The sequence below is a fragment of the Variovorax sp. H27-G14 genome, assembly GCF_046156345.1.
In the GTDB taxonomy this organism is placed as follows: domain Bacteria; phylum Pseudomonadota; class Gammaproteobacteria; order Burkholderiales; family Burkholderiaceae_C; genus Variovorax.
In genome coordinates, this window is record NZ_JAYLVN010000007.1 from 113183 (window position 1) to 167523 (window position 54341).

General features: G+C 67.4%; 56 protein-coding genes and 1 pseudogene (2 of these 57 running past the window's edge). 25 read left to right on the forward strand and 32 right to left on the reverse strand.

What is annotated here, in order from left to right:
- Window positions 1–156 carry the 3' portion of a DHA2 family efflux MFS transporter permease subunit gene (locus tag VLK31_RS18485; RefSeq protein WP_409169884.1) on the forward strand. The gene continues 1377 nt to the left of window position 1, outside the view, so the window shows 156 of its 1533 coding nt (coding positions 1378–1533); its start codon lies beyond the left edge, outside the window; the stop codon is at window positions 154–156.
- A 137-nt stretch (window positions 157–293) separates the two neighbouring features.
- Here VLK31_RS18485 and VLK31_RS18490 read toward each other — a convergent pair whose 3' ends face one another.
- From VLK31_RS18490 to VLK31_RS18520, 7 genes are all read right to left on the reverse strand, one after another.
- Window positions 294–1142 (reverse strand): siderophore-interacting protein, encoded by an 849-nt coding sequence (locus VLK31_RS18490; protein ID WP_409169885.1) that lies wholly within the window; start codon window positions 1140–1142, stop codon window positions 294–296.
- A gap of 79 nt (window positions 1143–1221) precedes the next feature.
- On the reverse strand, window positions 1222–1797 hold the full coding sequence (locus VLK31_RS18495; protein ID WP_409169886.1) for a PadR family transcriptional regulator: 576 nt from the start codon (window positions 1795–1797) through the stop codon (window positions 1222–1224).
- A gap of 139 nt (window positions 1798–1936) precedes the next feature.
- Window positions 1937–2818: a 2OG-Fe(II) oxygenase gene (locus tag VLK31_RS18500; RefSeq protein ID WP_409169887.1), complete on the reverse strand. Its 882-nt coding sequence runs from the start codon at window positions 2816–2818 to the stop codon at window positions 1937–1939.
- A 5-nt stretch (window positions 2819–2823) separates the two neighbouring features.
- Window positions 2824–3474, reverse strand: a complete 651-nt coding sequence (locus VLK31_RS18505) for a hypothetical protein (RefSeq protein WP_409169888.1) — start codon at window positions 3472–3474, stop codon at window positions 2824–2826.
- 22 nt (window positions 3475–3496) lie between these two features.
- Window positions 3497–4930 (reverse strand): cytochrome-c peroxidase, encoded by a 1434-nt coding sequence (locus VLK31_RS18510; RefSeq protein WP_409169889.1) that lies wholly within the window; start codon window positions 4928–4930, stop codon window positions 3497–3499.
- Window positions 4927–7245 (reverse strand): phosphoesterase, encoded by a 2319-nt coding sequence (locus VLK31_RS18515; protein ID WP_409169890.1) that lies wholly within the window; start codon window positions 7243–7245, stop codon window positions 4927–4929. Before VLK31_RS18515 ends, VLK31_RS18510 begins: the two co-directional genes overlap by 4 nt.
- Window positions 7246–7490: 245 nt before the next feature.
- A complete protein-coding gene (locus VLK31_RS18520) occupies window positions 7491–8384 on the reverse strand; it encodes a LysR family transcriptional regulator (protein WP_409169891.1) in 894 nt (297 codons plus the stop codon).
- Between the two features lie 88 nt (window positions 8385–8472).
- Here VLK31_RS18520 and VLK31_RS18525 point away from each other — a divergent pair, with 88 nt between their 5' ends.
- The 8 genes and pseudogenes from VLK31_RS18525 to VLK31_RS18560 all read left to right on the forward strand — a co-directional run bounded on the left by VLK31_RS18525 (window position 8473) and on the right by VLK31_RS18560 (window position 16493).
- A complete protein-coding gene (locus VLK31_RS18525) occupies window positions 8473–9702 on the forward strand; it encodes a CaiB/BaiF CoA transferase family protein (protein WP_409169892.1) in 1230 nt (409 codons plus the stop codon).
- Entirely contained in the window at window positions 9699–10199 is a 501-nt protein-coding gene (locus tag VLK31_RS18530; RefSeq protein ID WP_409169893.1) for a MaoC family dehydratase, read from the forward strand. Before VLK31_RS18525 ends, VLK31_RS18530 begins: the two co-directional genes overlap by 4 nt.
- A gap of 51 nt (window positions 10200–10250) precedes the next feature.
- A complete protein-coding gene (locus VLK31_RS18535; protein WP_409169894.1) occupies window positions 10251–11270 on the forward strand; it encodes a Bug family tripartite tricarboxylate transporter substrate binding protein in 1020 nt (339 codons plus the stop codon).
- 5 nt (window positions 11271–11275) lie between these two features.
- The gene (locus VLK31_RS18540; RefSeq protein WP_409169895.1) at window positions 11276–12262 is read left to right on the forward strand and encodes a Bug family tripartite tricarboxylate transporter substrate binding protein; all 987 of its coding nucleotides are present in this window, start codon (window positions 11276–11278) and stop codon (window positions 12260–12262) included.
- Between the two features lie 23 nt (window positions 12263–12285).
- A pseudogene (locus tag VLK31_RS18545) lies at window positions 12286–13526 on the forward strand (CaiB/BaiF CoA transferase family protein).
- A complete protein-coding gene (locus VLK31_RS18550) occupies window positions 13523–14680 on the forward strand; it encodes an acyl-CoA dehydrogenase family protein (RefSeq protein ID WP_409169896.1) in 1158 nt (385 codons plus the stop codon). The pseudogene VLK31_RS18545 and the gene VLK31_RS18550 overlap by 4 nt, the downstream one beginning before the upstream one ends.
- Window positions 14681–14694: 14 nt before the next feature.
- Window positions 14695–15678, forward strand: a complete 984-nt coding sequence (locus tag VLK31_RS18555) for an acyl-CoA dehydrogenase family protein (RefSeq protein WP_409169897.1) — start codon at window positions 14695–14697, stop codon at window positions 15676–15678.
- A gap of 17 nt (window positions 15679–15695) precedes the next feature.
- The gene (locus VLK31_RS18560; RefSeq protein WP_409169898.1) at window positions 15696–16493 is read left to right on the forward strand and encodes a crotonase/enoyl-CoA hydratase family protein; all 798 of its coding nucleotides are present in this window, start codon (window positions 15696–15698) and stop codon (window positions 16491–16493) included.
- Between the two features lie 21 nt (window positions 16494–16514).
- Here VLK31_RS18560 and VLK31_RS18565 read toward each other — a convergent pair whose 3' ends face one another.
- The 4 genes from VLK31_RS18565 to VLK31_RS18580 are packed head-to-tail and all read right to left on the reverse strand — an operon-like array spanning window position 16515 to window position 17892.
- Window positions 16515–16745 carry a hypothetical protein gene (locus VLK31_RS18565; RefSeq protein ID WP_409169899.1) on the reverse strand — a complete coding sequence of 77 codons (231 nt, stop codon included), beginning with the start codon at window positions 16743–16745 and terminating at the stop codon, window positions 16515–16517.
- 28 nt (window positions 16746–16773) lie between these two features.
- The gene (locus VLK31_RS18570) at window positions 16774–17142 is read right to left on the reverse strand and encodes a hypothetical protein (RefSeq protein WP_409169900.1); all 369 of its coding nucleotides are present in this window, start codon (window positions 17140–17142) and stop codon (window positions 16774–16776) included.
- The gene (locus tag VLK31_RS18575) at window positions 17139–17483 is read right to left on the reverse strand and encodes a hypothetical protein (protein ID WP_409169901.1); all 345 of its coding nucleotides are present in this window, start codon (window positions 17481–17483) and stop codon (window positions 17139–17141) included. The genes VLK31_RS18570 and VLK31_RS18575 overlap by 4 nt, the downstream gene beginning before the upstream one ends.
- A 22-nt stretch (window positions 17484–17505) precedes the next feature.
- Entirely contained in the window at window positions 17506–17892 is a 387-nt protein-coding gene (locus tag VLK31_RS18580; protein WP_409169902.1) for an ester cyclase, read from the reverse strand.
- A 95-nt stretch (window positions 17893–17987) separates the two neighbouring features.
- Here VLK31_RS18580 and VLK31_RS18585 point away from each other — a divergent pair, with 95 nt between their 5' ends.
- Together VLK31_RS18585 and VLK31_RS18590 are read left to right on the forward strand one after the other, a co-directional pair.
- Window positions 17988–18728 (forward strand): hypothetical protein, encoded by a 741-nt coding sequence (locus tag VLK31_RS18585; protein WP_409169903.1) that lies wholly within the window; start codon window positions 17988–17990, stop codon window positions 18726–18728.
- A gap of 49 nt (window positions 18729–18777) precedes the next feature.
- On the forward strand, window positions 18778–19695 hold the full coding sequence (locus VLK31_RS18590; protein WP_409169904.1) for a hypothetical protein: 918 nt from the start codon (window positions 18778–18780) through the stop codon (window positions 19693–19695).
- Between the two features lie 10 nt (window positions 19696–19705).
- Here VLK31_RS18590 and VLK31_RS18595 read toward each other — a convergent pair whose 3' ends face one another.
- The 7 genes from VLK31_RS18595 to VLK31_RS18625 all read right to left on the reverse strand — a co-directional run bounded on the left by VLK31_RS18595 (window position 19706) and on the right by VLK31_RS18625 (window position 26600).
- The gene (locus VLK31_RS18595; RefSeq protein ID WP_409169905.1) at window positions 19706–20482 is read right to left on the reverse strand and encodes a GGDEF domain-containing protein; all 777 of its coding nucleotides are present in this window, start codon (window positions 20480–20482) and stop codon (window positions 19706–19708) included.
- Window positions 20483–20872, reverse strand: coding sequence for a DUF1987 domain-containing protein (locus VLK31_RS18600; RefSeq protein ID WP_409169906.1), 390 nt, complete (start codon window positions 20870–20872; stop codon window positions 20483–20485).
- A 34-nt stretch (window positions 20873–20906) separates the two neighbouring features.
- Entirely contained in the window at window positions 20907–21479 is a 573-nt protein-coding gene (locus tag VLK31_RS18605) for a SiaB family protein kinase (RefSeq protein ID WP_409169907.1), read from the reverse strand.
- Window positions 21480–21501: 22 nt separating this feature from the next.
- A complete protein-coding gene (locus VLK31_RS18610) occupies window positions 21502–22746 on the reverse strand; it encodes a SpoIIE family protein phosphatase (RefSeq protein WP_409169908.1) in 1245 nt (414 codons plus the stop codon).
- Window positions 22747–23069: 323 nt separating this feature from the next.
- On the reverse strand, window positions 23070–24386 hold the full coding sequence (locus tag VLK31_RS18615) for a sulfatase (RefSeq protein WP_409169909.1): 1317 nt from the start codon (window positions 24384–24386) through the stop codon (window positions 23070–23072).
- A gap of 20 nt (window positions 24387–24406) precedes the next feature.
- The gene (locus VLK31_RS18620) at window positions 24407–25414 is read right to left on the reverse strand and encodes a Bug family tripartite tricarboxylate transporter substrate binding protein (protein ID WP_409169910.1); all 1008 of its coding nucleotides are present in this window, start codon (window positions 25412–25414) and stop codon (window positions 24407–24409) included.
- A 154-nt stretch (window positions 25415–25568) separates the two neighbouring features.
- Window positions 25569–26600: a Bug family tripartite tricarboxylate transporter substrate binding protein gene (locus VLK31_RS18625; RefSeq protein ID WP_409169911.1), complete on the reverse strand. Its 1032-nt coding sequence runs from the start codon at window positions 26598–26600 to the stop codon at window positions 25569–25571.
- Window positions 26601–26725: 125 nt separating this feature from the next.
- Here VLK31_RS18625 and VLK31_RS18630 point away from each other — a divergent pair, with 125 nt between their 5' ends.
- A complete protein-coding gene (locus VLK31_RS18630; RefSeq protein ID WP_409169912.1) occupies window positions 26726–27664 on the forward strand; it encodes a LysR substrate-binding domain-containing protein in 939 nt (312 codons plus the stop codon).
- Window positions 27665–27691: 27 nt separating this feature from the next.
- Here the strand turns inward: VLK31_RS18630 and VLK31_RS18635 are convergent, their stop codons facing one another.
- A complete protein-coding gene (locus VLK31_RS18635; protein ID WP_409169913.1) occupies window positions 27692–28456 on the reverse strand; it encodes a hypothetical protein in 765 nt (254 codons plus the stop codon).
- Between the two features lie 148 nt (window positions 28457–28604).
- On the opposite strand from VLK31_RS18635, the gene VLK31_RS18640 reads away from it, so the two are divergent.
- Both VLK31_RS18640 and VLK31_RS18645 read left to right on the forward strand, forming a co-directional pair.
- A complete protein-coding gene (locus VLK31_RS18640) occupies window positions 28605–29138 on the forward strand; it encodes a hypothetical protein (protein ID WP_409169914.1) in 534 nt (177 codons plus the stop codon).
- Window positions 29138–30331, forward strand: a complete 1194-nt coding sequence (locus tag VLK31_RS18645) for a DUF418 domain-containing protein (protein WP_409169915.1) — start codon at window positions 29138–29140, stop codon at window positions 30329–30331. The genes VLK31_RS18640 and VLK31_RS18645 overlap by 1 nt, the downstream gene beginning before the upstream one ends.
- 62 nt (window positions 30332–30393) lie before the next feature.
- Here VLK31_RS18645 and VLK31_RS18650 read toward each other — a convergent pair whose 3' ends face one another.
- The gene (locus VLK31_RS18650; RefSeq protein WP_409169916.1) at window positions 30394–31014 is read right to left on the reverse strand and encodes a LysE/ArgO family amino acid transporter; all 621 of its coding nucleotides are present in this window, start codon (window positions 31012–31014) and stop codon (window positions 30394–30396) included.
- Between the two features lie 106 nt (window positions 31015–31120).
- Between VLK31_RS18650 and VLK31_RS18655 the strand changes: the two genes are divergently transcribed.
- Window positions 31121–31570, forward strand: coding sequence for an Lrp/AsnC family transcriptional regulator (locus VLK31_RS18655; protein ID WP_409169917.1), 450 nt, complete (start codon window positions 31121–31123; stop codon window positions 31568–31570).
- Between the two features lie 24 nt (window positions 31571–31594).
- Here the strand turns inward: VLK31_RS18655 and VLK31_RS18660 are convergent, their stop codons facing one another.
- From VLK31_RS18660 to VLK31_RS18675, 4 genes are read right to left on the reverse strand one after another with little or no spacing between them, the layout of a single operon-like run.
- Entirely contained in the window at window positions 31595–32014 is a 420-nt protein-coding gene (locus tag VLK31_RS18660; protein ID WP_409169918.1) for a YbaN family protein, read from the reverse strand.
- 8 nt (window positions 32015–32022) lie between these two features.
- A complete protein-coding gene (locus VLK31_RS18665; protein ID WP_409169919.1) occupies window positions 32023–33117 on the reverse strand; it encodes a mechanosensitive ion channel family protein in 1095 nt (364 codons plus the stop codon).
- Window positions 33117–35387 (reverse strand): FUSC family membrane protein, encoded by a 2271-nt coding sequence (locus VLK31_RS18670; RefSeq protein ID WP_409169920.1) that lies wholly within the window; start codon window positions 35385–35387, stop codon window positions 33117–33119. The genes VLK31_RS18665 and VLK31_RS18670 overlap by 1 nt, the downstream gene beginning before the upstream one ends.
- Window positions 35387–36445 (reverse strand): inositol monophosphatase family protein, encoded by a 1059-nt coding sequence (locus VLK31_RS18675; protein WP_409169921.1) that lies wholly within the window; start codon window positions 36443–36445, stop codon window positions 35387–35389. Before VLK31_RS18675 ends, VLK31_RS18670 begins: the two co-directional genes overlap by 1 nt.
- Before the next feature lie 118 nt (window positions 36446–36563).
- On the opposite strand from VLK31_RS18675, the gene VLK31_RS18680 reads away from it, so the two are divergent.
- The gene (locus VLK31_RS18680; protein WP_409169922.1) at window positions 36564–37313 is read left to right on the forward strand and encodes an RNA methyltransferase; all 750 of its coding nucleotides are present in this window, start codon (window positions 36564–36566) and stop codon (window positions 37311–37313) included.
- A gap of 97 nt (window positions 37314–37410) precedes the next feature.
- Window positions 37411–38181 carry a serine O-acetyltransferase gene (gene cysE / locus VLK31_RS18685; RefSeq protein WP_409169923.1) on the forward strand — a complete coding sequence of 257 codons (771 nt, stop codon included), beginning with the start codon at window positions 37411–37413 and terminating at the stop codon, window positions 38179–38181.
- A 34-nt stretch (window positions 38182–38215) separates the two neighbouring features.
- Here the strand turns inward: cysE and VLK31_RS18690 are convergent, their stop codons facing one another.
- The 5 genes from VLK31_RS18690 to cadR all read right to left on the reverse strand — a co-directional run bounded on the left by VLK31_RS18690 (window position 38216) and on the right by cadR (window position 41975).
- A complete protein-coding gene (locus tag VLK31_RS18690; protein WP_409169924.1) occupies window positions 38216–39703 on the reverse strand; it encodes a PAS domain S-box protein in 1488 nt (495 codons plus the stop codon).
- A 105-nt stretch (window positions 39704–39808) separates the two neighbouring features.
- Entirely contained in the window at window positions 39809–40792 is a 984-nt protein-coding gene (locus VLK31_RS18695) for a hypothetical protein (RefSeq protein ID WP_409169925.1), read from the reverse strand.
- 58 nt (window positions 40793–40850) lie between these two features.
- Window positions 40851–41099: a CsbD family protein gene (locus VLK31_RS18700; RefSeq protein ID WP_409169926.1), complete on the reverse strand. Its 249-nt coding sequence runs from the start codon at window positions 41097–41099 to the stop codon at window positions 40851–40853.
- A gap of 52 nt (window positions 41100–41151) precedes the next feature.
- Window positions 41152–41328 (reverse strand): CsbD family protein, encoded by a 177-nt coding sequence (locus tag VLK31_RS18705; RefSeq protein WP_409169927.1) that lies wholly within the window; start codon window positions 41326–41328, stop codon window positions 41152–41154.
- 176 nt (window positions 41329–41504) lie between these two features.
- Entirely contained in the window at window positions 41505–41975 is a 471-nt protein-coding gene (cadR, locus tag VLK31_RS18710) for a Cd(II)/Pb(II)-responsive transcriptional regulator (protein ID WP_409169928.1), read from the reverse strand.
- A 69-nt stretch (window positions 41976–42044) separates the two neighbouring features.
- Between cadR and VLK31_RS18715 the strand changes: the two genes are divergently transcribed.
- Window positions 42045–44381 (forward strand): heavy metal translocating P-type ATPase, encoded by a 2337-nt coding sequence (locus VLK31_RS18715; protein WP_409169929.1) that lies wholly within the window; start codon window positions 42045–42047, stop codon window positions 44379–44381.
- A gap of 349 nt (window positions 44382–44730) precedes the next feature.
- On the opposite strand, the gene VLK31_RS18720 is transcribed toward VLK31_RS18715, so the two are convergent.
- On the reverse strand, window positions 44731–46428 hold the full coding sequence (locus VLK31_RS18720; protein WP_409169930.1) for an electron transfer flavoprotein-ubiquinone oxidoreductase: 1698 nt from the start codon (window positions 46426–46428) through the stop codon (window positions 44731–44733).
- A 200-nt stretch (window positions 46429–46628) separates the two neighbouring features.
- Between VLK31_RS18720 and VLK31_RS18725 the strand changes: the two genes are divergently transcribed.
- Genes VLK31_RS18725 through VLK31_RS18740 form a run of 4 tightly spaced genes read left to right on the forward strand, consistent with a single transcriptional unit; the run spans window position 46629 to window position 49468 of the window.
- Window positions 46629–47411 carry an SDR family oxidoreductase gene (locus VLK31_RS18725; protein WP_409169931.1) on the forward strand — a complete coding sequence of 261 codons (783 nt, stop codon included), beginning with the start codon at window positions 46629–46631 and terminating at the stop codon, window positions 47409–47411.
- 20 nt (window positions 47412–47431) lie between these two features.
- Window positions 47432–48334, forward strand: coding sequence for a DMT family transporter (locus VLK31_RS18730; RefSeq protein WP_409170039.1), 903 nt, complete (start codon window positions 47432–47434; stop codon window positions 48332–48334).
- A complete protein-coding gene (locus VLK31_RS18735; protein ID WP_409169932.1) occupies window positions 48331–48753 on the forward strand; it encodes an acyl-CoA thioesterase in 423 nt (140 codons plus the stop codon). The genes VLK31_RS18730 and VLK31_RS18735 overlap by 4 nt, the downstream gene beginning before the upstream one ends.
- A 19-nt stretch (window positions 48754–48772) precedes the next feature.
- Window positions 48773–49468, forward strand: a complete 696-nt coding sequence (locus VLK31_RS18740; RefSeq protein WP_409169933.1) for a M949_RS01915 family surface polysaccharide biosynthesis protein — start codon at window positions 48773–48775, stop codon at window positions 49466–49468.
- A 6-nt stretch (window positions 49469–49474) separates the two neighbouring features.
- Here the strand turns inward: VLK31_RS18740 and VLK31_RS18745 are convergent, their stop codons facing one another.
- Both VLK31_RS18745 and VLK31_RS18750 read right to left on the reverse strand, forming a co-directional pair.
- Complete coding sequence (locus VLK31_RS18745; protein WP_409169934.1) at window positions 49475–50830, reverse strand: sensor histidine kinase; 1356 nt, start codon at window positions 50828–50830, stop codon at window positions 49475–49477.
- Window positions 50827–51501 (reverse strand): response regulator transcription factor, encoded by a 675-nt coding sequence (locus VLK31_RS18750; RefSeq protein ID WP_409169935.1) that lies wholly within the window; start codon window positions 51499–51501, stop codon window positions 50827–50829. The genes VLK31_RS18745 and VLK31_RS18750 overlap by 4 nt, the downstream gene beginning before the upstream one ends.
- A 223-nt stretch (window positions 51502–51724) precedes the next feature.
- Here VLK31_RS18750 and VLK31_RS18755 point away from each other — a divergent pair, with 223 nt between their 5' ends.
- The 3 genes in view from VLK31_RS18755 to VLK31_RS18765 are tightly spaced (at most 46 nt apart) and all read left to right on the forward strand, a layout consistent with a single transcriptional unit that may run on beyond the window.
- Window positions 51725–52348 (forward strand): phosphatase PAP2 family protein, encoded by a 624-nt coding sequence (locus VLK31_RS18755; RefSeq protein ID WP_409169936.1) that lies wholly within the window; start codon window positions 51725–51727, stop codon window positions 52346–52348.
- Window positions 52335–52919: a phosphatase PAP2 family protein gene (locus VLK31_RS18760; RefSeq protein ID WP_409169937.1), complete on the forward strand. Its 585-nt coding sequence runs from the start codon at window positions 52335–52337 to the stop codon at window positions 52917–52919. Before VLK31_RS18755 ends, VLK31_RS18760 begins: the two co-directional genes overlap by 14 nt.
- Window positions 52920–52965: 46 nt before the next feature.
- Window positions 52966–54341, forward strand: partial view of a phosphoethanolamine transferase gene (locus tag VLK31_RS18765; RefSeq protein WP_409169938.1) — the 5' portion only. The gene runs 385 nt beyond the window's last position; only the first 1376 of its 1761 coding nucleotides appear in the window; the start codon lies at window positions 52966–52968; its stop codon lies beyond the right edge, outside the window.

Genomic DNA, 54341 nt, shown 5'->3' on the forward strand with positions numbered 1-54341 from the left:
AATGCAGAGGTGACGCGCCAGGGCGCGCTGATCGGCTACCTGGATGACTTCGGGATCATGATGGTGATCACGGTGCTGGCGATTCCGCTGCTGCTGCTCATCAAGAGCCCGCGGCGCAATGCAGGGGCGACGGGGCCGACTGAAGTGCCGCACTGACTCCGGTTTTTCTCCCTCCCCTCCCGGGGGAGGGCAGGGGTGGGGGCTTGCGGCGTATCAATCGCCAGCGGTGTGTCGAACGCCGCTTGCCCCCATCCCAGCCTGCCCCCGGGAGGGGAAGGAGCAAGACAAACACGTCACTCGTCGTGCGAATCGTGCGTCGCTTGCGCACCGCGGCGCCAGTAGCCCGAGGCCCGCGTCCACTTCGGATTCGCGCCGCGCTCGCCCACCAGGTGCGCGCGCAGCGCCTTGGCAATGGCCGATTCGCAACCCACCCACGCATGAAAGTCGCCGGCCGGCAGCGTCGCGGCCTTCAGTGCGTCGACCAGCACGGCGCTCGTGCCCGGCGCGGCGCCACGCCGGTGCACCCATTGCAGCGTGAGCGCGGCCTGCGTGTCGAACGCTATTTCGTCGGCTTCGCTGTCGACTTCCGCCAGCACCACCACGCGCGCACCGGCCGGCAGCTCGGCCAGGCGGCGCGAGATGGCGGGCAGCGCCGTGTCGTCGCCGACGAGCAAGTGCCAGTCGAATTCGGTCGGCACGATGAACGAGCCGCGCGGGCCGCCCACGCCCAGCGTGTCGCCGGGCTTGGCCTGCTCGGCCCACTGCGTGGCGGGGCCGGCGTCGTGCAGCGCGAAGTCGATTTCCAGCGTGCCCGCGGCAGCGTCGTGGCGGCGCGGCGTGTAGTCGCGCATGGTCGGTCGGCCGCTGGCGGGCCACACCGGGCCGTCGGGGCCGGCGGTGGGCAGCGTGAGCTGGCCGGTGGCGGCATCGGGAAAGAAGATCTTCGCGTGGTCGTCGAAGCCCGGGCTGGTGAAGCCTGCGAGGTCGGCGCCGGTGAGGGTGATGCGAACCAGGTGCGGCGTGACGCGCTGCACGGTCTTCACGGTGAGCTGGCGAAAACGCAGGTCGTGACGCACCCGGCGCGGCGTGCGGTCGGGCGCGGTGGAAGGAGCTGTAGCAGTTGAAGTGCTGGAGTCGGTCATTGCATGGGCCTTGGGTGAGCAGGCGGGTTGAGATTGGAGAGGCGCGCGGCGGCGGATGAATGCGCGGGATGTGTGTGGCTCAGATCTTTTCGATCTGCTGCGCCGCGCTGTCGAGCACGGCCGCGAAGTCGTGCGCCTGCTGCTCGGTGAGCGCCGTGCCCGACAGGCGCATGCGCATCGCGAGCTTGAGGTTCTCGATGGCGCGCGTCACTTGCGGCGGGCGGCCGCCGCGCGGGCCGGCACCGTCCACGCCGCCCGTCATGCGGGCCATCATGGCGTCGGCCATTTCGCGGTTGGCCGCCAGAAACTCCTGGCCGCCGGGCGTGATGCTGTAGCGCTTGCGCCCGCCGCCGTCGGCGGTCTCCACGCTGAGGTGGCCCAGCTCTTCGAGCAGCGTGAGCGTGGGGTAGACCACGCCGGGGCTGGGTGCGTAGCTGCCGCCGAGGCGGTCTTCGATGGCCTTGATGAGCTCGTAGCCGTGGGCCGGCTTGTCGGCGATGAGTTGCAGCAGCACGAAGCGCAGGCCGCCGTGGCCGAACACGCGTCCGCCGCCGCCGCCGCGCCCGCCACGGTGTCCGCGGCCGCCCGAGAGGCCATCTTCATGTTCGCCGCGCTCGGTGCGGCAGTGGTGATGGTCGAGGTGGAAATGTCGCATGGTGGGTGTCCTTACTGGTGTGTATCGAAAGTATTTTAGATATATCTAAAAAAAAGTCAAATCGATACCTATCGGGCGCTCAATTCACGGTCCCCACCCGTCCACCACCACTCCACGAACCCGCTCCACGCTCCGCGGCTCAGGTGCTTCCTTCAGACACAAACCGCCGCTCCCGCATCCACTTCGTCGCGACCCATTTCTCCCCGCGCACCACGGCCCCGCCTGCATGCAGCGAGGCATGGTCCAGCTGCCCCAGGCTGTTGCAGTACTCGAAGTACACCGCGCTGCCGCGTTGTGGCGACACCGACCAGCCGGTTTGCGGAAACACCGTTTCGCCGCCTTCTTCCACCTCGTTGAGGTAGCTCACGAGCGTGCTCACGCGCTGTCCGCTGCGCGCCAGCGAGGCCTGGTTGGCCGCGTTCGAAGGCACCAGAAAATCGAAGTGCGGCATGCTCTGCGCGCCGGCCGGGTAGTGCAGCACCTGCAAGCCCTCGCCGTTCTCCACCGGCAGGTTCATCAGGGCGGACACACGCTCGTCGAGCCGCGCGATGAAGGCGTTTTCGCGCAGCCTGAAGAACATGCCCTGGCTGCTTCGCTGTTCGCCCACGCGGTTGCGCCCGGTCAGCGGATCGACAGTGGTCGAAGGCGCAAGCCGCGGCCTGGCCAGCGCGATCAGCTCCTCGCATTCCTGCGCGCTGAACACGTCGTTGAGCACCGCCATGGCCGGCTGAGCGGCGCGCGCGGCCACGCGCACCAGGCGGTCGGCCGTGCGGATCGTCGTGCCCGGCGGCAGCCGCGAGGGCTCGTAGTGGTACGCCGGTGCCACCGTGACCGAATCGGTGGGCACCGGGCTGCCCGTGCGCAGCGCGAACACGAAGGCGTCGACGATGGCCGTGGCCGCTTCGGGTGGCATGTCTTGCGCGCGCATGGCCTCGACCACCTGTGCGGGCGTGCAACCTTCGCGCAGGTTGTGCAGCACCCAGTCGCTCAACGCGGGCGAGAAGCGAAGCACCGTGTCCATCGGGTTCAGACGCCCTCCGGCACCCAGCCGCTGTCGGTGCGCTTGAAGTTCTGCTTCAGCTGCATGGTGCCGGCCCCGCGCACCACGCGCTCGACCATCGGAAACGCCTTCTGCACATCGGCATCGCCGGTCCACGGCGCGGCGTCGATCTTGTAGGTGTAGGTGACGACGACGGCGGACGCTTCTTTCGGGTCCTTCGCGTCGTGTTCGTCCTTGCGCGCTTCCCAACCCACCACCTTGTCCAGCGTCAGGTGGGCGGCGCAGAAGTCGCCCTGGGTCTCGCGCGTGTGAAGGTATTTCTTGCCTTCCTCGGTCAGCACGTAGCGCGTGACGGTCACGGAGGCCGGTTGTTCGCCTTCCCTGGCCTCTTCGACCTGCGCCGTGGACGCGCTCACCAGCCCCACATGTTCCAGAACCGGCATCTGCACCGCGTTGCGTGCGCGCGTGCCGACCTCGCGCTGCGGCACGTCGATGGGCCACTGCGTCTTGCCCAGGCACAGGTCGCCTTTCTTGGCCAGGTAGGCGTTCATCGCTGCCGTCAGGTTCTGCAGGTTGGCTTCGGGCTGATGGGGTCCGCACCCTGTGAGCAGGGCGAGAAAGGCGAGCCCCGCCAGGGTGGCGGCGCCCAGCGGCAGGGAGATTTTTTTCTTGTTCATATCGCAAAAGAAAGAGAGGAGTTCAGTTGACGCAGGCACCCGGCTTTGCGGGCGTGGCCGGTTTGGTGTCCGCGTCGCTCAGGATGTTCAGAAAGCAGATCAGGTCGGTGATGTCTTGTTCGGACATCGGCGGCGCGGCGCCCGCGGCGCGTCCGTCCATCGGCAGTTGTGTGTCGATGTTCGCCGCGTAGGCCGCCGGCAGGTCGTTGTACTTCTGCACCTTGCCGCCCGTGTACTGCGTGGTGATGAGTCCGTAGCCCGGAAAGCCCGCGTCGTTCTTCGCCTTCGGTGTGCCGCCCACGGTGGGATACCAGAGCTCGGGCTGCGTGTCGCGCGTGTTGTAGAAGCGAATGACCTGTTCCAGCGAATGCATCACGCCGTTGTGAAAGAAGGCCGTGCGCGTCGCCACATTGCGCAGGGTGGGCGCCTTGAACATGCCGCAGAAGCTGTTGGCGGCGTTGGGCGTGGCCGGCACATGGTCGGTGCGCAGCGGGCCGCACACGCCCATGTCGAAGTACTTCAGGTCGTTGTTGGCGGCAATGCCTGCGTTGCGCGGCACGCTGATCGCCTCGTAGGAGAAGTCGGTGAACAGCGCGGAGCTGCCGTTCAGACCCGCGCCCTGGTAGTGGCACGAGGCGCAGTTGGCGGTGTTCGGGTTGGTGAACACCTTCAGCCCGCGCGTTTCGGCCGGCGTGAGCGAGCCGCCGATCTTGTTGCTGGCGTACAGGTCGAACTTGCTGCTGTACGGATGAAAGCTGTTGTCCTCCAGCTGGTAGGCCTGCAAGGCCTGCAGCGCATGGGCGAACGCAGCGTCGCTGTCGTCGAATGTCTTCTCGCCGAAGGCCTTGACCATGAGCGGTGCGTAGTCGGCGGCCTGCAGCTTCTTCACGACGTCGGTGCTGCTGGCATTGGCCATCTCCAGCGGGTCGACCAATGGAATGCGGGCTTGCGCGGCGAGCGTGTCGGCGCGGCCGTCCGCCGTGAAGCCGCCGCCAGGGCCGGGCACGCTGATGCCGTCGGGGTTGTCCAGCAGGTCGGCGTAGGGCGGGGTGATGTCCTTGTAGCGCAGCGACGGCACGGCGCGCAGGCCGGCCTGGTCCATGTGCACACCGCCCAACTGCACCGATAGGTCGTTGGCCGGTGCATGCGCATGCGCCGGGTCGTGGCAGCTGGCGCACGACAGCGCACCGGAGCCCGAGAGGTTCTTGTCGAAGAACATCTTCTGGCCCACCTGCGCCGCAAGGCTCAGCGTGCTGGAAGCGGCGGGTGCTGCCGCGGCTGTGCCGCTCGCCGCGGGCGTCGTGCCCGCCGGCAGCGCGGCGGCGGAACCGTTGCCGCTGCTGCCGCCGCACGCGGCGAGCATCGCAGCCGCGATGCCCGCCGCGCACAGGGCCAGCGCAAGCCGGCCCGCGCGCGTCACCGCCGGCCCTTGCGGGCCTGAACGGTGCTTCCTCATTGCTTCAGCGACCACACATTGAGCTGGTTGGCGTCCGGCCCCACCTGCGCCGTGGTCGACACGTCACCCGACTGCTTCTGCGTGTAGCCCGCGGGAATCACGAACGCATGGTTGATCGGCCGCACGCTGTCGAAGTGCGTGTCCGCGCTGCCTGCGAAGTCCGGCAGATTCATGATGTTCGCGGAGATGAAGGCCTCCGTGTACTTGGAGCGGTTCATGTACGAGTTGTCGACGACCGGGTCGGCCAGCTGAAACATGTCCTGCAGCGTGCGCACGAACGAGAAGTGGCTGTAAGCGTCGCTGTCCGACACGCCCTTGGGTGCGTTGGCCTGGTTCGTCAGAATGCCGAAGATGCTCTCGCCGTGCCCGCGGTTGCCCACCTGGTAGTTGTTGATGCTTGCGTCGATGGCCCAGGTGCCGTCTGCGTTTTGCGTGAGCGGCCGCACGGGGTGCGCCGGGTCACTGCCCTTCAACGGGTTCCAGCCGCAGCAGGAGTTGAAGCCGCTGGTCGCATTGCCTTCGTCGAACATCAGCACGATGGCCACGCGCTTTTGCGGGTTCTTCCACAACGCGGACGCCTGGATGCGCTTGACCGTGAAGTCCACGTAGTTGTCACCGCGCGTGATGATCGGCGACACGGCCGTGGCCGACACGTTGTTCGCCACGCTGCTGCAGTCGCTCGCGGTGCCGGTAGCGGCGGCGCCGTTGGTGCCCTTCACGCTGATGCCGTGCATGTCGTCGCACTGGTCGGGCACCAGAAAGTTCAGGTTGCCGACGTTGCCGCTGGCCAGGTCGGTGCCGAGCTGGTCGTAGTCGTAGGTTGCGGGAATGGTGTAGTCGGCGCTGTTCTTCAGCATCGCGTCCCACTGGCCGCCGCCCATGGTGCGGTTGCTGTACTTCCACTCGGGCGCGCTGCGCACGTTCTGGTAGGCCATGCCGGGGTGGTGCTTGGTCTTGTACAGGCCCGCCGGCAGCGGCAGCGTGAGCGTGGCGTCGCCAATGGTCGTGGCGTTGCCGCCCAGTGCGCCCGGCGCGTAGACGTTGTCCTTCGCGGTGACGGCGGCGTCGGCCACGCTGTCGGTGCGGAAGTCCTGGCCCGGGTTCATCGACTCGCTGTACGTGCGCCAGGTCAGGCCGGCCTTGGTGATGGCGTTGAACAGGTTGGGCCGGCCCACGATGTTGTGGTTCACGGCGGCTGCCTGTGTGCAGGTGGCTGCAAACGGCGACTTGCTCAGGCCGGGTTGGGTGTTGTCTGGCGTGGGCGTGTCTTGCACCGCGTTGGCGCCTGTGGCATCGCAGTTCCACTGCGCGTCGTCGGTGATGCCCCAGTCGTCCGCACCGCCCAGGGCCGTGTAGTTGGGCTCGCTCGGGTTGCCGGTGGCGTAGTAGCTCACGAGCTGGTTGCCGGCCTTCAGGTAGCCGTTGATCTTGGGCGCGTAGGCCGAGTTCAGGATCGACATCGTGGCCTTGTTCTCCAGCATCACGATGAAGATGTTGTCGTAGCGCGGAACGCCTTCCACCGTGAACGCCGCCTGCTGCGACTGCAGGAAGGTGATGGCCTTGCGGTTGTCCGCAACGTTGGCGGTGGCGGTGGTCACGCCGGCCATGCCGGTCAGGCGCGGATCGCCGCCTGCGGTGGCCAGCGCATCGGGAAACTTGTCTGCGCGGTCCAGCTTGGTGGTGGCGTAGGCAAAGCGGTTGTTCAGTGCGTTGGCTTCGCTCAGCAGGGCGGTCTGCACGCTGCCGCTGGCGGCATTGGCGTCGCCCAGCAGCGAAGCCACCGGCACGCCCAGGCGCGTGGCCAGGTTCTGCTTTTCCACGGCGTAGCTGGTGCTGTTGGCTTCCACCAGGCGCGCCACTTCGGAAGACAGGGGGCTGACCACCACGGCTGTGCCTTGCTCCTGCACCTGGTCGAGCATCACGCGCAGCACTTCGCGCGTGGGCACGTTGGTGTTGGTGGCGGTGTTCTTGGCGTTGGTGCCAATGTCGGCGATGAGTGCCGACGCGGCGGGCAGCGACAGGCTGAACTTGCCGTTGGCGTCGGTGACGGCGGCGGGCTCGCCGGTGTCGCAGCGGCCGTTGCCGTTGGTGTCCACGCAGACGGTGGCACCGGCGTAGTAGCCAGCGTTGATGACCGGGTCGGTGCTGCTGCCGGGCTTGAGGGCGCTGGCGGTGAACACGCCGCTCACGGTGGTGGTCGGGCCGGCCGGCTGGCTGGCGACGGGCGGGAACACGATCTGGCCCGGGCCGTCACCGCCGCCGCCGCACGCGGCCAGCAGCGAGGCTGCCAGCACGCTCAAGGTGGGATACAGCAAGCCGGATCTGATGGTTGGAGTGGCTTTCAATTTCTTCTTTCAACGTGATGAGGGGCATGAACCAGGCACGGCACGGTGTGCGCCGGCGCTGTGGACCGCGAACGAATCTAGGTTTGCCCTGTGTCAGTCGAAAGGCAAAAGACTTAGCTGTGAATTAGCAAGCGTGGCAGTGATGGCAAGGGCAAAGACCGCCTGAAAAAGAGCTGACCAAAGCCTGACCTGGCGCCGTGCAGAGCGCCTTTTTTTCAGTCGCGCGGCTGCTCCAAAACGCTCTCCAGAAAGCGCTGCGCGGCGGACGTCTGCCCGGCCGGCGGCAACGCCAGCGCAATGCCGATGGCGGTTTGCGCGCCCGGCCCAGCCAGCTTCTTGAAGACGATGTTGCGCGCCACGTGCCGCGCCGCCACCGAAGGCACCAGCGCCACGCCCAGGCCGCTTTCCACCAGGCTGATGAGCGTCTGCACCTGCACCGCCTCTTGCTGCACGTCGGGTATGAAGCCTGCCTGCTGACACGCCAGCAGCGCCGCGGCATGCAGGCCGGGCACTTCCATGGCGCCGTACATCACGAAGGTTTCACTGGCTAGGTCGGCCAGCGTGAGCCGCCTGCGCCGCGCCAGCGGGTGGTCGACCGACAGCGCCGCCATGAACACGTCGCGCTCCACCGGAAAGATGCGCGCCTTGCACGCGCGCCCGATGGGAAAGCGCACCAGCCCCACGTCGACGTCACCGCTTTCCACCATCGCCACGATGCGCGCTGTGGTCGACTCGGCCAGTTCCAGATGCACCCCCGGGTAACGCGCGCGAAAACTCGGCAGCACGCGCGGCATCAGCGCATAGGTGGCCGAGCCCACGAAGCCCACGCGCAGCGTGCCCGCCTCTCCGCGCGCGGCGGCCTGTGCCGCCAGTGCGAACTGCTCGCTGTGGAACACCGCGCGCCGCGCGTTCTCCAGCGCCGCCGCGCCGGCCGGCGTGAGCTCGGTGCCGCGCCGGTTGCGCACGAACAGCGGCACGCCCACCTGCTCTTCGAGCCGGCGTATCGAAGCCGACAGCGGCGGCTGCGCCATGTGCAGCCGCTCGGCCGCGCGGTGAAAGTTCAGCGTCTCGGCCAGGGTGATGAAGTGGCGCAACTGGCGTGTGTCCATGATCTCCAAAAGGTATCACAGAGCGGGAATTTGATATTGGACGGCAACGCTGCGCTTTCCCAGAATGGGCGCAGGAGACAACCAGACGATGCTGCCCCTGCAAGGTGTGAAAGTGCTCGACCTGTCGAGCGTGGTGTTCGGGCCGTTGGCCAGCCAGACGCTGGCCGACTACGGCGCCGAGGTCATCAAGATAGAGCCGCCCGAAGGCGACTCCACCCGCCACACCGGCCCGGCCACGGAGGCCGGCATGTCGGCCGTGTTCCTGGGAAGCAACCACAGCAAGAAGAGCGTGGTGCTCGACCTGAAGCGCCCCGCCGCGCGCGACGCGCTCATGGCGCTGCTGGCCGACGCAGACGTGTTCATGCACAGCATGCGGCCGCAAAAGCTAGCGCCGCTGGGCATCGACCCCGACACGCTCACCGCCCGCTTTCCGCGCCTGGTGTACGCCGGCCTGCACGGCTTTGCGCAGGGCGGGCCGTACGCGGGGCGGCCGGCTTATGACGATGTGATTCAGGGCATGTCGGGCCTGTCCGCGCTCATGGAGCAGCAGGGCGGCGAGGCGCGCTACCTGCCGACGATTGCGGCCGACAAGACCTGCGCGCTGGTCGGCGCGCAGGCCATTCTTGCGGCGCTGTTCCAGCGCGAGCGCACGGGCCGCGGCTGCTTCGTGGAAATTCCGATGTTCGAGACCATGGTGGCCTTCAACCTGGTGGAGCACCTGTACGGCCGGCACTTCGAGCCGCCGCTGGCCGGCGCCGGCTACCCGCGTGTGCTCACGCCGTGGCGCCGCCCTTGGCGCACGGCCGACGGGCACATCTGCATGATGCCGTACACCACCCAGCACTGGCAGCGCTTCTTCACTGAAGTGGGCGAGCCGGGCATGGCGAGCGACCCACGCTTTGCCGACATGGCTGCGCGCACGCGGCACATCGGCGAGTTGCTGGAGCTGGCCGGGCGCTTCGTGGCGCGCGGCACCACCGCGCAGTGGCTGGTCACCTGCGAGCGGCTGGAGATTCCGGCCGCGCCCATCCGCCGGCTCGACGACCTGCCCGACGACCCGCACCTGGTGGCCACCGGCTTCTTCACAGAACTGCAAGACGCGCGCATGGGCGCCATGCGTTTCCCTGGCGTGCCGGTGAAGTTCGACGGCACGCGCCCACCGGTCGGCATGCCGCCGCGCCTGGGCGAGCACACACGCCAGAGCCTGGCGGCGGCCGGGCTCTTGCCGGCGCACATCGAACAACTGATTGCCGACGGCGCCGCGCGTGCGCCTGCCCTGAACCCCACCGTTGCCTCCACCCTGGAACCAACTCGATGAACGCACCCGCAGACCGCACGCCAGACTTCACCACGCTGCCCCGCCTGGGCCAGGGCTTCGTCTGGCAAGACCTGACGGTGGGCCAACGCCTGCGCACCTTTCGCCGCACCATCACCGAGACCGACCTCGTCAACTTCATCGGCGTGACCGGCATGGTGGAGGCGATCTTCATCGACGCAGAGTACGAAGGCAGTGCCATCGCCGGGCGCCCGGTGCCCGCCGCGCTCACCTACACGCTGATCGAAGGCTTCATCCTGCAAACCATGATCCAGGGCACCGGCCTGGCCATGCTCGAGCTGGTGCAGAAGATCCATGCGCCGGTGCGCGTGGGCGACAGCATCGAGGCGATGGTCGAGGTGACCGGCATCCGGCCGACATCGAAGGGTGGTCGCGGCATCGTCGATTCGCGCATCGAGGTGTTCAACCAGCAGGGGCGCTGCGTCATGCACTACGACGCACGCAGGCTGCTCGCGGGCCGCGCCGATACGGGCGCCTGAGCACAGCACGCAGCGCAAGATTTTCAAAAACAGCAACGGAGACAAAAAGACATGCCCATCGACATCGCACCGACGCAACGCGCCTCCCATCGACGCACGTTCAGCCTGGCCACCAGCGCCGCGCTGCTCGGCTTCGCATTCGCGAGCCCGGTCGCCTTCGCGCAAGGCCCTGGCACCTACCCCGCCAAGCCCATCACCATGATCGTGCCGTTCCCGCCCGGCGGCCCGACCGATCTGGTCGCGCGCGTGCTCGCGCAGAAGCTCGGCGAGCAGATGGGCCAGAGCATCCTGGTGGACAACCGTGGCGGGGCCAACGGCAACATCGGCGCGCAGGTGGTCGCCAAGGCCGCCGCCGACGGCTACACCCTCCTGTACAACACCTCGTCGATCACGCTGAGCCCTGCGCTCTACAAGAGCGTGTCTTACGACGTGCAGAAAGACTTTGCCCCCGTCGCGCTGGTGGCCGTGGTGCCCCTGGCGCTGGTGGTGCATCCGTCCATTCCGGTCAACACCGTGAAAGAGTTCGTGGCCTATGCCAAGGCGCACCCGGGCAAGCTGTCTTACGGCTCGGCGGGCAACGGCAACGTCACGCACCTGGGCGCGTTTCAGTTCGTGCAGGCCAACGGGATCGAGGCCACGCACGTGCCTTACAAGGGCAGTGCGCCGGCCGACGTCGACCTGGTGGGCAACCAGATCCAGTTCATGACCGACACCGTCAACTCGGTGATGAGCTTCGTGCGCGACAAGCGCCTGAAGATGCTCGCCGTGACCACCGCCAAGCGCATGACGTTGTTCCCGGACGTGCCCACGCTGGCCGAGTCCGGCATGCCGGGCTTCGAGGTGGGCGCCTGGCAGGGCGTGATGGTGCCCGGGGGCACGCCGCCCGCGGTGGTGGAGAAGCTGAACGCGGAAATCGTCAAGGCGCTGAAGTCGCCCGACGTGCGCGAGCGCCTGGCGCTGCAGGGCGCCGAGCCGCTGGGCTCCACGCCGCAGGAATACGGCGCCTACGTGAAGAAGGAGCTGGCGCGCTGGGCCGGCGTGGTCAAGGCCACCGGCGTCACGCTCGATTGAAGGAGATGCACGTGTCCTTCAAACCCAAACTCATCGCGCCCTTGCTGGCATTCGCGGCTGTGTTCTGCGCAGGCCAGGTGGCAGCGCAAGCCGCCTCTGACTTCCCCTCCAAGCCCATCAAGTTCGTCGTGCCCTTCCCGCCGGGCAGCGGCACCGACACCTCTGCGCGCTACTTCAGTCGCAAGCTCACCGAGCTCACCGGCCAGCCAGTGGTGGTCGAGAACAAGCCCGGCGCCAACGGCTTCATTGCGGTGAAGGCGGTGCTCTCCGCGCCGGCCGATGGCTACACCGTGTTCGTCGGCAGCAACTCCACGCTGGCGGTGAACGTGGCGCTGTTCAAGTCGCTGCCCTACGACCCGGTGGCCGACCTGGCGCCGCTCACCATGATGATGCGTTCGCCCGCGCTGCTGGTGGTGCCCGGCAACTCCGAATACAGGACGCTGCCGGATTTGATTGCGGGCGCGCGGGCCAAGCCCGGCGTGCTGAACTACGGCGCGGGCTCGGCCGGCTACCAGCTGATGTCGGAGCTCTTCAACGACGCGGCCAAGGTGCACACCGCGCACGTGCCGTTCAAGGGCGCGGGCGAGGCGGTGATTGCGGTGGTGTCCGGCACGGTGAACATGGCCTTTGCCGAGATCACCAGCGTGCAGGAGTTGGCCCGCTCAGGCAAGGTGCATGCGCTGGCCGTGGCGGCCGACAAGCGTGTGCCTGCGTTGCCCACTGTGCCCACGGCCAGCGAGGCCGGCCTGCCGGGCTTTGCGGCCTACACCTGGGTCGGCGCCATGGTGTCGTCGAAGACGCCCAAGGCCGAGACCGACAAGCTGGCCGCCTTGCTCACCAAGATAGAAACGATGCCCGAGACCCGTGAGTTCTACGAGCGCATCGGCGCCGAGGTGATGCGCGGCGGGCCCGACGAAATGCGCGCCTTCCAGGCCTCGGAAATCCAGCTGTGGAAGCGCATCGCGGTCAAGGCGAACGTCGAGCAGCAATGAGCGCGCCCAACCCAGACGTGCCCATGAACCAGCAGCCCGCCGCCGGCGCGCTGTCGCACATCCGCGTGCTCGACCTGTCGCGGGTGCTGGCCGGCCCCTGGGCCAGCCAGACGCTGGGCGACCTGGGCGCGGAGGTCATCAAGGTCGAGCGTCCCGGGCGCGGCGACGACACCCGCCTGTGGGGCCCGCCCTTCCTGAAACACCGCGAAGGCGCCGACACGCGCGACGCGGCCTACTACCTGTGCGCCAACCGCAACAAGAAGTCGGTCGCCATCGACTTCACCGCCGCGGCTGGCCAGGCCCTGGTGCGCGACATGGCCAGGCGTTGCGACGTGGTCATCGAGAACTTCAAGGTCGGCAGCCTCGCGCAGTACGGGCTCGACCCCGCGTCGCTGCATGCAGTCAACCCGCGGCTGGTGTACTGCTCCATCACCGGCTTCGGCCACACCGGCCCGTATGCGGAGCGCGCGGGCTATGACTTTCTGATGCAGGGCATGGGCGGGCTCATGAGTATCACCGGCCGCGCCGACGGCGAAGAGGGTGCCGGCCCGATGAAGGTGGGCGCGTGGCGCTTACCGACATCCTCACGGGGCTGTACGCGAGCACCGCCATCCTTGCCGCGCTGCAGTCGCGCGAGCTCACAGGCGTGGGCCAGCACATCGACCTGGCCTTGCTCGACGTGCAGGTGGCCTGCCTGGCCAACCAGGGCATGAACCACCTGTACGGCGGCACGCCGAAGCGCATGGGCAACGCGCACCCCAACACCGTGCCCTACCAGGACTTTCCGACGCAAGACGGCCACATGATTCTGGCCATCGGCAACGACGGCCAATTCGGCAACTTCTGCCGCGCCGTCGGCCATGCCGAATGGGCCGACGACGCGCGCTTCAAGACCAATGCCGACCGCATCGAAAACCGCGTGGTGCTGATCGCCCTGATGCGCGCGCTCACCGTCACGTGCACCACCGCCGAGTGGGTTGCGCTCTTCGAGCAGGTGGGCGTGCCTTGCGGCCCCATCAATACCATTGCCGATGTGTTCGAAGACCCGCAGGTGAAGGCGCGCGGCACGCAGATCCACATGACGCACCCGGTGGCTGGCAACATTCCGCTGGTGGCCAGCCCGCTACGCATGTCGCACACGCCGGTGCAGTACCGCCATGCGCCGCCGCTGCTGGGCCAGCACACGCAGGACGTGCTCGCGCAGCTGTTGGGCATGACGCCCGAAGCCATTGCGGATTTGATGCAACAAGGAGTGGTGCAATGAGTGCCTTGACCTCGCTGTCGATGACGGCGATTCCGCCCGAAGACGAGGCGCTGCGCGCGCCCGTGCGGGCCTTTCTGTCCGACGCGCTGGCTCGTGTGCCGGCGCATGTGCGCGCCAAGTCGTGGTCGGGCTACGACAGCGCCTTCAGCCGCGAACTCGGCCAGCGCGGCTGGCTCGGCATCACGCTGCCGACCGAATACGGTGGCGGTGGCCGCAGTGCCTTTGCGCGCTATGTGCTGGTGGAAGAGTTTCTGAATTTCGGCGCGCCCGTGGGCTCGCACTGGATTGCCGATCGGCAAAGCGGCCCGCTCATCCTGAAGTACGGCACCGAGGCGCAAAAGCGCTTCTACCTGCCGCCCATCTGCCGGGGCGAGTCGTTCTTCTGCATCGGCATGAGCGAGCCCAACGCGGGCTCCGACCTGGCGAGCGTGCGCACGCGTGCGGTGCGCACGGCCGACGGCTTCACGCTCAACGGCCAGAAGATCTGGACCACCAACGCGCACCACTGCCACTACATGATTGCGCTGGTGCGCACTTCGGGCGAGACGCAAGACCGGCAGAAGGGCCTGTCGCAGGTCATCGTCGACCTGTCGCTGCCGGGCGTGACGGTGCGGCCCATCACCGACCTGGCAGGCGACTCGCATTTTTGCGAAGTGTTCTTCGACAACGTGGCACTGGGGAGCGACGCGCTCATCGGCGAAGAGGGCAAGGGCTGGGAGCAGGTGACGGCCGAACTGGCCTTCGAGCGCAGCGGGCCTGAGCGGCTGTTCTCCAGCATCGTGCTGTTCGACGAATGGCTGGCCTTCGTGCGCACCGAGGCGGGCCGCACGCCGGCCGCGGTGCGGCTGGCCGGAAAAATTTTGAGCCAGCTGGCGCCGCTGCGCGCCATGTCGCTGGCCGTCACCGAAAAGGTGGCGCAGGGCGGCAGCCCCGTCGTGGAGGCGGCGCTCGTGAAAGACCTGGGCACGGGCGTGGAGCAGCTCATTCCCGCAGCCATTGCCGACGACTTGTTTGCGCGCGACGGCCAGGGCATTCCGCTCGAACTGCTGCGCACGCTGGACTACGTGACGCAGGTGGCGCCGTCGTTTTCGCTGCGCGGCGGTACGCGCGACATCCTGCGCGGAATGATCGCGCGCGGCCTCGGCCTGCGCTGAAGGGAACACTGAAGATGGACGAGATCTACATCGACGCGCTGCGGGGCGTGCTGACCGACCACTGCACGCCTCAAGCCGTGCGCGCCATCGAAGGCGGGCAGACGCCCGATGCGCTGTGGGAGGCCATCGAGGCATCGGGCTTTGCCGACGCGCTGCTGCCCGAGGCCGACGGCGGCGCGGGCCTGTCGCTGGCCGAAGCCTTTCCCTTGCTAGAACTCTGCGGCGCCTTCGTGGTGCCCGTGCCGCTGGCCGAGACCATGGTGGCGCGCGCGCTGCTGGCGCAGGCCGGCGTGCCCCGGCCCGGCGGCAGCATCGCGCTGGCGCAAGGCCGCGTGCAGGGCGACGGCAGGCTGGTGTGCGAGCGCGTGAGCTTTGGCCGCGTGGCCGACTGGGTTCTGGTGGAGGTAGGCAAGACTTGCCTGCTGTTGCCTGTGGACGCGGCAATTTCTGACGCCGCCGTTGCGCCGCTCGATGCCACGCTGTCATGGCTCGCGCCACCCCAGGCCATGGCGCAGTCAGTGCCCGGCGTGGCCGACGTGCGCGTGCCGCTGGCCTGCGTGCTGGCCGTGCAACTCGCGGGTGCGCTCATGAGCGTGTTCACGCGCACGCTGCAGTACGCCAACGACCGCAACCAGTTCGGCAGGCCCATCGGCAAGTTCCAGGCGATTCAGCACCAGCTGAGCGTGATCTCCGAACATGCCTTTGCCGCCCGCATGGCCGCGCAGATGGGTTGCAGCACCGACCGCCTGCGCGTGGCCATTGCCAAGGCCCGCACCAGCGAGGCCGCGCTGGAGGTGGCGGCGCTGAGCCACTCCATCCACGGTGCCATCGGCTTCACCGAGGAGTTCGACCTGCAGCTGTACACGCGCCGCCTGCATGCCTGGCGCCAGGCCGGCGGCTCCGAGTCTTATTGGTACGACGTGATTGGCACTGAGCTGGTCGACCACCGCCTGGGCCTTGCGCTCGACCTGATTCGCGCCACCACCGACATCGTTTGAAAAGAGAACACAAACCCATGACGACATTCCTGAAGACCGAGCGCGACGGCGCCATTCTCACGCTGACCATGAGCCAGCCCGAGACCCGCAACGCGCTCACCGGCAACAGCGCGGTCGACGAGATCGTGCAGGCCTGCGCGCAGGTCACGCTGGACCGCAGCATCCGCGTGGTGGTGCTCACCGGTGCCGGCCCCATGTTCAGCTCGGGTGGCAACGTGAAGGACATGCAGCGCTATGAAAACGAAGGCCTCTCGCCCGAGGTGATCCGCGAGGAGTACCGCAACGGTATCCAGCGCCTGCCCAAGGCGCTCTACAACCTCGACGTGCCGGTCATTGCCGCGGTGAACGGCCCGGCCGTGGGCGCGGGCATGGACCTGACCTGCATGTGCGACATCCGCATCGCGTCGGAGAAGGCCACCTTTGCCGAGAGCTTCGTCAAGGTCGGCATCGTGCCGGGCGACGGCGGTGCGTGGCTGCTGCCGCGCGTGGTGGGCATGTCGAAGGCGTCGGAGATGGCGTTCACCGGCGACGCGCTCAGCGCGCAGGAGGCGCTGGCTTGCGGTCTGGTGTCGCGCGTGGTGCCGCACGAGCAGCTGATGGAAGAAAGCCTGAAGCTCGCGGCGCGCATCGCGGCCAACCCTGGCGGCGTGCTGCGCATGACCAAGCGGCTGCTGCGCGAGGGCGAGCGCAGCACGCTCGAATCGCTGCTCGAAATGTCGGCGGGCTACCAGGCGATTGCGCACATGACCGGCGACCACCGCGAAGCCGTGCGCGCCTTCGTGGAAAAGCGCAAGCCGGTGTTCGGCAACGACTGAGCAGGCTCGGCCGCGGCCTGCTCACGTGGTGATGGAGGCCTTCACCAAGGCCGCCCATTCTTCGAACGAGGCCGCCGGCCAGTTGTTGTCGACCGTCAAGCTGGCTGCCGGGTAGGGGCGCGGCGCGCCGCCGAACCAGTTGACCCACTCGCACGCGTCGGCGCGGGGCACGCAGGCGAGCGGCACGTCGAACTCCTTGATGACGAAGGCCGTGCCGGCGGGGAAGTCGTGTTGCGTGGGGATCGTTGGCATATTTGAAGTTACTTGCGCGGGCGTCGCGCTATTGCGCTTGCGGGTCGAAGTACGCCGTCCAGGTCTCGGGTGAAGCGCGCAAACCCTGGGCTCGCTTGAACGCGATCTTTGCTTGCCGATTCAGCGCGCAGCCGACGCGCGCGACGCCCAGGTTGTAGTGCGTGTGGCCGTCGTTGGAGCCCAGCGCCACCGCACGTTCGAGCAGGTCGATGGCGTCACCGTACTTCGCCTGGTCGCAGAGCACAGCGCCCAGGCAGGTGAGCGTGACGAGGTCGTTGGGGGATTCGTTCAGCGCGCCGGTCAGAAGCGTCTGCGCCGCGGCCATGTTCTGCGCCCATCGGCTTGGGTCGGCGAAGGCGTCTTCGACCAGTGCGCGGCTGCGGGCGATGGCGTTCATGGCGTGTCTTTCGTGCGCGAGAAGGCGCCCAGCAAGGCAACGCCCCTGGCGGCTCGCCACAGACCGAATGCCACCATCAAAACGCCGAGCGCGCGCTGCAGCAGCGGATCGAAGTGAACGACCATCCAGACACCCAGCGCGCCGCTTGCGAGCCCGCCCACAATGTTCAACAGGCCGCCGCTGAACCACTGGAGCTTCAGCAGCTGAAAGGTCGCGTCCAGCACCCGCTCGGCTCCCTTGAGCTCGAAGTAGCTGGCCAGCACGTAGAGCCCGAGCATCAGCAGCGGCGCAACAGCAATGCCGATGAGCAGGAAAGAAAAAACGCTGACCAGGGTGTCCATGCTGTCGTTGCAGTTCAATGCGTCAGAGCTGCGCCTCGATGGCCGCCTTGTCCAGCACGGACCACACGTGCACGATCTTTTCGTCGCGAAATTCATAGAACACGTTTTCGCTGAACGAGATGTGCCGGCCGTTCACTGGCAGGCCCAGGAATTGACCCGCCGGAGAGCAGTCGAAACGTATGCGGCTCGCGACATGCGGTGGCTCGCACACCAGCAGTTCGACGTCGAAGAAAAGATCGGGAATGTCGCGGAAGTCTTTCTCCAGCATCTCGCGATAGCCCGACACCCCGAGCGGTCGCCCGTTGTGGCTCGCGTCGCCATGCACGAACTTGGCAAGCCCTTGCAGGTCGCGCGCGTTCAGGCGGGCGATGTATGCGCGATAGATGCTGGAAAGATCGGTGGGTGTCATGTCGAGTCCCGTGCTGGTGGCCGCCGGGGCATTTTGCAAGGGAAGCGGCGGGGCCGTTCCTGCGCTGTCTCTGCACTGTTCCTACACTGCGCCACATGACCCACCCCGCTCGACCGCAGCACGCGCGAGATCTGCTGACCTCCTATTTCGCAAGCGGCGATGCCCTACGCAGCCGCAGCGTGAGCGACACCGTGCTGTGCGCCGCGCTCGACATTCCCGCGGCGCCGGCACGCCTGGTGGCCGACTGGGAGCGCGATGTGGTGTCGCGCCTGGCCCTGGAGCCTGGCGACGTCGAGCCCTTGCCCCTGGCACGCGCGCGCATGCGCTGGCCGGCGTACACGCACTGCGTGCAGGCCATGGCCGACTGGACGCGCGCGCAAGGGCTGGCCGATGTGCTGGCCGCCAGCGACATCGCCCTCATGGCCTGTCGCGGCGCCAGGTACCACCACGACGGCGCGCAATACGGCAGCGCGGCCTTCTGCAATCTGTTCGTCAGCGAGGACAAGGGGCTGGACCTGCATTTTCCGGTCGCGGGCGTTCGCATGCCGCTGACGCGCGGCACCGCGGTGCTGTTCGACACCTGCCAGCCGCATGCCGTGGTGCGGCGCGGCAGCAGCGGTTTCGACGCCGCTGACTTTGCGGCCGATGTCGATTGCACCCAGGTGTTCCTGACCTGGGAGCTGTCCATCGAGGCGCCCGAGGTGGCGCGCGCCCTTCAGATTTCGTTCGACATCAGCCCCGCGACCGCGCTGCAACTGGACGAAGAACAGCTGCGCCTGAACGGCAAGCAGATGGGGCTGTGCCCGCATTCGGGCCGCTGGCGCGACGCCGAATGAGGATGCGGCATACTTCCAGACCCGCAACAACTTGCCAGAAACGCGCTGAATGGAAAACGAAGTCGACTCCCAGGTACTCGCCGTCATCAATGAGAAGCGGCTGTCCGGGCCACGGCTCACGCCGGTCGAAATCGTGGCCAAGATGGGCGTGTTCGACGCGCGCGACAAGCCGTTCGACCACGCCTGGATGGCGACGGGCGACAACGTCATTGCCACCATCTGGGCCGAGTGGGTGAGCGTGGGCACCGGCGGACGCTGGTTCTGCCTTGAATCGCTCGACATACAGCGCCGTGCCGACGGCGGCGCGCGCAGCGCCCATCAGGTGCAACGCGCCAAGGAGCGGCTGCAGTTGCTCAAGCGCACATGGGACGCCGGCCAGGGCTTTCGCGCCGTGGTGCAGACCAACCGCATCGCCATCTCCGAAGTCGAAAGCAACAAGGACGCCAAGGTGTCCACCCGCGTGCGCGACGACGACGAATGGCACGTGGCCAGCTGGGACCTCGACACCAAGCTGGCCGTGCTGGTGCGTGGCCCGCGCGGCTGGACGCCGACGGAAGACGAAATCAAGGCCGCCAAGGCGCGCAGCAACGTGCCCGAGCCGGCCGAACTGGCACCGGTGGTGGCCAGCCAAGCCTCGCAGGAAGAAATTCAGGCCGCTGCGGTGGCCTATGTCACGCGCCATTTCAAGGGCTACGGCTACAAGGCCGAGAACGTGAGCGAGCAGAACCTGGGCTACGACCTGGAAGTGTCGAACTCCAAGGACGTGACGCTGCTGCGCGTGGTGGCAAAGGGCATCGGCTCTGGCGTGTCGACCTTCCAGCTCACGGCCGAAGAGCGCACCACCTCCGCGCGCGAGCCGCTGTGGCGCCTGCTGGTGGTGCTGGACGCCATCGGGCCGACGGCGCAGCACAAGACCTTCAAAGCCACGGAGATCACCTCCGCACCGGGTTACGACCCGACGGTGTGAGGCCAAGGCCTCAGGCAGGCTGCGCTTGCCCGTGGCCTGAGGCGTGCGCCACCTGGTTGCGTCCGCCGCGCTTGGCGCCGTACAGGGCTTCGTCGGCCAGGCTGTAGGCGTCGTCGAAGTTGCTGCCGCGCGGCAGCCAGCTCACGCCGAAGCTGGCGGTCACGCCACTGCCATCGGGCAGATCGAACGCATGGGCCTCCAGGGCGCGCCGCAGCGCCTGCGCAACCTGCCCGCAGGCCTCGCCGCTTTGCCCCGGCAGCACCACCGTGAACTCCTCCCCACCGACGCGGCCAATGTGCGCGGTGGCCGGTACCTGCGCCTTCAGGCAGCTCACCACGCCCTGAATCACACGGTCCCCGGTGGGGTGGCCGAAGCTGTCGTTCACGCGCTTGAAATGGTCGATGTCCAGCACGATCAGCGCAAGGTCTTCGCACACGAAGTGCCGGTTCACCAGCTCGATGATGGCGGCCCGGTTGAGCACGCCGGTCAGCGGGTCGTGCGTGGCGCGGTATTCCAGCTCGCCCGCCAGGTGCTGCAGGCGCAGGTTGAGCTGGTTCATTTCGCGCTCGGCCCGGTCGCTGCGCTGCACCAGCCGGCGCGTTTCGCGCAGCAGCCGCTCGTAGGTGGTCAGCAGCTCGCCCAGTGCCTGGCGGCAGGGCGCGGGCTGCGCGGCCGTGGCGTTGTCATCGCTGTCCGCGCTGGCCTCGCTTGCCGCGTACGAGGCGCGGGCGGCCAGCAGCGCCCGGCTCTCGGCCTCGAACAGGTCCGGCGGCGTGGTGGTGTCCATTCAGGTCGCGCCTACGGGATGGCTGGCGAAGTCGATCGCCGGGAAGTCCTCGCTGAGCTCCTGGCCAAATTCCAGAATGGTGTCGTCGTCTTCGTCGTGAAACCAGTTCAGCGTGACGCGGTTGCCCGCCTCCACCGCGTCGTTGAGCGCCGCAATCAGGTTGAACAGCATCTTGGTGCTGGAACTGTTGAAGTAGGCCAGGGCGATGTTCACCTCGATGTGGCTGCCGCTTTGCTGGCCCAGGTAGTCCTTGAGCTGCGCGATCACCGGGCCATAGAAGGCGGCGGCGTTCTCGGGGTAGGACTCGCCGCGCAGGCTGAGCGTGCAGGCATCGAACTGAAAGTCCACCTGCGGGGAGCTGGGCGTGGCGGCGATGTAGAGGTTTTCCATCTGTGATCTCGATTCGTTGCCGGGCATGCGCGCTTTAGATCGCGGCCTTCAGGTAGAACACCGGGGCGCCGCCGGCGCTGTCGGCAGCGTCGAAGTCGAACTCCAGCGGCTCGCGGGCGTCGCGGGCCACCGTGAGAAGGCCCATGCCCGCGCCCTTGCTGCCCTGGGGCGTTTCTTCGCGCAGCGTCTGGCGGTAAGCCTGCTTGATTTCTTCCAGCGTCATGCTGCGCAGCCCTTCCAGCTTCAGGCGAAGCGCGTCGGCAATGTCGGGCTCCACCGGGTTGGCGCACAGCAGCAAAAAGCCGCCGTCGCTCTCGCGGCGGATGCACACCGCGCCGTGGCGCAGCTCACCGCTGTCGCGGCTCGCCGCTGTGAGCGTGTCGGCCGAGTAATGAATGATGTTCTGCGCCATCTCCACGAACGACGAGAACAGCCTGCGCCGCGTGGGCCCGGCCACGCCCGCCACCTCGAGCTGCAGCTTCACCGCGTCGGACATGGCGGCCACGATGTGCTGCGAGAAATAGCCCACGTAATAGAAGATCACCTGGTGCTGGCGCGCCAGGTTGAAGAACGACCCGTACTTGTCGGCAATCTGGGGAATGGGCATGGGTGGGGTCCCGTGGCGGGTTTCAGGTGCGAAAGCAGAAGAACGTGAGGTCGTCGCGGCGGTGGTGCTCCCCCTGCCAGGCCTGCAGCGCGTCGAGCACCGCCCGGTTGACTTGCGCGGGCGTGCACTCGCGCTGCGCGAGCAGCAGTTCGCGCACGCGCCGCTTGCCCAATGCAATGGCACGCGGGCCGCCCACCTGGTCGATCAGCCCGTCGGTGCTGACGAACACCAGGCTGCCCGCGGGCAGGCGCAGCTCCTGGTTGGTCCAGCTGAAGTCGAACTCGCTGTCCATGTAGCCCACGCCCTTGCGCTGCCCCTCGACCAGCTCCACGGTATCGGCACCGGGGCGCAGCACGAACAGCGACAGCCGCGCGCCCGCAAACACCAGCCGGCCCTGCGCGGGCTCGAACCAGAAGCAGGCGGCGTCCATGCCGTCGTCGGAGCCGGGCGTGGCGCCGCGCCCGTCGGTCTGCCCATCCATTTGTCCCAGCATCTGCTTGATGCTGCGATTGACGTTGCCCAGCAGCCGCGCGGGGTCGCGCGCGCCGTGCTGCTCTATGGCCTGGTTCAGGCTGCTGGAGGCAATCAGCGTCATGAACGCGCCGGGCACGCCGTGCCCGGTGCAGTCGGCCACGGTGGCAAACCAGCCGTCCGCCTCGGTGCTGAACTGGTAGAAGTCGCCCCCCACCACGTCGCGCGGCTGCCAGACCAGGTGGGCCTCGGGGCAGGCGCGCGCCAGTGCGTCGAGCGAGCTGCGCAGGGTCGAGCGCTGGATCACGCTGGCGTACTCGATGCTGTGCATGATTTCGCGGTTGCGCGAGACCTGCAGGTCCGCCACCACGCGCATGAGCTGCAGGCCGTTGCCCACGCCCGCGAACGCGCCTTCGCGCGTGACGATGAAGCCGTCCGACAAGGCCTTCTCGCCGTGCGCCACCGTCTTGAACGTGAGCGTTTCCAGGTCGAGCGCCGCATCGACCACCAGCGGGTCTTTGTCCATGAAGGCGATGCAGCTCTTGCGCCCGTACAGCTCCACGCGAAAGGGCTGGCTCATCTGCGACAGGAAGATGTTGCGGTTGATCAGCCCGATCGGCCGGTGGGCCTCCAGCACAGGCAGGCTGACAAGCTCGCGGTGGCGGTTGAAGACCTCCATCACCTTCTCGTTCGTGTCGTCGGTCGTCATGCACGGCACCGCGGTGCACAGATCGGCCGCGCACGGCTGGCGAAAGCGAGGCCGAAAGTCGCTCAGGTACTCGGAGGTTTCGGGCATGGGAGGGCAGGCGGCTGCGGCATAAGTGTGTACTTATGTTATGTTTTTAACATTTCGTATCTATGACAGAGCTGGCGCTGACCGCTTCGTTTTGTCGGACTTGTCGCAGTCTGGTTGGGACAAGTCCAACAAATCGAAAATAAGAAATTTGCCGCATCGCAGGCGCCCATTCCTTTGCTGCCGATGTAAAAAGCGTCGCCCACGCCGCGACGCAACATGGCCGAGGTAGGCAGAGAAAGCGACGGCGGGCGCAAGGCGGCGATGAGCAGCCCGGGCGCATTGCGTGCCCGCGCTGCACGGCGCTTTTTCAGCGCCGCATTGCCTCACCGCTGCGGCATATCCTTCACCGAATACCCCAGGCTCACAGTCGCATCCTCCGGAATCGCCGGCATGGTCGCGTTCCACGCCGCCCAATTCGCCCGCATCTCAGCCAGCCGTTCCGGCTCCTTCTTCGCCAGGTTCGCGCGCTCCCGCTCATCGGCGGGAATGTTGAACAGGTATTCGTTCCCGTCCACCTTCAGGTACTTCCAGTCGCCGTCGCGCAGGGCTTCCTGGCCGCGGTGGTTCATGCGCCAGTGCAGCGGGCGGCGAAAGCTCTTCGTCGCATCCTTCAGCACCGGCATGAGAGAAACGCCGTCCAGCGGATAGCCAGGGTCGGCCTGCACACCGGCCGCGTCGAGCATGGTGGCCGACCAGTCCATGGTCATGCACAGCTGCGTGCTCTCGCCGCCCTTGCCGATCACGGCTGGCCAGTGCGCGATCCATGGCACGCGGATGCCGCCTTCGGTCAAGTCCATCTTGCCGCCCACCAGCGGCCAGTTGTCCGAGAAGCGCTCGCCGCCGTTGTCGCTGGTGAACACCACCAGCGTGTTGTCGGCCATGCCGTGCTTGCGCAGCGCGGCCATGATCCAGCCGATGCCTTCGTCCATGTGATGAATCATGCGGCGGTACACATGAATGTTGCCGCCCGCCAGGTCGAACAGGTTGTCCTTGATGGTGGGCGCCTTCTCGGCGTCGTCGCGGGTCTCCCAGGGCCAATGCGGAGCGGTGTAGTGCAGGCTCAGGAAGAACGGGTTCTCCTGCTTAGCCATGCGTTCCACATAGTCCACCGCGCGCTTGGAGAGGATGTCGGTGAGGTAGCCGTCTTCTTTCTTGTCTTCCTCGCCGAACCACAGGTCGTGGCGGCCGGTGGAGTCGCAATGCGTGAAGTAGTCGACGCCGCCCGACATGGGCCCGAAGAATTCGTCGTACCCGGAGCGCAGCGGCCCGAAGGTGGGCGGGTAGCCCAGGTGCCATTTGCCGATGAGCGCGGTCTGGTAGCCGCTGGCCTTCAGCAACGAAGGCAAGGTGGGGTGGTCGGTCGGCAGGCCCAGCGTGGTGCTGCCGCGGCTCTTGCTGTTGATGGGCTCTTCGGCCGCGCCGCGCAGGCGGTACTGGTAGCGCGCGGTGATCATGCCGAATCGCGTGGGCGAGCACACGGGCGAGTTGGCATAGCCCTGCGTGAGCTTCAGCCCGTTGGCCGCCAGGCCGTCGAGCACCGGCGACACGGGCCCGAAGGCGGCGTCGCGCCCGCCGTAGCAGCCCAGGTCGGCATAGCCGAGGTCGTCGGCCACGATGAAGATGATGTTGGGTCGGGTCATGTCTCTGGGCTCTGGCGTGTTCAGGGTTGGTAGCCGGACTTCTGCACCACCGGCGCCCACTGCGCGCGGTAGGCCTTCAGCATGGCCGCGGTCTGCGCGGTGGTGCTCACCACCGGGGTCATGCCGGAGTCCTTGAACTTGCGTTGGGTGTCGGGGTCTTGCATGACTTCGCGGATGGCGGTGGCCAGCATCTCGACCTTGGCCTTGGGCATGCTGTTGGGCGCGAAGAAGGTGTTCCAGCCGGTGGCGGACAGGTCGAGGCCGGCTTCCTTGAAGGTGGGAATATTGGGCGCAAACGGCGAGCGCTTGGCGCCCGACAGCGCCAGCACGCGCAGCTTGCCCGCGGCATGCTGCGGCAGCACCACGTCCTCGGTGTCCACGGCAATGGGCACCTGCCCGCCGATGAGGTCGTTCAGCAGCGGCGCGGAGCCGCGGTAGCCGATGATCTGCGTCTGCACCTTGGCCTTCTCGCCCACCATCAGGCCGAAGAAGTGCGGCAGGCTGCCGGTGGCGGGCACGCCCACGTTGGCCTGCGCGGGGTTGGCGCGCATCCAGGCCAGCAGGTGGCTCAGTTCGCGCACGGGCAGGGTGGGGGACACCGACAGCGCAAAGTCGTAGTCGTTCACATGCGACACGGGCACGAAGTCGCGCTCGGCGTCGTAGTTGTTGTCCTTGAATACCAGCGGCGCCACCACCATCACGGCGGGGTTGGCGAGCATCAGCACGTTCTGGTTGGCGGGCGTGATCTTCACCTGCTGCGCCGCCAGTCGGCCGCCCGCGCCGGGCTTGTTGTCGACCACCACGGCCACGCCCAGCTTGGCGCCCAGCTTGTCGCCCACGATGCGCGCCACCCGGTCGGTGGCACCGCCGGGTGCATAGCCCACCACCAGGTGCAGGGGGCTGTCGAGCTTGGCCTGTGTGGTGGCCTGTGCGGCTGCCTGGGTGGCGAAAGCCGCCACGGCACCAGCAACACCAGCAATGGCCAGCAAGCCCACGAGGCGGCGAGAAATGGAGGGGGTCGGCAGCATGATGGGCAGTTCCTTGTCGTCGGTCGGGTGTTGGCCGGTGAGTGTGACCGCGAGGCTCGCGGTTGCCGACGATTCTGTAGACCGGGCATTCGATTGATCAAATCAACCATTGCCCTGATTCAGCCGGTATTAACCCGAAGGCATTAGCGCGCGCTCAATCGACCTTCATGCCTGTTGCTTTCACGATGCGGCCGTAGCGTGCCTGGCTCGCGGCCAGGTGTTCGCTGGCCGCACTGCCGGTTTCCGCCAGCGCCACCATGTCGAGCGAGGCCAGGCGCGACTTGATCTCCGGCAGGGCCATGGCTTTTTGCAGCGACTGGCGCAGCGTCTGCATCACGGGCTCGGGCGTGGCGGCCGGCACCATGGCGATGTAGAGCACCTCAAACTCCAGGCCCTTCAGTCCCAGCTCGCCCACGGTGGGCACCTCGGGCAGCAGCGGCGAGCGCTGCTTGCCGGTGACGGCCAGCGCGCGCAGCTTGCCCGCCTGCACTTGGGGCAGCAGCCCTGGCGTGGCCAGAATGCCGGCCTGCACCTCGTTGCCCATCAGCGCCAGCACGGCCGGCGCGTTGCCCTTGTAGGGCACATGGGTGATTTTGGCGCCGGTCTCGGTGGCAAAGATCTCCGCGGCAATGTGGCCGGGGCTGCCGTTGCCGGCCGAGCTGAAGGTCACGGGCTCTGCCTTGGCCTGCGTGATGAACTCGGGCAGCGTCTTCGCCTTCACGCCGGAAGCCACGCCAAAGCTCAGGCCGGAAGAGCTGAAGATCATCAGCGGCTTCAGGTCTTTGGCGGCGAAGGGCATCGACGCGTACAGGTGCGGGTTGATGGTGAAGGTGCTGTCGATGCCCAGCAGCACGGTGTAGCCGTCGGCCGCGCTCTTGGCGACCAGGTCGGCGCCGATGTTGCCGCCCGCGCCGGGGCGGTTGTCGACGATGAAGGGCTGCTTCAGGTCCTTTTGCAGCGCGTCGGCCAGCGCGCGGCCCAAGATGTCGATGGGACCGCCGGCGGGGAAGTTGGTGAGGAACTTCACGGCCTTGGTCGGGTAGGCCGGGGAGGCTGGGGTGGGCGCATCGGCCGCGACGGCCACGTTCGCCAAGGACAGCGCGGCGCAGGTGGCGCAAGTGGCGAGGGCGCCCAGTGCAAGGCGGCGTCGCGTGCCGCCGAAGGCGTTCAGAAAAGCGGGGGTCATGTGTCTCTCTTTGTGCGTTGTTGCAGCAACTCTAGAAGGGTGGCGCGGCGGGCACAACTGAAAGCTCTTCCGCCAGGTATTCCCTCTCGTTATATTTGAAAGATGCCCCGCCCTACGGAAACCCCATGTCAGCCATGAACTTTGCGCGCCTGAAGCTGCGCCATCTGCAGTGCCTGGTGATGGTCGCGCAAGAGCGCAACCTGGTGCGCGCGGCCAAGGCGCTGTCGCTCACGCAGCCGGCGGTGTCCAAGACGGTGGCGGAGCTCGAAGAAATCGTCGGCCGGCAACTGCTGCTGCGCCGGCGCCGCGGCGTGGAGCTCACGCCCGCGGCCGAGGTGCTGGTGCGCCATGCCGTCTCTGCATTGCGCGGCCTGCGCGAAGGCCTGGGCCTGGCGATGGACCAGCCCGAGGCCGACCAGCTGCGCGTGGCCGTGGGCGCGCTGCCCAACATGGCGGGCGAGCTGCTGCCCGAAGCCGTCGCACTGCTGCACGCAGCCCACCCGTCGCTGCGCGTGCGCGTGGTGAGCGGCACCAACGCGCAACTGATGACGCAGCTGCGTCAGGGCGAAATCGACCTGGTGCTGGGCCGGCTCGCGCAGGCCTCGGCCATGGCCGACCTGGCCTTCGAGCATCTGTACAGCGAGCCCTTGCGGCTGGTGGTGCGCCCGGGCCATCCGCTGGCGTCGCGGCGCAAGCCCACGCTGGACGCACTGGCTGCCTACCCGCTGGTGTTGCCGGTGTCGGGCACGCTGATCCGGCACACGGCGGACGCGTTTCTCATTGCGCAAGGCATGGCGTTGCCCAACCGTGTGGTGGAGGCGACCGACACCAGCTTCGTGGTCGGCCTGCTGCAGCGTTCGGAGGCCGTGTGGTTCGCACCGCAGGGCGCGGTGGAAGGGCTGCTTGCGCGCGGCGAGCTGAAGCGTGTGGCCATCGACACCGCGAGCACCGAAGGCCCGGTGGGCCTCACGGTGCGGCGCACGGCGGAGGCGGGCGAGCTGGGCGAGGGTGCACGGCTGCTGATCGAGGAGATTCGCGGCATCGTGGGCCGGCGCAAGGGCTGACGAGCCTTACGCTGTCCGCGGCGGGCCTCAGTTGGCGATGCGCGGGTTCGGGTACTCGCAGCCCACTTCCACGCGCCCCTTGAGCGTGCCGGCCACCGTCCATGCGCCCTTGCCTGCTTCGCGTGCCATGCCCCGGCCGTCGACGCCGCGCAGGCGCAGCTGTTTCGCCACTGCGTCCAGGTCGGTGCTGTCGGTCACGGCGTGCACCGAATAGTTGCCCAGCTCGTGGCTGCCGAAGCGCACGTCCTGCACCGTGAAACCCGCCACGGTGATCGGCTTGGGCAGGTGCCACACCTCGGACATGAAACCGCTGAGCGCGGGGCTCTTCGTCCAGCCTGGGAGCGTGCCTGCTTCCAGCCTGTCGGCGTAGGCCGGAATGCCCGCTGCCGAGCCCTTGCATTCGATGAGTGCCTGCAACGCCGGCGGCGCATCGGTGCGGGCCGGCGGCGCCGCATGGCTCTTCTGCGAGAACAGCACCAGCAGCGAGATGGCCACCACTGGCACCGACCAGTACTGCATCGGAACCCAGAAGAACTTGTGCCGCTTGTAGATCAGCACCGTCTCGTGGGTCTTGGGGTCGATCAGCTCGCGCGGTGGCTTGCTGTTGAGCTTGCTGCCGATGAACCAGTTGGCGGCCGCGCCCGCCAGAATGCCGAACCCGATGGCCGTCGTCAGCCACTCGCCGTGCCCGATGACGCCGAGCAATTTCTCCAGCACCAGCGTGACCGCCATGGAGGTGATGAACACGATGGGCACCACCAGAAACCCGAGACCCGACCAGACAAAAATCATTTGCTTCTCCCTCTTGCCGCGGCTGCGGCTTTTTTCTGAAGGGCAGGAGTATCGGTGATCGAAGTGCGCCCTGCGTGCGATTAGAGTTCCCGGTTGCCTCATCGCTTTTGGCTCAGCGCGCTGGCCAAGTTAACCGTTAACAAAAGACATGCAAGACATCGACAAGCTCATCGACGCGCTGACCCGCAGCGTTCCCCAGTTCGACCCCCAGCCGCTGCGCGCGCAAGCGCCCCAGGGCACCGGCCAGCTCGACGTGCTGCAGTGGCTTGCGGACCACCTCGAACAGCAAGGCCTGGTGGTCTACGAAGAGTGGAAGGAATACTTCGGCGGCGTGCCCGCGCTGCGCTCGCTGGCCGATGTGGACCTGTCGGCCTACAACGCGGGCTTTGTGATCGACCTCATGCAGCACATCGACTGGTCGCAGGCCAGCGTCGACCCTTCCATGCTGCAGTACGAGCTGCCGTTTCTGGAGCACATCAACTCGGCGCTCAAGCCCCACGGCCTGCGGCTGGTCGACCTGCTGCCCTTCGAGAACGCCTACATCTTCTGCGTGAAGGACGACGACGCCGCACTCAGCGCGCTCGACCAGTGCCTGAAGGCCTTCGACATGCGCATCAACCCGCGCGAGGCACTGGACGACCAGGGCGCGCGCGCCCACATCGACGCACTGCTGGCCGGCTGATGAGCACACCTGCCCCGCAGCGCCAGTCGCTCGTCGACGCGTTGCGCGGCTTTGCGCTGCTGGGCATTCTGGTGGTCAACATCGCCACCTTTTCATCGACCTACTACGGCGCGGGCGTGCCCGACCCGATGGCGCTGTCTGTGGTGGAGCGCGGTGCGTCGTTCGTGCGCACCTTCGTGTTCGAGACCAAGTTCTACCTGCTGTTCTCGTTCCTGTTCGGCTACAGCTTCATGCTGCAGATGCAGGCCGCGCAACGCGACGGCAAGCGGTTTGCGCCGCGCATGGCGCGCAGGCTGCTGGCGCTGTGGGTGCTCGGCCTGCTGCACGGCGTGCTGCTGTACCACGGGGACATTCTGACCACCTACGCCGTGATCGGCCTGGCGCTGTTGATGCTGCGCCGGTGCCGCGATGTGTGGCTGCTGCGCCTGGCCGTGGGGCTGGTGCTGACCACTGCGTTGCTGTGGGCCGGCATCGGTTACCTGCTGGTGGCGAACGGCATTGCATCGGACACGCGCGGCGCCTATGCCGAGGCAGCCCGCGCGCTGGCGGCCTACCGCGCAACGCCGGCCACGGTGATCGCGCAGCACGTGCGCGAGCTCATGCAGATCTGGTGGATCACGGGGCTGGTGCAGGCACCGACCGCGCTGGCCATGTTCTTCGCGGGCTTCGTCGCCGGGCGGCGCGGGTTGCTGGAAGACGCCAGTGCCGGCGCGCACCGCGCGTTCTTCAGGCGGGTGTGCGTGTGGGGGCTGGTCATCGGGCTGCCCGGCGCGGCGGTCTATGCGTGGCCGTCGGTGCGGTTGGACAGCACCATCCGCGAGATCTACGGCCTTTCCGCAACTTTGTTGACTGGGCCGTTCCTGGCCGCCGCCTATGGGGCAGGGCTGGTGCTGCTGATGCAAACGCCGCGCGGCCGTGGCGTCGAAGCCTGGCTGGCACCGGCGGGGCGCATGGCGCTGTCGAACTACCTGGGGCAGTCGCTGGTGTGCGCGTGGCTCTTTCTGGCCTACGGGCTGCGGTGGATCGGCACGGTCGGCCCGCTCGCGGCCACGGCGATTGCGTTCGCGATCTTCGCGTGCCAGCTGGTGCTGAGCCGCTGGTGGATGCGCCGCTTTGTCTACGGGCCGGTCGAGTGGCTGCTGCGCGCGGTGACCAACCTGGCGCTGCCGCCGATGCGACGCGGCGGCCCATAGCGGACCCGAGCCGGAGCCTGCGCAGTCAGCGCCGCGCGCAACTTCACGGCCCGGTCAGCGCATCAGCGCATCAGCAAGCTCGTGATCTGCCAAGCCGCAAAGGCCAGCAGCACCACGCCCGACAGCCGGTTGATGAAGCGCATGGCACCGGCCCCCAGCTTGTGCCGCACCGACCCCACCGCCGTCGACAGCCCGAGCCACCACAGCGCGGAGCCCAGGAACACGCCGAGCACCATCGTGGCCGCGGCACCGGCACTGCCCACATGCGTGGTCGCGATGGACGCGAACACCGCAATGAACGACAGGATGGTCATCGGGTTGGCCAGCGTCAGCACAAACACCGACAGCATCGCCTTCAGCGGCGTGGCGGCGTCCTGCGCCGGTCGGGCCGCGGTAGCGACGGGGGCGCGCAACAACTGCACGCCCATCCACGCAAGAAAGGCCGCGCCACCGAGCGCCAGCGGCACGCGCGCGGCCACCATCGTCGAGATGACCGCAGACACGCCCAGCGCGCCGATGGCGCCATAGAACGCATCGGCCAGCGCGGCGCCCAGGCCGCTGAAAAATCCGATGGCGCGGCCATGCGCCAGCGTGCGCTGGATGCACAGCAGACCGATGGGGCCGACCGGTGCGGCAATGGAAAGGCCAATCACCAGGGCCTTGAGAAAGAGTGCGAAGTCCATGGCTGAATTGTCTGGCGCCGCTTCATTGGAGAGAATGGGCAAGCACAGGCGGAACACGGTGTTTGCCTGAAATTCAAAGCCTGCAAGGCACTCTCACCTGAAATTCATGGAAATCGACAGCAAGAACTGGCAGATTCTGGGCGTGCTTCAGGCCGACGCACGCACCTCGTTGACGGCGCTGTCGAAGGAGGTCGGCCTGTCGGTGCCTTCCACCTCGGAGCGCGTGAAGCGGCTCGAAGAGGCCGGCGTGCTTGCCGGTTACCGCGCGGTGGTGCCGCCGCGCCAGGTCGGCTACACCGTGACCGCGCTGGTCGGCATCACCACCGCGCAGCCCGACAAGGCACGCCTGCTGAAGCTGCTCAAGGGCAAGAGCGAGGTGCTCGAATGCCTGCACGTGACGGGGCAGGACTCTTACGTGCTGAAGGTGATTGCGCGCGACATCGAGCACCTGGAAGCCTTCGTGAGCAGCATCAACCACCTGGGCGAAACGCGCACGTCGATCGTCATGTCGGTGCCGATTGAAGCGCGCGCGGTGTCGGCGCCGGACGGGGCTTAGGCCCTTGGGCCAGCCCTGCCGCTTTCAGGTGGAAGCCGGCACAGGCCGCGACCACAGCCACGCCAGCACCGTCGCCATGCAGGCGATGGCCAGCACCGCGAGCCATGCGCGGTGCGCCGTGAAAGACACGATCACCGCGCACGCCGCCATCGTGACCGTTGCGCTCCACTTGGCGCGGCGGCTCACGGTGCGGCCGTTGGCCCAGTTGTGCAGCAGCGGGCCGAACAGGCGGTGGCGCAGCAACCAGCCGTGCAGCCGCGGAGAGCTGCGCGCGGCGGCCCAGGCGGCCAAGAGGATGAACACGGTGGTCGGCATGCCGGGCACCACCACGCCGATCAGGCCGAGCAGCAGGCACAGCAGTGCAAAGCCGTAGAGCAACGCGCGCGTGAAAGCGGAATGCCGCGCGGGTCGGCTTTCCGTTTCAGGCGCGGGCGGCGGCTTCAAGGCTTGGGTCAGGCCGAGGCCTGCTGCGGGCCGGCCATCGGCCTGGGTTGCTCACGCTCCTGCGCGCCGTCGCTCTCGATGCGCATCTTCGGCAGAAATTGCGGGTACTCGCGTTGCATGAAGTCGATCAGCCCTTCGCGCACGCTGCAGCGCAGATCGAAGGCCAGGGCAGATGTGGCGGCGGTGCACAGCACGCGGACCTGCATGGTGCGTTCGGTGGCGTCGGTCACTCGCAGGTTGAAAAAGCGCCCGTCCCACTCGGGCGCGGCCTTCACGATGCGCTCCACCTCTTCGCGCAGCGGCGCCAGCGGCATGCCGTAGTCGGCGTAGATGAACACCGCGCCCAGCAGTTGCGACGAATGCCGGGTCCAGTTCTGGAACGGCTTCTCGATGAAGTAGGTCAGCGGCAATATCAGCCGGCGCTCGTCCCAGATCTTGATGACCACGAAGGTGCCGGTAATTTCTTCCACGCGGCCCCATTCGCCCTCGACCACCAGCACGTCGTCGATGCGAATGGGCTGAGCCAGCGCAATCTGCAGGCCGGCAATGAGGTTGCTGAACACCGGCTTGGCCGCCAGGCCTGCCACGATGCCGATGACACCCGCCGATGCCAGCAGGCTCGCACCCACCTGGCGTGCGCCCGGAAAGGTCATGAGCATCATGGCGCCGCCGGCCACCAGCACCACTGTGGCGGCGGTGCGCGCCAGCACGCGGGTCTGCGTGAGCACGCGGCGCGCCTGCAGGTTGTCGGACACGTCGGAGGGGTTCTGCGCCAGCACGCCGTCGGCAAAACCGCTGATGGCCTTCACCGCCAGCCAGGTGGTCGACGCAATGAGCAGCAGCCCGGTAACGTGGCGCACGTTGCCGATGAAGCGCAGGTCGTCGGGCGCGCCCTGCCACACCACGTTGAGCGCCAGCAGCGGCAGCACGAAGCGCGCAGCGGCGTTGCAGTTGACCACCATCGTGTGGATGGTCGGGGCCGGGCGGGTGATTCGCCTCAACACCATGCCACCGATGCGGTGCGCGAGAAGAGAAAGGGGAACTGCGATCAGGGCGGCAACCCATGTGCCGAACCAGGGGTGGGCAAGTATCTCTTTGGTCATCAGGCGGTGGTCGTCTTTGCTTGTTCGGTTGTCTCGTTCAGAGGTTGAAGAATGCGCGCCGCGTCGTCGCGCAGCTGCGTGGCAAGTGCCGTGGCCTGGTCGAGCCGGCGCAGCAGCCAGGGGCTGATGTCGTTGTCGAACGGGTCGGGAAGGGGAATCGGGCCACCGACCGTGGTCGAGCCCGTGCTCTCGGGGTGAGAGGGCCCGGTGGTGGGCAGAGTTCCAATGGCGGCTTCGATTCGTTGCGACGTGCGGCTGATGGGCCCCACCACGTCGGCCGGCGTGAGGCGGTCGCGCCGCAGCACGAGCATCGACTTCACCGCGCTCAGTTGCGCCAGCAGCTGGTAGCTGTGGGCCTGCAGGTGTTCCAGCGGCTCCAGCGGCGGCTGCACCGCGCGCGGTTCGGACAGCGAACGCTGCGTGGCCTGCACCAGCGCGGAGAGGCTGTCGTAGGCCTCGCGGCGCGCCAGGCGCCATTCGAGCTCGGGGCTGCTGTCCACGGCCTGCAACTGACCCAGGCCCAGCGCCAGGCGTGCATGGCGCGCCTGCGCGGTGAGCACGCGCGCCACCAGTGCCGGCAGTTGCGTGCGCTCCCACGAGGGCAGCACGTAGCAGAAGCCCCAGGCCAGCGTGGCGCCGATGAGCGTGTCGGCAATGCGCTCGAACAGCGCGAAGATGGGCGCCACGCCCACGTTCAGCATGTGCGCCTGCACCAGGCCCAGCACGGTGGCGGCCACCGCGGTGATGAGGTAGCGGCGCACCGCGAAGCTGTGCGCAATGGCCTGTGCAACGGTCACGATCACCAGCAGCGCCAGCGCCGACGGATGGCCCGAGAGCAACCCCACCGCCAGCACACAGCCCAGCAGCGTGCCGGCCACGCGCGCGTTGCGCCGCTCCAGCGTTTGCGACAGGCTGCCGCGCAGCACCACCACGATGGTCAGCAGGATCCAGTAGTCGTGCGAGCCCCAGGGCATCGACACCGCGATGCCGTAGCCCGCGGCAATGGCCAGCGCGGCGCGAATGGCGTGGCGCAGCGGCGGCTGGTCCCAGCGCCAGAGCGTGAAGAAGGGGCGAAACGACCAGTCGGTCGGGCTCACGAACATCTGCCAGTTGGCGCGCACCACGGCCAGGTTGGGCTCCACGTCGCCACGCGCCATGGCCGACAGGCGCAGCACCTCGTCGTTGATGTGGCCGATGCGGCTGGCCAGGCCGCGCGCGAGCATGGCGGCTGTAGGGCCCACGTGGCCGCTGTTGCCTAGGTTGCCGCCGCCCGTGCGCATGTTGGCGCTGTCGTCGGCCGTCACATGAATGGCCGCGAGCCGCGGTCGGCGGTCGGGCACGGCCGGGGGGTGGCGGCGCATCAGCAAGGCGTCGGCCAGCGCAATGGTTTCGTCGGACAGCTCCTCGAGCACGGTGCGCATCTCGATCAGCGCCTCGGCATGCGCCGGGTGGGCGCGCAGGGTGTCGAGGTCGAGCTCGCTGGCCAGCAACTGGTCGCGCATTTCGAGCACGATCACCAGCATCGCGGCCAGGCGCTGGCGCCGCGGTGTGCGGGGCGACTCCAGCACGATGTCGCGCGTGGCCTGCAACTGATCGGCCAGCGCGGCCTGTTCACGCAGCAACTGGCCCAGCAGGGGAGCAGGGGTGTCGCGCACGTCGCGGGTTTCGTCCTGCGGCAAAAACTGGCCGGCCTCGGTGCGCATCAGCGCGGCCAGCGAATACAGCACGTCGGCCACCGACTGCGTGCGAAAGCGCCCGTTCAGCACCAGGTTGGCCAGCGTGGCCCACACCACGTACAGGCCCGCGCCCAGGCCAAAGTGCCAGGTGCGCTCCAGCGCGTCGGCCAGGTCGCGCGGCGTTTGCGTGGCCATGGAAAAGATCATCGAGAACATCACCGCAATGGCGATGGGGATGCCCCGCTTGCCCCAGGCCATGGCCAGAAACGCCATGAAGGTGGCGGGCACCAGCAGCAGCCCGAGGCGGATGGGCGCCGTGTGCAGCATCTGCACCGCAAAGAACAGCGGCAGCCCGATGAGCGGTGCCGGCAGCATCTGCAGAAACTTGCCGCGGCGCGGGCCGGGCAGGTCGGGCGGCGCGGTAACGATCACGCCGGTGGCGGCGGCGGAGGCCGCCAGCGTGCCCAGCCAGAGGTGCATGCCGCCCGAGATGAACAGCAGCCCCAGCGCCACGGTGAGCCCGCTCGCAACGTAGTGGCTCAGTGCGATGCGCAGAGCGGCACGAAACCGTGCCGCGGCGTGGGGCCCCAGCATCACTTGGCGGAAGCGTCGCCCTCGAAGGGGCCACCGGCGGTGGGCGCGTCGCGACGGATGCGGGTGAGCTTGCGCGGCGCGGGGGGTGCGACAGGTGCGGCCGGGGCCGCGCCGTCGGCCGGTGCATCGGCAAAGTCGACCACGGTGCTGCGGGCGTACAGGTCGACCGACGCGTCTTCGGGGTTGGCCTTGGTCGAGGCGGACACGGCGCGCACGCGGTCGCTGGCGCGCAGCTTGTCGTCCACGTTCGCAAACTTGGAGTACTTGGCCAGCAACGGCACCAGCTGGCCGTAGATGCGCGGTGCACCGGCCAGGCATTCGCGCTGTTCCAGAAAGTCGGGCTCGCCCGTGAAGTTGCCCATCAGGCCGCCGGCCTCGGTCACCAGCAGCGAACCCGCGGCCACGTCCCAGGGGTTCAGGCCGGTCTCGAAGAAGCCGTCGGTGAAGCCGGCTGCCACATAGGCCAGGTCGAGCGCGGCGGCCCCGGGGCGGCGCAGGCCGGCCATGCGGGGCATCATGTCCGCCATGATGGCCAGGTACTGCTTGAAGTTGTCACCGGTGCGGAACGGGAAGCCGGTGGAAATGAGGCACTCGCTGAGCTTCACGCGCTTGGACACGCGGATGCGCCGCTCGTTCATGTAGGCGCCGCGGCCCTTGGTGGCGGTGAACAGGTCGTTGCGCGACGGGTCGTACACCACAGCCTGCTCGACCTTGCCGCGCACGGCCAGCGCAATGGACACGCAGTACACGGGGAAGCCGTGAATGAAATTGGTGGTGCCGTCCAGCGGATCGATGATCCAGACGTAATCGGAGTCTTTGGCACCGTGTTCGGTGCCCGATTCTTCGGCCAGGATGCCGTGCCCCGGGTATGCGCCAAGCAGCGTTTCGATGATCACCTTCTCGCTGGCGTGATCGACTTCGGTAACGAAGTCGTTGACCTGCTTCTGGGAGATGCGCACGGCCTCGACGTCGAGGGCAGCGCGGTTGATGATCGCGCCGGCGGCGCGTGCGGCCTTGACGGCCACATTGAGCATGGGATGCAGGTTGGGGGACGACATTGGATTGTGAGAAGAACGAAGATGGGGCTGGCGCCCCCTTTATGGGCAGCCCGGCGATGCGGGCGGCGAGAATCGACGGATTTTACCGGGTCCGCCCGTTCGTGTCTCCCCAATCCCCATGCGCACCCGCTTCATCCTGATTCAGACCAGCCATGCCGGCAACGTGGGCGCCGCCGCCCGCGCCATGAAAACCATGGGTTTCGACGACCTCGTGCTGGTGGCGCCGCGCTGGGCCAATGTGCTGCGGCGCGAGGAAACCATTCAGCGCGCCAGCGGCGCACTCGACGTGCTCACCAACGCCCGCATCGTCGAGACGCTGGACGAAGCCCTCGACGGCATCACCCACCTGTGCGCCACGGCCATGATTTCGCGCGACTTCGGCCCGCCCACGCGCACCCCACGCGAGCACCTGGAGCCGCTGGGCAAGCAGGGCGACCAGCACGTCGCCTTTCTGTTCGGCTCCGAGCGTTTTGGCATGCGAAACGAAGACGTCTACCGCTGCAACGTGGCGCTCACCATTCCGACCGACCCGAAATTCGGCTCGCTGAACCTGGGCGCGGCCATTCAGGTGGTGGCCTACGAATGGCGCCTGGCGCTGGGCGGCTACGGGGTGCGCGAGGCCATTGCACCGGTGCAGGCGGCCGACGCGCAGGCGGTGGCCGGCATGCTCGACCACTGGGAGCGCTCGCTGGTGGAGGTCGGCTTTCTGGACCCTGATGCGCCCAAGAAGCTCATGCCGCGGCTGCAGCAGCTCTTCAACCGGGCCCAACCCACGCCGGAAGAAATTCACATCCTGCGCGGCATCGCCAAGGCCATGAGCGACGCCACGCGGCCACCACGCGGCGGCTCCGGCACCGAAGGCGCCTGAGGCACTGAACGCTTCTTAAACCCCCATTGCGTGTACGCAATGGCAGCGGGTTATAGACTGCGCGCCCCCTATCGATATAACGAAAACAAAGGCAGCGATGTTCTCTCGCCTGCGCGCCGACATCCGGTGCATCCTCGAACGCGACCCGGCCGCCCGCAGCGCCTGGGAGGTGCTCACGCTCTACCCCGGCCTGCATGCCGTGGTGCTGCATCGCTGGGCCCACGCGTGCTGGAACCATGGCTTCAAGTGGTCGGCCCGTTTCATTGCGCACTGCGCGCGCGGGCTCACGGGCATCGAGATTCACCCGGCCGCCAAGATCGGCCAGCAGGTGTTCTTCGACCATGCCATGGGCGTGGTGGTGGGCGAGACCGCCGAGATTGGCGACGGCTGCACCATCTACCAGGGCGTGACGCTGGGCGGCACGTCGCTCTACAAGGGCGCCAAGCGCCACCCGACGCTGGGCCGCAACGTGGTGGTGAGCGCCGGGGCCAAGGTGCTGGGCGGGTTTTTGGTGGGCGACGGGGCCAAGATCGGCAGCAACGCGGTGGTCATCAAGCCGGTGCCGGCGGGCGCGACGGCGGTGGGCATTCCCGCGCGAATCATCCTGTCCAAGACAGGCGAAAGCGCCGACGTGGCGGCGCCGCAGAAGTTCACCGCCTACGGCATCACGCAGGAGGACGATCCGCTGAGCCAGGCGATGCGCGGGCTGATCGACAACGCGTCGAGCCAGGAGCACCAGATTGCGCTGCTGTGGCAAGCCATCGAGAAGCTGTCGGCGCAGCCGGGCACCAAGGACTGCGTGCCGTGCGACGCGGCGCGCGACGAGAGCTTCGAGGCGGAAAAGCTCACGCAGCTCGTGGGCAAATAGAGCCCATGTAGACCCAGGCCCCAGGCCTGCGCGGTCAGTCCGCCTGCGAGGCCCCGCGCCCCACAAAGTAGCCGTGGTCGCGTGCCCACAGCACCACCGCGCCGCGGCTGTGCACGTCGAGCTTGGCGTACACCGCCGCCACATGCTTGCGCACCGTGCTCAGCGCCATGCCCAGGTGCCTGGCGATGTCCTTGTCGGCCCGGCCTTCGCACAGCGCGTCGAACACGTCGCGCTCGCGCCGGGTCAGGTCGTTCAGGTGGGCGGTGCGGCCCGGTTCGTTGTGCCGCTTCACGTTGGCCAGCTTCTCTATCAGCGACTTGCTGAACCACGAGGCGTCTTTCATCACTGTCTCGATGGCGCTCACCAGCTCCAGCTCGGAGCGCTTGCGGTCGCTGATGTCCAGCCAGGCCATCAGCACGCAGACTTGGGAGTTGATGGTCACGGTCTCGGCGGACACCAAGCAGTCGATGGGCTCGCCCTCTTTGCGCCCCACGCGAAACTCCGCCGCCCGCACGCTGCCGCTTTGCGCCAGCTGGGCCGCAATGGCCTGGCGCGCATCGCCCAGCCAGATGCCGGCCGTGTCCGCACTGCGCGCGACCACGTCTTCGGGCGCATAGCCGGTGACCGCGGTGAACGCCTCGTTGATGTCGAGCAGCGTCAGGTCTTCCGCCGCCAGCACCGCGCTGGGCACGGGCAGCATGCGAAACGCCTTCTGAAACCGTTCCTCGCTCTGGCGCAGCGTGCTCTCCGCCTTGCGGCGCGGCTCCAGGTCCATGAAGGTGAAGAGCATGCAAGCCTCTTCGCCGATGTCGATCGGCTGGCCCGCCACCACCACCGGCTTGTGGCCGCCGTCGGGCAGGCGCAGTTCGGCCTCCATCTGGGGAATGGTGCCGCCTTCGCCCAGGCGCTCCACGGCCAGGTCGCGCTTGTCGGCGCTCTCGAAAACGTCGAGCTGGTACACAGAGCGGCCGATGACCTGTTCGCGCACATAGCCCGTCATTTCCAGAAAGCCCTGGTTGACCTTGATGTAGCGCTGGTCGCTCAGCCGGCAAATGACCGCGGGCGCCGGGTTGGCATTGAAGGTTTTCTCGAAGCGGTTCTCCGCGCTGGCCCACTCGCTGGCGTCATGCAGGATGAGCGCCAGGCAGTCGGGCTCGCCGTCGCTGTTGGTCAGCACCAGGCTGCGCACGCGGTGCACCCAGTTCACTGTTTCGTCGTGCGCCGGAAACACCTCGACGATGACGTCGCTGAAGCACTCGCCGGCAATCACGCGCTCGATGGGGTACTGGCCTTCCAGCAACGGATGGTTGTTGCGGTAGCGCAGGCGAAAGCGCTCGCGGTACTGGGTGACGTCGCCGCCCAGTTCGGCCACGCTGACCACGCCGTGCATCTTCAGTGCGGCCTCGTTGGCCCACACGATGCGCTGGTCGGGCTCGACCAGCATCACGCCTTCAGTCAGCCCGGTGATGATCTGCTGCAGTTGCCGCCTGTCGGTCTGCGTGTGTAGAACGCGGTCGTTCATGTGTGTACATCCGAAACCGCGGAAAGCCCGCATGCGCGACATTAGAACCCGGAGAATCCGGAGAACCCGTCTGCGCGATGCGGTACTTTCAGCGGCAAGTGCTGGTCAGTCGAGGCTGCTGCGACGGCCCATGAAGCCCGCGCCGGCCGACACCAGCGCACCCAGCAGCAGCACGATCACGCCGGCCCATGCCGCATGGCTCACGCCCTTGGCTGCAGCGTCGCCGGCCTCGCGGGCCTTCTGCTCGGCCTGCTGCTTCAGCGCGTTGTACTTGGCCACCGCCTGGTTGAAGCTCTGCTCGTAGTTGTTGGCCACCTGCTCGGCTTCTGCATGGCTCTTGCCGGTGCGCGCGGCAATGATGTTGACCAGGGCTTCCTTGTCGGCTGCATCGATGCCGGGCTGTGCCTTCTGGCGCATGCGGTCGAAGAAGGCGGCCAGGTCGTCGGCCGAGGTCTGCGGCGTGGTGGCCGCGTCACCTGCGGTCGCCTTGCCGTCGGTGGCTGCGGCGCGGGCGTCGGCCTTCAGCTTGTCGGGGTCGAGCGCGGGCTTGCCGGTCTGGCGCAGCAGGGTTTCGAGCTGGGCGCGTGCGTCCGACAGGTCGAAGTCGATGCCGTTCTTCTGCAACTGGTCTTTCACGCCGGAGGCCAGCGCGGGGGCAGCCGCCGCCACGCCCTTGCCTGCCAGCGAGAGACCCGTGCTTGCCACGCCCGATGCCGCGCCGATCACGCCGCCGGCCAGCGACGAAATGGCATAGACCGTCACCAGCGTGGTCACCGCCCAGCACAGCACGCCGTGCAGGATGCCCTTGCCCGGCGCGGTGCGCCCGGCAAAGAAGGCGCCCACGGCCAGTGCGATCAGCGTGGACGCGCCGACCCACAGCCCGGTGCCCGTGCCAAAACCGGCCAGCGGGTTGCGATCGCCCAGCGCGTCGATGGCGCCCGAGCCCACGGCCGTGCCAAGCACGCCCAAAAACAGGTAGGTCGCGAGTGCCAGAAACAGCCCTGTGAAGACGGCGCCCCAGGAGACGCGAGACGGCCAATGGCGCGAGTGAAGCGGCACATCGGCCGCAACGAGGGTGGTGGTGTTCATGTTGTTGATTCCCTGAATGTTCTGCAAGCGAGTGAGGTGCGCGGGTTGGGCTGTGCGCTCAGCGCCGCGTCCACAGCGAGCCGGCGACAAAGCTCACGCACGCCACCACTGCCAACGTGGCGATGGGGCTGGTGCGCGCCGCGCTGCGCAACTGGGCCAGCACCTCGCCGTAGCCCTGCTGCGTGCGGCCCGCCACTTGCCGTGCCTTGCCTTCGATCTGCGTGCCGACGTTGCCGGTGGCGCTGCCCACGGCGTCCTGGATCTTTCCTGCAATGTTCTGCATTGCGCCTTCGGTTCGTTCGAACATTTTTCGGGTTCCTTGTTTCGGTGTGCTCAGTGGGGGAGGGTGCGGCGCGCGGTTACTTGTCGCCGTGTGCCTTGTCGGCCAGGTCCTTGGCGGCTTGCTGGGCCTTGCCCGCGACCTTTTCCGTGGCGCCTTCGGCCTCGAGCTTTTCGTTGCCCGTGACCTTGCCCAGCGCTTCCTTCACGGAGCCCTTGACCTGCTTGAGCGTGCCGTCGACGGTGTTCTTGTTCATGGCGAATTCCTTTCGAGAAATGCACAGGCGAAAGTGCCTGGTGAAAGGAATGTTAGGTTTGCACCGCGCTGCGAAACAGCTGCGTATGCACCAGATGGCCTGGTGCATTTGCTCCAGAAAATGGGGCGAATCAGGGGGCGATTTACCCCTGCGTAGGAGGCTGCGCCGCGCGTGCGTCAGGCGCCGCGCTTGGGCTGCGCATGCAGCGCGCCGTGCACATGGCCGGCATGCTGGCTGAAGCCTTCGGGCGTGAGCGCGGCGGTGTCCAGCTCTTGGAGAATGCCGCAGCTTTGCGCCGACTCCGGCCCGCCGCATTGCAGCCGCAAAGCCTTCAACTGCTTCTCCAGCGTCTTCAGTTCCGCGATGCGCGCGGCCACGTGGCCGATGTGGTCGTCCAGCAGCTGGTTGACCTGGCCGCAGTCTTCCTGAGGGGCGTCGCGAAACTTCAGCAGGCTGCGAATTTCGTCGAGCGTCATGTCCAGCGAGCGGCAGCGCCGGATGAAGCCCAGCCGCTGTGCGTGGTCTTCGTCGTAGATGCGGTAGTTGCCGTCGGTGCGCGCGGGCTCGGGCAGCAGTTGCTCGCGCTCGTAGTACCGGATGGTTTCGACCGGCGTGTTCGTGACCTTGGCCAGTTCTCCGATTTTCATGATGCGGCAAATGAAGGATGGAAAAGAGCGTTTGACTCTACACCTGCTTCAGGGTTTCCAATTGGCTTCATGACGAACGAGAACGCCTTGAAGCAGCCCGCCACACACGCTCCCCATGCGCCCCATGTGCATTCGCATGGTGAGGATCACGCGCACGACCACGCACCCAGTCCCGCAGCGCATGCCCATTCACATGCCGCTGACGCCTGTTGCGGCAGCAGCAGCGCACAAGGCCCGATCCCCCTCGCACCCGATGCCACCGACGTGCCCAAGGGCGCCTTGCTCTTTCGCATTCCCACCATGGACTGCGCCGTCGAAGAGTCGGAAATCCGCCGCGCGCTGGAGCCCGTTGCAGGCGTGAAGGCGCTGCGCTTTCGGCTCGGCGAGCGCACCATGGCCATCACCACCGACGACGGCGCACTGCCCGAAGCGCTGGCCGCCATTCGCAAGGCCGGATTCAAGCCCGAGCCGTTGAACGCCGCAGGCGGCCCCGCCTCCGGCACCCAGGCCGCCGCCGCGCCCGCGCAAATCGCGGGCATGAGTGTGGGGCTCGTGCGCCTCATCGCCGCGCTGGTGCTGGCCGTCGCGGCCGAGTCCATCTCCTTCATGGGCTTCGAGGGCAAGGCCTTCATGGCGGTGGAGATGGGGTTGGCGCTGGCCGCCATCGGCCTGGCGGGGCTGGACACCTACAAGAAGGGCTTTGCCGCGCTGGTGCGCGGGCGCCTGAACATCAACGCCCTGATGGCCGTGGCCGTCACCGGCGCCTTCGTCATCGGCCAGTGGCCCGAGGCCGCGATGGTGATGGCGCTGTACGCCATTGCAGAGCTCATCGAGGCCCGCGCCGTGGACCGCGCGCGCAACGCCATTCAGAGCCTGCTGGCGCTGGCGCCCGAGCAGGCCGAGGTGAAGCAGCCCGACGGCAGCTGGCTGGCCGTGATGGCCAACGCCGTTCCGCTGGACGCCGTGGCCCGCATCCGCCCCGGCGAGCGCGTGCCGCTCGACGGCATCGTCACCGCGGGCGCAAGCGCCATCGACCAGGCACCGGTCACCGGCGAGAGCATTCCGGTCGACAAGACCGTGGGCGACCAGGTGTTCGCCGGCACCATCAACCAGACCGCGGCGCTGGAGTTTCGCGTGACGGCCGTGGCGTCGAACACCACGCTCGCGCGCATCATCCACGCGGTCGAAGAGGCCCAGGGCTCGCGCGCGCCCACGCAGCGCTTCGTCGACCGCTTCGCGTCCATCTACACCCCCACCGTGTTCGTGCTGGCCTTGGCCGTGGCCGTGTTCACGCCGCTGTTCATGGACTGGACCTGGCTGCAGGCGCTCTACAAGGCGCTGGTGCTGCTGGTCATCGCGTGCCCGTGCGCGCTGGTCATTTCCACGCCCGTCACCGTGGTGAGCGCCCTGGCCTCGGCCGCGCGGCGCGGCATTCTCATCAAGGGCGGAACGTACCTTGAAGAGGCGCGCAAGCTCAAGGCGATTGCGCTCGACAAGACCGGCACCCTCACCGAAGGCAAGCCCAAGCTGGTGGCCTCGCTGCTGCTCGACACGTCGCACGACGAAGCCGCAGTGTTCGCCACCGCCGCGAGCATTGCGGGCCGCTCGGACCACCCGGTGTCCAAGGCCATCGCACAAGGGCTGCCGGGCCCGCGCGAGGAGGCAGGCGACTTCACCGCGCTGCCAGGCCGCGGCGTGCAGGCGACAGTGGCGGGCCAGGCCTATGTGCTCGGCAACCACCGCCTGATCGAAGAGCGCGGGCTGTGCACCCCGGCGCTCGAGGCCGAGCTGAAGACCCATGAAGAAGCCGGCCGCACCGTCACGCTGCTGGCCTCAAGCACGGCCGTGCTCGCGCTGTTCGCGGTGGCCGACACCATCAAGCCGTCGTCGAAGGCGGCGGTGGCCGAGTTGCTGGCGTTGGGCGTGGTGCCCGTCATGCTCACAGGCGACAACGTGGCCACCGCCAGGACCATCGGCGCGCATGCGGGCATCGAGGATGTGCGCGGCAACCTGTTGCCCGAAGAAAAGCTCGAAGCCATCAAGGCGATGCAGCAGCGCTACGGCGCTGCTGCGATGACCGGCGACGGCATCAACGACGCCCCGGCGCTTGCGCAGGCCGACATCGGTTTCGCGATGGGTGGTGCGGGCACGGACACGGCGATGGAGGCGGCCGATGTGGTCATCATGAACGACGACCTGCGCCGCATTCCCGAGACCATTCGGCTGTCGCGCCGTGCGCATGCGGTGCTGTGGCAGAACATCTCGTTGGCGCTGGGCATCAAGGTGGTCTTCTTCGTGCTCGCCGTGTTCGGCAGCGCGACCATGTGGATGGCTGTGTTCGCCGACATGGGGGCCAGCCTGCTGGTGGTGGCCAATGGGCTGCGGTTGATGCGGTCGTCCAAGTGAGCTCGGGGTCGGGTTGGTGAAGAACTGGGGCGACGCTCACGCCGACGGGGTGCTCCCCTCCGCGAATGTCCCCCGGGGCTTCGCCCCTCCTCCTTTATTTCGCTGCGGGGAGCACCCCATCGACGTGAGCGTGTTCAGAGCACTGGTTGATCAGCGAGCACCCAGAGCGTGCCCTGTGCACAGGGCGTCGGGTGCTCCACGCAGCGAAATAAAGGAGGAGCGAAGCGGGGGACATTCGCGGAGGGGAGTACCCGGCGGCCTGTGCACGCGCCCTGAACAAGAGCCCTGAACAAAACCCCCGCCAACAAAAAAGCCCTCCGAAGAGGGCTCTTGCAAAACAAACGCCGCCTTACATGCCCACGTAATTAGGCCCGCCACCACCTTCAGGCGTAACCCACACGATGTTCTGCGTCGGGTCCTTGATGTCGCAGGTCTTGCAGTGCACACAGTTCTGCGCATTGATCTGCAGACGCTGCTTGCCGTCTTCCGTGCCCACGAACTCGTACACACCTGCCGGGCAATAACGGCTCTCCGGCCCCGCGTACTTCGCCAGATTGATGTTCACCGGCACCGTCGCATCCTTCAGCGTCAGGTGAGCCGGCTGCTGCTCTTCATGGTTCGTGTTGCTGATGAACACGCTGGAGAGCCGGTCGAACGTGAGCTTGCCGTCCGGCTTCGGGTACACGATCGGCTTGCACTCCGCCGCCGGCTTCAGGTACAGATGGTCCGCCTTCGTGCGGCGCAGCGTCCAAGGAATGTTGCCCTTCAACAGCCATTGTTCGATACCGTTCATCAACGTGGCAACGCCCAAGCCCTTCTTGAACCAGGCCTTGAAGTTGCGGGCCTTCTTCAGCTCCACATGCAACCAGCTCTTCTCGAACGCGGCCGGGTAGGCCACCAGCTCGTCATGCTGACGACCCGCCTGCACCGCGTCGAAGGCCGCTTCCGCGCACAGCATGCCCGTCTTGATCGCGGCATGGCTGCCCTTGATGCGGCTCACGTTCAAATAGCCCGCCTCGCAACCCACCAGCGCGCCACCCGGAAACACCGTCTTGGGCAACGACTGCAGACCGCCCGCCGTGATCGCGCGCGCGCCGTAGCCGATGCGCTTGGCCGGCTTGATGCCCTTGGCCTCGTCGCCTTCCAGATACCAGCGAATGTTGGGGTGCAGCTTCCAGCGCTGCATTTCCTCGAACGGGCTCAGGTACGGGTTGCTGTAGTCCAGACCAGTGATGAAGCCCATGGTGACCTTGTTGTCCTCCATGTGATACAGGAACGCACCGCCGTAGGTGTCGCTCTTCATCGGCCAGCCGGCCGTGTGCAGCACAAAGCCGGGCTGATGGCGCTGCGGGTCGATCTCCCACACCTCCTTCACGCCCAGGCCGTAAGCCTGCGGGTCCTTGCCTTCGTCGAGCTTGTACTTGGCGATCAGCTGGCGGCCCAGGTGGCCGCGCGCGCCTTCGGCAAACACCGTGTACTTGCCCAGCAGCTCCATGCCCAGCTGAAAGTTTTCGGTCGGCTCGCCGTCCTTGCCCACACCCATGTTGCCGGTGGCCACGCCGCGCACCGAGCCGTCTTCGTTGTAGAGCACCTCGGCGGCCGGGAAGCCGGGGAAAATTTCCACGCCCAGGTTCTCGGCCTGCTGCGCCAGCCACTTGGTGAAGGCCCCCAGGCTGATGATGTAGTTGCCGTGGTTCTGGAAGCACGCCGGCAGAAACGCATTGGGCGTGCGCAGGCCCGACTTTTCACCCAGGAACACCATGGCGTCGTCGGTCACCGGCTGGTTCAGCGGCGCGCCCAGCTCCTTCCAGTTGGGCAGCAGCTCGTTCAGCGCGCGCGGGTCCATGATGGCGCCCGACAAAATGTGCGCGCCGGGCTCGGAGCCCTTCTCGAGCACCACGACCGAAATTTCTTTCTCGTTCTGTGCGGCAAGCTGCTTCAGCCGGATTGCGGTCGACAGGCCGGCCGGGCCGCCGCCGACAACGACCACGTCGTATTCCATGGCTTCCCGAGGGCCGAACTGGGCGAGGATTTCGTCGTGCGTCATGTGGGTTGGGTCGATAATGATTTTTCGAGGCGCGGGGCTTTGCATCCCGGATTGCGGGGCATTTTATGCGGCGTCCAGCAGCAGCCCCTGTCATCCATGAGCGCGGATTGCACAGCGCCTCAGGCCCGGCGCTCCCCACCCTTTCACTCCACCTCGCCTCAACCTCCGCGTCACCTTCGCGACTCACGGGATTCAAGTTCATGGCCTACAGCATCGATCTTTCCGGCCGCGTGGCCTTTGTCACCGGCGCCTCCAGCGGGCTGGGTGCCCAGTTCGCGAAAACGCTGGCGCGCGCCGGCGCCGCCGTGGTGCTGGCCAGCCGCCGCGTCGACAAGCTCAAGGAGCTGCGCGCGCGCATCGAAGGCGAGGGCGGCGACGCCCACGTGGTCGAGCTCGACGTGACCGACCACGGCAGCATCAAGGCCGCGGTCGCCCGCGCCGAGACCGAGGTCGGCCCCATCGACGTGCTGGTCAACAACTCCGGCGTGAGCACCACGCAGCGCCTGCAGGACGTGCAGCCCGACGACTACGACTACGTGTTCGACACCAACGTGAAGGGCTCCTTCTTCGTCGCGCAAGAGGTGGCCAAGCGCATGCTGGCGCGCGCCAAGGGCACGGCGCCGGGCACCTACATTGGCGGACGCATCATCAACATCGCCTCGTCGGCGGCGCTGAAGGTCATGCCGCAGATCGGCACCTACTGCATGAGCAAGGCCGCGGTGGTGCAGATGACCAAGGCCATGGCGCTGGAGTGGGGGCGCTTCGGCATCAACGTGAACGCGCTGTGCCCCGGCTACATCGCCACCGAGCTCAACCGGGAGCACTGGTCCACCGAAGCCGGCGCCAAGCTGGTCGGCATGCTGCCGCGCAAGCGCGTGGGCAAGCCCGAAGACCTGGACGGCCTGATCGTGCTGCTGGCCAGCGGGCAGAGTCATTTTGTGAACGGTGCCGTCATTGCGGCCGACGACGGGTTCGCACTCTGAGTCCGCGGGCCTGGACCGGCATTGCCGCCGGCCTGGGCGCGGGCGCGCTCTGGGGGCTGGTGTTCGTGGCGCCGCGCATGGTGGGGCACTTCGCCATGGTGGACATCACCGCCGCGCGCTTCCTGGTGTTCGGTGCCGTCTCCGGGCTCGCGGTGTTCGCACGGCCGGCCGCCTCGCGCTGGCCCAGCCGGCAGCAGGCGCTGGCGGCACTCGGCCTCAGCGTGCTGGGCTTCAGTGGTTACTACCTGCTGCTGGCCTTCGGCATCAAGGCGGCGGGCACCGAGGTGCCCAGCCTCATCATCGGCACGATTCCCATCTGGATGATGTTGCTCGGCCGGCCCGCGGACCTGCGCATGCGAACGCTGTTGCCCGGGTTGCTGCTCACGGGCGCGGGCATCGCGCTGATGGTGTACGGCGCCTGGTCCGCGCAGCAAGGCACCGGCACAGGCACCGGCAATGGAGGCGGCGCGCGCTTCGGCTGGGGCATTGCCCTGGCGCTGGCCGCCATGGTGAGCTGGACCGTGTACGGCCTGCTCAACGCCGCCTGGCTGCAGCGCCATACCGAACTCAACGCGACCGACTGGGCCAACTGGCTGGGCGTTGTCACCGGGCTCGGCGCCTTGCTGCTCTGGGCGGTCGCGGGCAGCGACGTGGCCACGCTGCGGTCGCGCCCGGACGGCACGCTCTTCATTGCCGTTGCGCTGGCCAGCGGTGCCGGCTCCGCGTGGCTCGCCACCATTCTGTGGAACATCGCCAGCCAGCGGCTCTCGGCCAGCCTGTGCGGCCAGTTGATCGTCAGCGAGACCCTGTTCGCGCTGCTCTATTCCTTTGCCTGGGACGGCCGCTGGCCGCACGCCACCGAGTGGCTGGCGGCGCTGCTGTTTGTGCTGGGCATCCTCGCATCCATCAAGGCACACCGATGAGAATCGAAATTCCCGAAAAGAAAAAGCTCGTGTACGAAATGGCCATCGCCATTCGCTGGGGCGACATGGACGCCATGGGCCACCTGAACAACGGCACCTACTTTCGCTACCTGGAAACCGCGCGCATCGACTGGATGCGCTCCATCGGTTTCGAGCCCGAGCCCGGCGGCGAGGGCATGGTCATCGTCAATGCCTTCTGCAATTTCTACCGCCAGATCGAATACCCCGGCAACGTGCTGCTGAAGATGTACGTGAGCGACCCCGGCCGCACCACCTTCGAGAGCTGGGGCACCATGGCCCGCGAGGAAGCGCCCGACGTGATCTGCGCGGCCGGCGGCGCCACCACCATCTGGGTCGACTTTCCGAAACAGAAGGCGCTGGCGCTGCCCGACTGGCTGCGCACGCTGGTGAGCGACTGAGCAAGCGGGTGGGCATGCAATGAAGAAACTGAATCTGCTGGCGCTGGCCGCACTTGCGTGGGCGGCCACATCGGGCCACGCCCAGACCAGGCCCGCGAGCAACGAATGCCCTGCCAACGCGCCGTACCTGAGCACCGACGCGCTGCAGAAAGCCGGCTTCGGGCTGCCTGTGTTCAAGCGCTTTTGCTTCACCGACAAGTCGGGCAGCTACGCCTTGGTGCTTGGTGAAAAGCAGGACCTGAAATTTTCGAAAGCGCAGTTGTCGTCCGCCATTCAGGCCACGCTCTACAAAGTCGGCAACGACCACACGTTGACGCAGCAATGGGCGATTCGTGACTTTGCGGGCAAGGACGACGCCGGCATCAAATTCATTCCAGAAATCATCGAGTTCCCAGACCTCGACGGCGACGGGCTGACCGAGCCGGTGCTGGTCTATCGCTTCTTCGAGCCTGACGGCAAGAGCTTTGCCAGCAGCAGTTACTCGGGCGGCATCAAGCTCCTTACCTTCCACCAGGGCCGCAAGATCGTCATTCACGCCATCACGGGCGATCTGGACGGCGACCGCAGCACGACGGCAAACAGCACCTTCTTCGCGCTGCCCAAGGCCGCGCGCCAGCACCTCGTCAAGAAGATGTCCGCCATGTACAGCGCGGATCAGTTCGGGTTCGACAATTCTTTTGGCTTCGTGCCACGCAAGGAAGCCGCTGCGCGCTGAAGAAGCTCAGGCTTGCTGCAACACAATCCGCGCCTCGAACCCATGCGCCGCCCCCGCGGGCGGCGACGTCAGCACGAGCCTGGCGTTGTGCTTCTCCACGATGGTCCCCACGATCGACAGGCCCAGCCCGTAGCCCGCGCGGTCCGAGCTGTGGCGCACGTGGCGCTGTTGCAGCGTGAGCAATTGCTCTGCGTTCACGCCCGCGCCAAAGTCGCGCACGGCCAGCGTGCAGGGCGGCAGCACCTCGATCACCACGCGCCCGGTGCCGCCGTAGCGCAGGCCGTTCTCCACCAGGTTGCGCAGCGCGATGGCCAGCGCATCGACATCGCCCAGCGCGACCGGCGCGGCCTCGTCGGGCACCTTCAGCGCAAGCCGCTCGTTGGTGTCGGCGTCTTGCCAGAACTCTTGCGCCACCGTGCCCGCCAGCTGCACCAGGTCGACCGGCGCGCGCGCCAGCGACGCACCCGATTCCGCGCGCGAGAGCTGCAGCAGCTTCTCCGCCCGGTGGCTCAGGATGCGCAGCGCGTCCAGCGCGGCCTGCACGTCGTTGCGCCGCAGGTCGTGCTCCAGCGCCGTCTGCAGGCGCAGCCGCGCCGCGGCCAGCGGCGTGCGCAGCTCGTGCGCGGCATTGGCCGCCAGCGCGCGCTCCACGTCCAGCGACTGCGACAGCCGCTCCAGCAGCCGGTTGACGTGGTCGCCGACAGAGCGCAGCTCGTGCGGCAGGCCGGGCAAGGTGATGGGGCTCAGGTCGGCGCCGCTGCGCTTTTCGATTTCGCCTGCCAGCTGCTGCAGCACGCGCAGCTCGGTGCGCGCCACGTTGCGAAGCACCAGCGCCAGCAGCGGCAGCACCGCGCCCAGCGGAATGATCAGCCCGAACAGTGTGCGGTTGAGCGCGCGGCGGCGTTCGTCCAGCGGGTCGGCCACCTGAAAGAACAGCCCCAGCGTGGGGTGGCGCACGGTGTAGATGCGCCAGCTCGGGTTGTTGGCAAAGCCGGCGGCCAGCGGCACGTCGAAGGTGTCCGCGGGGGTTTCGGCGGAGCGCAGCAGCACATGCTCGTGCAGGTCGACCACCTGGTAGATCACCGCGTCTTCGGAGAACAACTGCTTGGGTGCGATGAGCAGGTCGCGCTGCTGCACGGGGTCGGCGTGCTGCAGCTTGTCGAGCTCCTGCACGGCCATGTCGAACATGCGGTGCGACACCTCGACCAGCTCGTTGTCGAAGTTGTGGTTGATCTCGCGGTCCACATACCAGACCACCGCGAAAACGCACACCAGCCACACGCCGCCGACCCACAGAATCAGCGTGCGGGTCAGCCGGCCGGCGAGCGAGTCGCGCCCGCCCAGGGCAAGGCGCATGTTCATTCGTCGTCGTCCGCGGAGAACGACAGGCGGTAGCCCAGGCCGCGCAGCGTTTGAATGTGGTTGCGCCCCAGCTTGCGCCGCAGGCGGCTGATGAACACCTCCAGCGTGTTGCTGTCGGCCTCGTCGCCGAAGCCGTAGAGCGCGTCGGCCAGGTTCTCGCGCGTGTGAATGCGCTCTGGCCGCGTGGCCATCACGCGCAGCAGCGCCCACTCTTTTTGGGTGAGCGTGATGGGCGCGCCGTCTTTGCGCACCATGTCGTGGGCCAGGTCGATTTCGAGCGTGCCCAGCTTGAGCACCGGGGAGCTGTGGCTGCTGCGCCGCCGCTCCACGGCGCGCAGGCGCGCGAGCAGTTCGGCCGGGTCGTAGGGCTTGGTGAGGTAGTCGTCCGCGCCGGCATCCAGGCCGCGGATGCGGTCGGTCACCTGGTCGCGCGCGGTCAGCACGATGACGATGGGGCGCTCCGGCAGGGCGCGCACCTGCGGCAACAGGGACAGGCCGTCCCCGTCGCCCAGGTGCAGGTCGAGCAGCACCGCCGCGTACTGCACCGACAGCAGCGCGCCGCGCGCGTCCGCCAGACTGGGCGCTACGTCGACCACGAAGGCCTTGGCCAGCAGGTAGCTGCAGACTGCATCCGCCAACGCGGTGTCATCTTCGACAAGCAATATGCGCACGCCATGTCCTTCAAGCAAAAAAACGAGTCTAGCGCCACCGAGTTGCACCGTGCGTGCCAGTCAGCTTCGGTTCATGTGGCTTCAGGCTGGGTTCATTCCCAAAACGTAGGCTCGCGGCTGTTTTTCAGTCTTGCCTCGGTACATGACACGCCTGCCCAATTTTCGTCTGGGGGTTCTGACCCTCGTTGCTCTGGCTGTTTTGATGGTGTGGGATACGACAGGCATGGACCTGTTGCTGGCCCGCGCGGCTGGCTCACCCATGGGTTTTCCCTTGCGCTCCAACCCGTTCATGGTCCACGTGATGCATGAAGGCGCGCGCAACCTGAGCTGGGTGCTGGTGATCGGCCTGTTCGTGACCATTCGCTGGCCGTTCGGCTTTTTGCGCCGGCTCACCACCGGTGGCCGTGCGCAGCTGGCCCTGACGGTGCTGGCCTCGGTCATCGCAGTGAGCATGCTCAAGCATGCGAGCCAGACCAGCTGCCCCTGGGACCTGCAGGAGTTTGGCGGCGCGGCGCGCTATGTGTCGCACTGGTCGTGGGGCGTGAACGACGGCGGCCCCGGCGGCTGCTTTCCGGCGGGCCATGCATCGGCGGCCTTCGCCTATGTGGGCGGGTATTTCGTGCTGCGCCGGGTCTCCGCCCGCGCCGCGGCAGTGTGGCTGGGCGTGGCCGTGGTGGCAGGGTTTGTACTGGGTGTGTCGCAGCAACTGCGCGGCGCGCACTACATGAGCCACACGCTGTGGACGGCCTGGGTCTGCTGGGTGGTCGGCTTCGCCATCGACGTGCTGGTGACGCGCTTCAGCCCGCGCGCGCTGAACCGGCCCGTCGCCGCCCATGCAGGCTCTTGATTTCGCACTGTTCGGGCTCCTGAACGCGGCGCCCACCGTCGCGCCCTGGACCCTGCGCTTCGCCGAGTTCGCCTCCGACCTTCTGCCGGCCCTGCTGACGCTGGCCGTGGGCGCATGTGCGCTGTTCAGCCGGCGCTGGCGCTATGCGCTGTTCACGCTGCTGGTGAGCGTGCTGGCCGTGTGGCTCGTCGTGCATGCGATTCGCACGCTGGCGCCCATTCCGCGGCCTGCGTTCTACGGCCTGGGCATTCAGTGGGTGGCGCAGGGCGTGCGGCCGGGTTTTCCGAGCCTGCATGCGGCGGGCACCTTTGCCGCGGCCTTTTCGCTCTGGTGCCTGCCTTCGCGCGGCCCGATGCACGCCGCGCTGCTGGTGGCCGCGCTGGTGGCCTGGAGCCGCGTGTTCCTGGGGCTGCACTTTCCCTCGGACATTCTGGGCGCGGTGATGCTGGGGGCGCTGGTGTCCATTCTGGTGGAGCGCGGCGTGAGCCGGCCGCTGAGCCTGCTGGTCAGGGGCGCTTTCGTGGGGCGGCGGCGCGCCCGGCCGGTGGCACCCACCCTGAACCCGGACTGAACAGCGAATTCAGGCTCCCTTCAGGGGAACTGCTTACATTCGATTCATGTCTTTTTCGCGAATCGCGCCCGCGCCCCTGCTGCGGGCGGGCCCCTCGGGGTCCGTGGCTCCCTCATCACCACAAGCTTCTGGCCCCGGCGCCTTGCTCGCGCGTTTCAACCTGTGGCTTTCGCAACCGCGCCCGGCCGCCGTGGTGGTCGCGTGGCTCAGCCTGTACCTCGTGCTCACCACCAACTGGCCGCTGTGGAACGACCTGGCCCGCATCGGTGGCGCCCCCAGCACCTACCTGCCGACCATTGCGGCCATGAGCCTGCTCACGCTGTGCGGCACGGTCGCCATGCTGTCGTTCACGGCCTGGTCGCGCTGGATGAAGCCGCTTTGGTTTGCCGTGGTGGTGCTGGCCGCCGTGGTGCAGCACTACATGCTGGAGTACCGCGTGGTCATGGACCCCACCATGATCGCCAACGCGCTGCAGACCGACCCCAACGAGGCGCGCGACCTGGTGAGCTGGCGCATGGCCTTCAACGTGCTGGCCGTTGCGCTGCCGGCCGGCTGGGCGCTGTGGCGGGTGCGCATCACGCGCATGCATGTGCTGTCCAAGCTGTGGCGCAATGCGGCGCTGCTGCTGCTGGCCGCCGTGGTGGCCCTGGTCACGGCCGTGGCCATGAACCGGCAGCTTGCGCCGCTGATGCGCAACAACGTGCACCTGCGCTACATGATGAACCCCATCGCGACGCTGTACTCCACCGGCTCGCTGGTCATCAAGCCCTTGTTCAAGCGCAGCGGCAAGCTCATTCCCATCACCGCCGGCACTGCGCTGGGCACCAGCTACGCGGCGCAGACCAAGCCGCCGTTGTTCGTGCTGGTGGTGGGCGAAACCGCACGCGCCGACCACTTCGCGCTGAACGGCTATGCGCGCGACACCACGCCGGAGCTGGCCAAGCGCGGCGTGCTGAGCTACCGCGACGTGCATTCCTGCGGCACCAACACGCTGGCCTCGGTGCCGTGCATGTTCTCGCCGTTGGGCAAGCAGGGTTACGAGTCGCGCAAGGACGATTACGAAACGCTGGTCGACGTGCTGCAGGCCGCAGGGCTGGCGGTGTTCTGGCTGGACAACCAGGCCGGTTGCAAGGGCGTGTGCGTGCGCATTCCGAACGCCTCGGCGTTCGACGGTCTGGACGCTGCGACCAAGAAGGCGCTGTGCGATGGCGACGAGTGTCTGGACGACGTGATGCTGAAGAACCTGGACGAGCGCATTGCCGCGTTGCCGGCCGAGCGCCGTGCCAAGGGCATCGTGTTGGTGATGCACCAGATGGGCAGCCATGGTCCGGCGTACTACAAGCGGTCGGCGCCTGATGTGAAGCGTTTTCAGCCGGAGTGCAAGACGAATGCGTTGGCGGAGTGCGGTCATGCGGAGCTGAT

What these genes read in the sequence shown, in the direction of transcription:
- VLK31_RS18605 (WP_409169907.1), bottom strand. Translation starts at nt 21,479, where the DNA reads ATGCCCATTCCCCAGATTGCCGACAAGTACGGGTCGTTCTTCAACCTG.
- VLK31_RS18505 (WP_409169888.1), bottom strand. Translation starts at nt 3,474, where the DNA reads ATGAACAAGAAAAAAATCTCCCTGCCGCTGGGCGCCGCCACCCTGGCG.
- VLK31_RS18560 (WP_409169898.1), top strand. Translation starts at nt 15,696, where the DNA reads ATGACGACATTCCTGAAGACCGAGCGCGACGGCGCCATTCTCACGCTG.
- VLK31_RS18600 (WP_409169906.1), bottom strand. Translation starts at nt 20,872, where the DNA reads ATGGAAAACCTCTACATCGCCGCCACGCCCAGCTCCCCGCAGGTGGAC.
- VLK31_RS18625 (WP_409169911.1), bottom strand. Translation starts at nt 26,600, where the DNA reads ATGACCCCCGCTTTTCTGAACGCCTTCGGCGGCACGCGACGCCGCCTT.
- VLK31_RS18655 (WP_409169917.1), top strand. Translation starts at nt 31,121, where the DNA reads ATGGAAATCGACAGCAAGAACTGGCAGATTCTGGGCGTGCTTCAGGCC.
- VLK31_RS18630 (WP_409169912.1), top strand. Translation starts at nt 26,726, where the DNA reads ATGTCAGCCATGAACTTTGCGCGCCTGAAGCTGCGCCATCTGCAGTGC.
- VLK31_RS18670 (WP_409169920.1), bottom strand. Translation starts at nt 35,387, where the DNA reads ATGCTGGGGCCCCACGCCGCGGCACGGTTTCGTGCCGCTCTGCGCATC.
- VLK31_RS18540 (WP_409169895.1), top strand. Translation starts at nt 11,276, where the DNA reads ATGCACGTGTCCTTCAAACCCAAACTCATCGCGCCCTTGCTGGCATTC.
- VLK31_RS18490 (WP_409169885.1), bottom strand. Translation starts at nt 1,142, where the DNA reads ATGACCGACTCCAGCACTTCAACTGCTACAGCTCCTTCCACCGCGCCC.
- VLK31_RS18610 (WP_409169908.1), bottom strand. Translation starts at nt 22,746, where the DNA reads ATGCCCGAAACCTCCGAGTACCTGAGCGACTTTCGGCCTCGCTTTCGC.
- VLK31_RS18640 (WP_409169914.1), top strand. Translation starts at nt 28,605, where the DNA reads ATGCAAGACATCGACAAGCTCATCGACGCGCTGACCCGCAGCGTTCCC.
- VLK31_RS18675 (WP_409169921.1), bottom strand. Translation starts at nt 36,445, where the DNA reads ATGTCGTCCCCCAACCTGCATCCCATGCTCAATGTGGCCGTCAAGGCC.
- VLK31_RS18510 (WP_409169889.1), bottom strand. Translation starts at nt 4,930, where the DNA reads ATGAGGAAGCACCGTTCAGGCCCGCAAGGGCCGGCGGTGACGCGCGCG.
- VLK31_RS18555 (WP_409169897.1), top strand. Translation starts at nt 14,695, where the DNA reads ATGGACGAGATCTACATCGACGCGCTGCGGGGCGTGCTGACCGACCAC.
- VLK31_RS18620 (WP_409169910.1), bottom strand. Translation starts at nt 25,414, where the DNA reads ATGCTGCCGACCCCCTCCATTTCTCGCCGCCTCGTGGGCTTGCTGGCC.
- cadR (WP_409169928.1), bottom strand. Translation starts at nt 41,975, where the DNA reads ATGAAAATCGGAGAACTGGCCAAGGTCACGAACACGCCGGTCGAAACC.
- VLK31_RS18720 (WP_409169930.1), bottom strand. Translation starts at nt 46,428, where the DNA reads ATGACGCACGACGAAATCCTCGCCCAGTTCGGCCCTCGGGAAGCCATG.
- VLK31_RS18755 (WP_409169936.1), top strand. Translation starts at nt 51,725, where the DNA reads ATGGACCTGTTGCTGGCCCGCGCGGCTGGCTCACCCATGGGTTTTCCC.
- VLK31_RS18725 (WP_409169931.1), top strand. Translation starts at nt 46,629, where the DNA reads ATGGCCTACAGCATCGATCTTTCCGGCCGCGTGGCCTTTGTCACCGGC.
- VLK31_RS18650 (WP_409169916.1), bottom strand. Translation starts at nt 31,014, where the DNA reads ATGGACTTCGCACTCTTTCTCAAGGCCCTGGTGATTGGCCTTTCCATT.
- VLK31_RS18590 (WP_409169904.1), top strand. Translation starts at nt 18,778, where the DNA reads ATGGAAAACGAAGTCGACTCCCAGGTACTCGCCGTCATCAATGAGAAG.
- VLK31_RS18735 (WP_409169932.1), top strand. Translation starts at nt 48,331, where the DNA reads ATGAGAATCGAAATTCCCGAAAAGAAAAAGCTCGTGTACGAAATGGCC.
- VLK31_RS18580 (WP_409169902.1), bottom strand. Translation starts at nt 17,892, where the DNA reads ATGACACCCACCGATCTTTCCAGCATCTATCGCGCATACATCGCCCGC.
- VLK31_RS18570 (WP_409169900.1), bottom strand. Translation starts at nt 17,142, where the DNA reads ATGAACGCCATCGCCCGCAGCCGCGCACTGGTCGAAGACGCCTTCGCC.
- VLK31_RS18500 (WP_409169887.1), bottom strand. Translation starts at nt 2,818, where the DNA reads ATGGACACGGTGCTTCGCTTCTCGCCCGCGTTGAGCGACTGGGTGCTG.
- VLK31_RS18635 (WP_409169913.1), bottom strand. Translation starts at nt 28,456, where the DNA reads ATGATTTTTGTCTGGTCGGGTCTCGGGTTTCTGGTGGTGCCCATCGTG.
- VLK31_RS18690 (WP_409169924.1), bottom strand. Translation starts at nt 39,703, where the DNA reads ATGAACGACCGCGTTCTACACACGCAGACCGACAGGCGGCAACTGCAG.
- VLK31_RS18520 (WP_409169891.1), bottom strand. Translation starts at nt 8,384, where the DNA reads ATGGACACACGCCAGTTGCGCCACTTCATCACCCTGGCCGAGACGCTG.
- VLK31_RS18585 (WP_409169903.1), top strand. Translation starts at nt 17,988, where the DNA reads ATGACCCACCCCGCTCGACCGCAGCACGCGCGAGATCTGCTGACCTCC.
- VLK31_RS18530 (WP_409169893.1), top strand. Translation starts at nt 9,699, where the DNA reads ATGAACGCACCCGCAGACCGCACGCCAGACTTCACCACGCTGCCCCGC.
- VLK31_RS18645 (WP_409169915.1), top strand. Translation starts at nt 29,138, where the DNA reads ATGAGCACACCTGCCCCGCAGCGCCAGTCGCTCGTCGACGCGTTGCGC.
- VLK31_RS18550 (WP_409169896.1), top strand. Translation starts at nt 13,523, where the DNA reads ATGAGTGCCTTGACCTCGCTGTCGATGACGGCGATTCCGCCCGAAGAC.
- VLK31_RS18525 (WP_409169892.1), top strand. Translation starts at nt 8,473, where the DNA reads ATGCTGCCCCTGCAAGGTGTGAAAGTGCTCGACCTGTCGAGCGTGGTG.
- VLK31_RS18495 (WP_409169886.1), bottom strand. Translation starts at nt 1,797, where the DNA reads ATGCGACATTTCCACCTCGACCATCACCACTGCCGCACCGAGCGCGGC.
- VLK31_RS18565 (WP_409169899.1), bottom strand. Translation starts at nt 16,745, where the DNA reads ATGCCAACGATCCCCACGCAACACGACTTCCCCGCCGGCACGGCCTTC.
- VLK31_RS18615 (WP_409169909.1), bottom strand. Translation starts at nt 24,386, where the DNA reads ATGACCCGACCCAACATCATCTTCATCGTGGCCGACGACCTCGGCTAT.
- VLK31_RS18535 (WP_409169894.1), top strand. Translation starts at nt 10,251, where the DNA reads ATGCCCATCGACATCGCACCGACGCAACGCGCCTCCCATCGACGCACG.
- VLK31_RS18700 (WP_409169926.1), bottom strand. Translation starts at nt 41,099, where the DNA reads ATGTTCGAACGAACCGAAGGCGCAATGCAGAACATTGCAGGAAAGATC.
- VLK31_RS18740 (WP_409169933.1), top strand. Translation starts at nt 48,773, where the DNA reads ATGAAGAAACTGAATCTGCTGGCGCTGGCCGCACTTGCGTGGGCGGCC.
- VLK31_RS18680 (WP_409169922.1), top strand. Translation starts at nt 36,564, where the DNA reads ATGCGCACCCGCTTCATCCTGATTCAGACCAGCCATGCCGGCAACGTG.
- VLK31_RS18760 (WP_409169937.1), top strand. Translation starts at nt 52,335, where the DNA reads ATGCAGGCTCTTGATTTCGCACTGTTCGGGCTCCTGAACGCGGCGCCC.
- VLK31_RS18695 (WP_409169925.1), bottom strand. Translation starts at nt 40,792, where the DNA reads ATGAACACCACCACCCTCGTTGCGGCCGATGTGCCGCTTCACTCGCGC.
- cysE (WP_409169923.1), top strand. Translation starts at nt 37,411, where the DNA reads ATGTTCTCTCGCCTGCGCGCCGACATCCGGTGCATCCTCGAACGCGAC.
- VLK31_RS18745 (WP_409169934.1), bottom strand. Translation starts at nt 50,830, where the DNA reads ATGAACATGCGCCTTGCCCTGGGCGGGCGCGACTCGCTCGCCGGCCGG.
- VLK31_RS18715 (WP_409169929.1), top strand. Translation starts at nt 42,045, where the DNA reads ATGACGAACGAGAACGCCTTGAAGCAGCCCGCCACACACGCTCCCCAT.
- VLK31_RS18705 (WP_409169927.1), bottom strand. Translation starts at nt 41,328, where the DNA reads ATGAACAAGAACACCGTCGACGGCACGCTCAAGCAGGTCAAGGGCTCC.
- VLK31_RS18595 (WP_409169905.1), bottom strand. Translation starts at nt 20,482, where the DNA reads ATGGACACCACCACGCCGCCGGACCTGTTCGAGGCCGAGAGCCGGGCG.
- VLK31_RS18575 (WP_409169901.1), bottom strand. Translation starts at nt 17,483, where the DNA reads ATGGACACCCTGGTCAGCGTTTTTTCTTTCCTGCTCATCGGCATTGCT.
- VLK31_RS18665 (WP_409169919.1), bottom strand. Translation starts at nt 33,117, where the DNA reads ATGACCAAAGAGATACTTGCCCACCCCTGGTTCGGCACATGGGTTGCC.